Below are 57,671 nucleotides of genomic sequence, written 5' to 3' on the forward strand. Positions count from 1 at the left end.
CTGTGAGGGGTGGAGGTGACCGGTACTAATAGGCCGAGGGCTTGTCCATAGCTGCTTGCGTCCACTGTGCGGGTTCTGAGACAACAACCCGCCCACACCACACACCAGTCGTGATCTGGGTGGGGTGGTGTGGGGGAGAGTTTCATAGTGTTTCGGTGGTCATAGCGTTGGGGAAACGCCCGGTCTCATTCCGAACCCGGAAGCTAAGCCCGACCGCGCCGATGGTACTGCACGGGGGACCGTGTGGGAGAGTAGGTCACCGCCGAACAATCTTTAGCTCAACCCCCGGACACCGTCCGGGGGTTGAGCCATTTCCAGGCCCTTTTCCGGGGCCCGCCGCCTTACCCGGCTTACTCCCCGTTCCCGTTCATCTGACCCGGCACCCGCATCGTCAGGATCGCCATGTCGTCCGACGCCGGCTCCGCCGCGAAGCGTTCCACCGTGCGCAGCACCCGTGCCGCCACCGCGCCCGCGGTGAGGCCCGTGCACGTCGTGAGGACGTCGATCAGGCCCTCGTCGCCGAGCATGCGGGTGCCCTCGCGGCGTTCCGTGACGCCGTCCGTGACGCATAGGAGGACGTCGCCCGGGTCGAGGACGAGTTCCTCGCTGTGCAGTTCCAGGTCGTCCATGACCCCCAGCAACGGCTGGGATTCCGTGGCCTGTTCCACCGTGCCGTCAGGGCGCAGCCGGAGGGGCGGCGGGTGGCCGGCGCAGACGGTTTTGAGGACGGCGCTGCCGTCCGGCTGCGGCCAGAGTTCGCCGTAGAGCAGGGTCAGGAACCGGCCGCGGGCGCCCTCGTCGAGGATCGCGGCGTTGAGGCGTTCCAGCACCGCCGGGCCGCCGAAGCCCTCGCGCGCCAGCAGACGCAGTGCCGTACGGGCCAGGCCCGTGACGGCGGCGGCCTCCGGGCCCGTACCGCAGACGTCGCCGATGGCGAAGCCGTAGGTGCCGTCCCGGATCTCGAAGAGGTCGTAGAAGTCGCCGCCGACCTCGTTGCCTTCTCCCGCGGGGCGGTAGATGACCTCGACCTCGACGCCGGGGATGTCCGGCAGACCCGGGGGCAGCAGGCTGCGCTGCAGGGACTGGCTGATGGTGGTGCGCTCGGAGTAGAGCCGGGCGTTGTCGAGGGCGAGGGCCGCCCGGCGGGAGAGGTCCTCGGCGAGTTCGAGGATCTCCTGGCGGAAGCGCTCGTCGGTCGGCTTGCCCAGAACGAGCATGCCGATGACCCGGTTGCGGGCGACCAGCGGCAGCACAACGGTTTCGCCGCCGACGGTCGCCGCCGTGACCAGCGACGTCTCGGCTTCCTCGGCGAGGGTCGTGTTGCCGGCGATGCTCAGGCTGAGGAACGAGCTGCGCATCGCCAGCGTGTGCGCCGCCTCGCCCGGGCCGCGCCACTGGCGGGCGCCGGGGACGAGGACGGCGTCCGGCGGGTCGATGCGGGAGAGCAGGGCGCGCAGGTCGTCGATGCGCTCCTCGTCCTCGTGCAGGACGTAGCTGAGTTCGGGCTCGGCCTGCTCGGGGAGGGTGTAGACCGCGCACCAACTGGCGAGCGTGGGGACGATCATCTGGGCCATGAGGGCCAGCGTCTGGTCCCGGTCGAGGGTGCCGGCGAGCAGGTCGGAGGCTTCGACGAGGAAGGACAGGGAGCCGCGGCGCAGCCGTTCCAGCTCGCCGAGGCGGGCGGATTCCACGGCGAGTGCGATGCGGTCGGCGGCGAACTGGAGCCGCAGTGCCGCCTCGTTGGTGTAGCGGCCGGGCATCTCGGCGGCGACGCCGAGAGAGCCGGTGAGGCGGCCTTCGACCTTCAGGGGCACGGAGACGACGGAGCGCATCCCGGTGGCGGCCAGCAGGGGCACGGCGTCGGGATGGGCCATGAGGTCCTCGTGGACGGACGGCAGGCGCGCGGAGCCGTAGCGCCCGGTGCCGGTCTCGACGGGGACGCGGGCGAACCGCTGGCGGGCGGAGGGCAGTCCGGTGGAGGCCCGTACCTCGAGTTCGGTCTCGTCGTCGGTGGCCAGGAGCAGGTACGCGGCGTCACCGGCGAGCATGTCGCGGGCGCGCTCCACGGTGCGCTGGAGCAGGCCGTCGAGGTCGTCGGGGGAGGGGGTGCCGATGAAGGCCTCGAAGGAGTCGCTGCCCAGGAAGACGCCGGCGCGGCCCTCGCTGCCGGGGCCGTCGCCCGCGGGGGCGCGCAGCGGACTCTGCAGGACGGCGCGTTCGCGGTCGCGGACCATGAGGCAGATCGTGGACGGGTCGCCTGCGGAGTCGCGCAGCCGCATGTGCGAGGCGTAGACGGGGGTGACGCGCCCGTCGTTGCAGCGGATGCCGTACGAGCCTTCCCAGCGGGAGAGCTGCAGCGCCTCGACCAGTCCCGTGCTGGTGCCGGGGGTGTGGGGCCAGGCGGCGAGGTCGCTGAGGGGTTTGCCGATGACCTTCTCCGGTTCGTAGCCGAAGAGGTCGCGGGCGTCGTCGTTCCATTCGGCGACGAGGCCGCCGCGGTCGATGCGGACCACGGCGACGCGGATGCGCTCCTCGGCCAGCGGCAGCTCGTCCACGGGCAGCTCGGGGCCGGCGGCGCGGGTGCCGGCGGGCGGCTCGGCGACGCTGAGCTGGAACCACACGCGCTTGTGCTCGGCGGTGTAGTCGACGCCCCAGCGGCTGGCGAGGGCGGCGCAGAGCATCAGGCCGCGGCCGCCTTCGCGGTCGAGGGGCGTGGGCTGCAGCGCCGGGCTGTGCAACGGCAACTCGCGCTCGGCGTGCCGGTCCGCGACCTCGACCCGCACCGCGTCGGCCATCCGGACGCAAAGGACATCCACTGCTGTACCCGCATGAATTATGGCGTTCGTCACAAGTTCACTGGTCAGCACGACGGCGTCGTCTGTAGCCTCGGGATAGCCCCAGCCCTGGAGGGTGTCGCGGACGAAGGTCCTGGCCGCGGCGACGGAGCGCCCGACCGGCTCGAAGGTGGCCGCAGCCCGCGCGGTGGTCACCAGGTCTCCTTTCGATGTGCCACTCTCCCGGCTGAAGGGATGGACGGCGGATGCCAGGGTACTTACCTTCACCCTGCGGACAGATGCCGGATCCTTCTCTTAACACTCGGAAAGTGCGCCTTAGCCGCCGAACTGTTATGGCCTGCCAGGGCCGGGGTGAAACACTGGGAAGGCTTCGGAGGGAGCCCGAGGCGAACGTCGACCCTGCGGGAGGGACACAGTGGAGTCTGACGGGAACGCGCCGGGCGTGAGTCCGCGCACGAAGGGCGGGCGCTCCCGGACGCCCTCCGGGACGACAGAGGTCGATACGGCGTCCCTGTACCGGCTGCTGGGCGCGCTGGAGTCCATGCGGGACGGCAACTTCAGAAAGCGCCTGCGGGTCGGCGGTGACGGCGTGATGGCCGAGATCGCCGAGGTCTACAACGAGGTCGCGGACCGTAATCTGCACGTCACCGGCGAGCTGTCCCGGGTGCGGCGCATGGTCGGCCGGGAGGGCAAGCTCGCCGAGCGGCTGTCCGCGGGGCCCTGCGAGGGGTCGTGGGCGGCGGCGGTCGACGCCTCGAACGCCCTGGTCGACGATCTCGTACGTCCTCTGGCCGACGTCGGCAGGGTGCTGACCGCGGTGGCGGACGGCGACCTGGAGCAGCGCATGGATCTGCGACCGCAGGGCCAGGACGGCACCCCGCATCCGCTCAGGGGCGAAGTGCTGAAGATGGGCCGTACGGTCAACGGGCTGGTGGACCAGCTCTCGGTGTTCACGGACGAGGTGACCCGCGTCGCCAGCGAGGTCGGCACCGAGGGCAAGCTCGGCGGCCAGGCGAAGGTGCGCGGGATGTCCGGGTCCTGGAAGGACCTCACGGACTCGGTCAACACCATGGCGTACCGGCTGACGGCGCAGGTCCGCGACATCGCCCTGGTGACCACGGCGGTCGCCAAGGGCGACCTGTCGCGCAAGGTCACCGTGCACGTCGACGGCGAGATGCTGGAGCTGAAGAACACCGTCAACACGATGGTCGACCAGCTTTCCGCGTTCTCCTCCGAGGTGACCCGGGTGGCCCGCGAGGTGGGCACCGAGGGCGAGCTGGGCGGGCAGGCTCAGGTCGAGGGCGTCGGCGGGGTGTGGAAGGACCTCACGGACAGCGTGAACCTGATGGCGGGCAACCTGACCGCCCAGGTGCGCGGCATCGCGCAGGTCACCACCGCGGTCGCCAACGGCGACCTCTCGCAGAAGGTGACCGTCAGCGCACGCGGCGAGGTCGCCCAGCTCGCCGACACGATCAACACCATGACCGAGACGCTGCGCACCTTCGCCGGCGAGGTCACGCGGGTGGCCAGCGAGGTCGGCGCGGAGGGGCGGCTCGGCGGGCAGGCGCAGGTGCCGGGCGCCGCGGGGATCTGGAAGGACCTCACCGACTCGGTGAACACCGCCTTCTCCAACCTCACCCGGCAGGTGCGCGAGTTCGCGCAGGTGACGACGGCGGTGGCCAGCGGCGATCTGTCGCAGAAGGTCACGGTGGACGTCTCCGGCGAGATGCTGGAGCTGAAGAACACCGTCAACACCATGGTCGACCAGCTCTCGTCCTTCGGCGCCGAGGTCACGCGGGTGGCCCGCGAGGTCGGCGTGGAGGGTGAGCTGGGCGGGCAGGCGCAGGTGCCGGGGGCCGCGGGCACGTGGAAGGACCTGGTCGACTCGGTCAACACGGCCTTCCGTAACCTGACCGGTCAGGTCCGCAACATCGCGCAGGTGACGACGGCGGTCGCGAACGGCGATCTGTCGCAGAAGGTCACGGTGGACGTCTCCGGCGAGATGCTCCAGCTCAAGAACACCGTGAACACGATGGTGGACCAGTTGTCCTCCTTCGCCGACCAGGTCACGCGGATGGCGCGGGACGTGGGCACGGAGGGCCGCCTCGGCGGCCAGGCCCGCGTCGAGGGCGTCTCGGGTACGTGGAAGGACCTGACCGACTCCGTCAACTTCATGGCGAGCAACCTGACCGGACAGGTCCGCAACATCGCGCAGGTGACGACGGCCGTGGCCCGCGGTGATCTGTCGCAGAAGATCGAGGTCGACGCCCGCGGGGAGATTCTGGAGCTGAAGAACACCATCAACACGATGGTCGACCAGCTCTCGTCGTTCGCCGAGCAGGTCACGCGGGTGGCGCGCGAGGTGGGCACCGAGGGGCGGCTCGGCGGGCAGGCCCGGGTGCAGGGCGTCGCCGGCGTCTGGCGGGACCTGACCGACTCGGTCAACTTCATGGCGGGCAACCTGACCGGACAGGTCCGTAACATCGCGCAGGTCGCGACGGCGGTCGCGCGCGGTGATCTGTCGCAGAAGATCGACGTGGACGCCCGCGGGGAGATTCTGGAGCTGAAGAACACCATCAACACGATGGTCGACCAGCTCTCCTCCTTCGCGGACCAGGTCACGCGGGTCGCCAGCGAGGTCGGTACCGAGGGGAAGCTCGGCGGCCAGGCGGAGGTCCAGGGCGTCTCCGGTACGTGGAAGGACCTCACCCAGTCCGTCAACTCGATGGCGAACAACCTGACCTCGCAGGTGCGCAGCATCGCCGAGGTCACCACCGCGGTGGCGCGCGGAGACCTGTCCAAGAAGATCACCGTCGACGCGCAGGGCGAGATCCTCGAACTCGTGACGACGGTGAACACGATGGTCGACCAGCTCTCGTCGTTCGCCGAACAGGTCACGCGGGTGGCGCGCGAGGTGGGCACCGAGGGGCAGCTCGGCGGCCAGGCGCGGGTGCGCGGGGTCTCCGGTATCTGGAAGGACCTCACCGACAACGTGAACCAGATGGCGGTCAACCTGACCAGCCAGGTCCGCAACATCTCCCAGGTCGCCACCGCCGTCGCCAACGGCGACCTGACCCGTACGGTCACGGTCGAGGCCCGCGGTGAGGTCCAGCAGCTCGCCGCCACCGTCAACACCATGGTCAAGACGCTGTCGTCGTTCGCCGCCGAGGTCACCCGCGTCGCCCGCGAGGTCGGCACGGACGGCCGGCTCGGCGGCCAGGCCCGTGTGCCCGGCGTCTCGGGGACGTGGAAGGACCTCACCGAGTCCGTGAACTCGATGGCGTCCAACCTCACCAACCAGGTGCGCAACATCGCCATGGTGACCACCGCCGTGGCCAGCGGCGACCTGTCGAAGAAGATCGACGTGGCCGCGCAGGGCGAGATCCTGGAGCTGAAGACCACGATCAACACGATGGTCGACCAGCTCTCGTCCTTCGGTGACGAGGTCACCCGGGTCTCCCGCGAGGTGGGCACCGAGGGCCGCCTCGGCGGGCAGGCGCGGGTGCGCGGGGTCTCCGGGATCTGGATGGACCTCACGGAGTCCGTGAACCTGATGGCGAACAACCTGACCAGCCAGGTGCGGCAGATCGCCCAGGTGGCCACGGCGGTGACCCGCGGCGACCTCAACCTCAAGATCGACGTGGACGCCTACGGCGAGATGATGGAGCTGCAGGACCACATCAACACGATGATCGTGAAGCTCCGCGAGACGACCATCGCCAACAAGGAACAGGACTGGCTCAAGGGCAACCTCGCCCGTATCTCCGGCCTGCTGCAGGGCCGCCGCGACCTCGCCGACGTGGCACGGCTCATCATGAGCGAGCTGACCCCGGTGGTCGCGGCGCAGCACGGCGCGTTCTTCCTCGTGCAGCGCTCCGGCGCCGAGGCCGTCGTCGAGATCGGTGCGGCCAGCGGGGACGACGCGTACGAGCTGCGCATGATCGGCTCGTACGGGCACTCCGGGAACGAACTGCCGCACATCCTGCGCCCCGGGGAGACGCTGGTGGGCACCGCGGCGCAGGAGCGGCGCCAGATCGTCGTCGAGAACGTCCCCAAGGGCTATCTGAAGATCGCCTCAGGGCTCGGCCAGGCACCGCCGGCGCACGTCATCGTCCTCCCGCTGATCTTCGAGGGCCGGGTGCTGGGCGTGGTGGAGCTGGCGTCGTTCCAGCCGTTCACGCAGATCCAGAAGGACTTCCTGAGCCAGATCGCCGAGGTCATCGCCACCAGCGTCAACACCATCAGCGTCAACTCCAAGACCGAGGTGCTGCTCAGCCAGTCGCAGGAGCTGGCGGCACAGTTGCGCGACCGGCAGGGCGAGCTGGAGGTGCGGCAGAAGGCGCTGCAGGAGTCGAACGCGGAGCTGGAGGAGAAGGCCGAGCTGCTGGCCCGGCAGAACCGCGACATCGAGATCAAGAACGTCGAGATCGAGGAGGCCAAGAAGGGCCTGGAGGAACGGGCGGAGCAGCTCGCGGTCTCGATGCGGTACAAGTCCGAGTTCCTGGCCAACATGTCGCACGAGTTGCGCACGCCGCTGAACTCGCTGCTGATCCTGGCGAAGCTGCTCGCCGACAACGGCGACGGGAACCTGACGCCGAAGCAGGTGGAGTTCGCCGAGACGATCCACGGCGCGGGCTCGGACCTGCTGCAGTTGATCAACGACATCCTCGACCTGTCGAAGGTCGAGGCGGGCAAGATGGACGTGAGCCCCACCCGGATCGCGCTGGTGCAGCTCGTCGACTACGTGGAGGCGACGTTCCGGCCGCTCACGGCGGAGAAGGGCCTGGACTTCTCCGTACGGGTCTCGCCGGACCCGCCGGCGACGCTCAGCACCGACCAGCAGCGGCTGCTTCAGGTGCTGCGGAACCTGCTGTCGAACGCGGTGAAGTTCACCGACAGCGGTGCGGTGGAGCTGCTGATCCGCACCGCGCGGGACGACGTGCCGCCGGCCATCAAGGAACAACTGCTGGAGCAGGGGGTGCTGCGCGACCCGGACGCCGAGCTGATCGCGTTCTCGGTCACCGACACGGGAATCGGCATCCCGTCGAACAAGATGGGCGTGATCTTCGAGGCGTTCAAGCAGGCCGACGGCACGACGAGCCGGAAGTACGGCGGCACGGGGCTGGGACTGTCGATCAGCCGGGAGATCGCCCGGCTGCTGGGCGGCGAGATCCACGTCGACAGCGAGCCGGGCCGCGGCTCGACGTTCACGCTGTACATGCCGCTGCACCCGGCCGCGCTGCCCGCCCCCGGGCTGCCGGGCACGGGAGCCGCCGTCGCGGGTGCGCTCACGGCGGGCCCGGAGCAGACCGACGGCGCGAAGGCCGCCGCCGGTGCGGCCGACGTCGAGGCGCCGCCCTCGGGACGTACGAGGAAGTCCTCTGACGGGCGCTCAGGGAGCGCGGGGCGGCCCGGCGGGCCGGCGGGCGAGACGGAGCCGCGGGACGCCTCAGCGGCGCCTGCAGCCCTTTCGGCTCCTCCCTCCGCGAACGGCGACGGGCTGGAGAAGGCGGTGTCCCGGCGGTCGGCGTCGCCGCGCTTCAAGGGCACGTTCAACGGTGAGAAGGTGCTCATCGTCGATGACGACATCCGCAACGTCTTCGCGCTGACCAGCGTGCTGGAACAGCACGGGCTCGCGGTGCTGTACGCCGAGAACGGCCGCGAGGGCATCGAGGTGCTGGAGCAGCACGAGGACGTGGCCGTGGTGCTGATGGACATCATGATGCCGGAGATGGACGGCTACGCCACGACGGAGGCGATCCGCCGGATGCCGCAGTTCGCCGGCCTGCCGATCATCGCGCTGACGGCGAAGGCGATGAAGGGCGACAAGGAGAAGAGCATCGAAGCGGGCGCATCGGACTATGTCACCAAACCCGTCGATACCGACAGATTGCTCACCGTAATGACCGGCTGGATGAGCGGAGAGTAGTCAAATCGCCATGAATTCCTGCTCATTGATGACTCAGTGTGTCCAATTGCGTGTGAGAACGCGGGATTCCGGGAACCAAACTGATCGCAGGCGCGTTGTCGCAGTGGGTGCAGTGACAACTCGGTGACAGGGTGTGGCGAGTCTCGGGGTGTGGATACGATGACCGGCACGAGGGCGGGCGGCACGGTGGGCACGTCTTTGGCGACGAGGACCGGCACACCGCCGGGGCGAGGAGGGCAGGCCATGGTGCAGAAGGCCAAGATTCTCCTGGTCGATGACCGGCCGGAGAATCTGCTGGCGCTGGAGGCCATTCTTTCCGCGCTGGATCAGCACCTGGTCCGGGCGTCGTCCGGGGAGGAGGCGCTCAAAGCGCTGCTGACCGAGGATTTCGCGGTGATCCTTCTCGACGTGCAGATGCCGGGCATGGACGGGTTCGAGACGGCGGCGCACATCAAGCGCCGCGAGCGCACCCGCGACATCCCGATCATCTTCCTCACGGCCATCAACCACGGCCCGCACCACACGTTCCGCGGCTACGCCGCCGGAGCCGTCGACTACATCTCCAAGCCCTTCGACCCCTGGGTGCTGCGGGCGAAGGTCTCGGTGTTCGTCGAGCTGTACATGAAGAACCTGCAGTTGCGCGAGCAGGCCGGCCTGCTGCGGCTGCAGCTCGAAGGCGCCCAGAAGGGCAACGGCGACGGGGCCGCGCAGACCGGGCTGCTCGCCGAGCTGTCCGCCCGGCTCGCCGCCGCGGAGGAGCAGGCCGAGGCGCTGTCGAAGCAGCTCAGCGGGGCGAACGCGGAGTCGGCCGTCGTCGCCACCGCCGCGCATCTGGAGCGGAAACTCACCGGGCTGCGCAAGGCGATCGACGCCCTGGAGCCCGGCTCCCGTCCCGACGCGGAGTAATCCGGGCGGGCCGGCCGGACCCGCGTGCGCGGAGGATGCGTACCTGCACGTCCTCCGTGTCCCGTGCCCGCGCTGCCGGTAATCTCGCACGTATGGCCTCACGTACCTCTGGCAGCGGCAACTCCCGGCAGCGCTCCGGAGGTAGCACGGCCAAAAAGGCCCCGGCGAAGAAGGCGCCCGCCAAGAAGGCAGCCGCCAAGAAGCCGCCGGCGAAGCCCGCGGCCAAGAAGGCACCGGCGAAGAAGCCCGCCCCCTCGCCGACCTCCGGTGTGCTGCGCCTGCTGCGCATGATCTGGGTCGGCCTCGCCCGCACCGTCGGCTTCCTCTTCCGCGGCATAGGCCGCGGAGCCAGAGGACTCGACCCCGCCCACCGCAAGGACGGCCTGGCGCTGCTGCTGCTCGGCATCGCCCTGATCGTCGCGGCCGGCACCTGGTCGAACCTCAAGGGCCCGGTGGGCGAGCTGGTCGAGATCCTGGTCACCGGCGCCTTCGGCCGCCTCGACCTGCTCGTGCCGATCCTGCTCGCCACCGTCGCCGTACGCCTCATCCGCCACCCCGAGAAGACCGAGGCCAACGGCCGTATCGTCATCGGCCTGTCCGCCCTGGTCATCGGCGTGCTCGGGCTCGTGCACCTGGCCTGCGGCACCCCGGGCCGCGGTGAGGGCACGCAGACCATCAGGGACTCCGGCGGATTCGTCGGCTGGGCGGTGTCCCGGCCCCTGGTCAGCACCCTCGGCGACGTACTCGCGCTGCCCCTGCTCGTGCTCCTGACGATCTTCGGGCTGCTCGTCGTCACCGCCACGCCGGTCGCGGCGATCCCCGACCGGATCCACTCCGCCGGGGTGCGGCTCGGCCTCGTCCAGCCCCGGCCCGATCCGGCGGCGGTGGCCAAGGCGGAGGACTTCGACGACGACTGGCGCGACGGTCTGGTGCGTACGGACGAGGACGACACGGACGCCGAGCCCCCGGCTGCGCCGCGCCGCCGCCGCACCCGCAAGGCCGCCCCCGCCGCACCGTCCGCCCCCGCCCCGCCGCGCCGCGCCTCGGCCGACCGCGACTACGGCGGCATGGACCCCATCGACGCGGCCGCCGCCGCGGCCACCGACCTCGACGGCGCCGTGCTGCACGGAGTCCAGCCCTCTCCGCTGCTCGCCGACCTCACCCACGGCGTCGCCGAGCGCACCGGGGGCGTACCGGCCGCGCGCGAAGTGCCGGGCGCGGAGGAGGCCGTTCGCTCCGAGAGCCGGGAAACCTCCGTCCCCGACCTCACCAAGCAGGCCGCCGAGCCCGACCCCGCCGCCCTGCCGCCCCGGGCCGAACAGCTCCAGCTCTCCGGCGACATCACCTACGCCCTGCCGTCCCTCGACGTCCTGGGGCGCGGCGGCCCCGGCCGTACGCGCAGCGCCGCCAACGACGCCGTCGTCGCCTCCCTCACCCAGGTCTTCACCGAGTTCAAGGTCGACGCCGCCGTCACCGGCTTCACCCGCGGCCCGACCGTCACGCGGTACGAGGTGGAGCTGGGCCCCGCCGTGAAGGTCGAGCGCATCACGGCGCTGACCAAGAACATCGCCTACGCCGTCGCCAGCCCCGACGTGCGCATCATCAGCCCCATCCCCGGCAAGTCCGCCGTCGGCATCGAAATCCCCAACAGCGACCGCGAGATGGTCAAGCTCGGCGACGTGCTGCGCTCCGCGGACGCGGCCGGCGAGGACCACCCGATGCTCGTCGGCCTCGGCAAGGACGTCGAGGGCGGCTACGTCTCGGCGAACCTGGCGAAGATGCCGCACATCCTCATCGCCGGCGCCACCGGCTCCGGCAAGTCCTCCTGCATCAACTGCCTGATCACCTCCGTCATGGCGCGGGCCACGCCGGAGGACGTGCGGATGGTCCTGGTCGACCCCAAGCGGGTGGAGCTGACCGCGTACGAGGGCATCCCGCACCTGATCACGCCGATCATCACCAACCCCAAGCGGGCCGCCGAGGCGCTGCAGTGGGTCGTCCGCGAGATGGACCTGCGCTACGACGACCTCGCCGCGTACGGCTACCGCCACATCGACGACTTCAACGCCGCCGTACGCTCCGGCAAGGCCACCGCCCCGCCCGGCAGCGAACGGGAGCTGGCCCCGTACCCGTATCTGCTGGTGATCGTCGACGAGCTGGCGGACCTCATGATGGTCGCGCCGCGGGACGTCGAGGACGCGATCGTACGGATCACGCAGCTCGCCCGCGCCGCCGGCATCCACCTGGTGCTCGCCACCCAGCGCCCCAGCGTCGACGTCGTCACCGGGCTCATCAAGGCCAACGTGCCCTCCCGGCTGGCCTTCGCCACCTCCTCCCTCGCCGACAGCCGCGTCATCCTCGACCAGGCCGGCGCCGAGAAGCTGATCGGCAAGGGCGACGGGCTGTTTCTGCCGATGGGCGCGAACAAGCCGGTCCGGCTCCAGGGCGCGTACGTCGAGGAGGCCGAGGTCGCCACGGTCGTGCAGCACTGCAAGGACCAGATGGCGCCGGTCTTCCGCGAGGACGTCGTGGTCGGCGGGGCGAAGAAGAAGGAGATCGACGAGGAGATCGGCGACGACCTCGACCTGCTGTGCCAGGCCGCCGAGCTCGTGGTCTCCACGCAGTTCGGCTCGACGTCGATGCTCCAGCGCAAGCTGCGGGTCGGGTTCGCCAAGGCGGGGCGGTTGATGGACCTGATGGAGTCACGCGGCATCGTCGGTCCGAGTGAGGGTTCGAAGGCCCGGGACGTACTCATCAAACCGGATGAAATGGACGGAGTGCTCGCCCAGTTGCGGGGGCAGGATCATTCGTGACGGCGATGAGGGCAACCGGTTCGGCGTCTGATGCGTCACATCATTGGGCCGGGCGGGTGATCCCGCGGTCGGGCAGTACGTCTATCCCGATGGCCCATTAAGTGTGCTCGACCGGTTGGCCGATCCTTTTACAACCCCCCTAGACTGAACACCCGGCAGGTGGCTCACCCCGAAAGGCGCCCACGTGTCCCTCGGCAACTCCCCCACAGGCGACCGCCCTTCCGTCGGTCGCGCACTCCAGCAGGCCCGCCTTGATGCCAAGCTCTCCGTCGAACAGGTCAGCTTGTCCACGCGTGTGCGCATTCCGATCATCCATGCCATCGAACAGGACGACTTCTCCCGCTGCGGCGGCGACGTCTACGCCCGCGGGCATGTGCGAACCCTTGCGCGGGCGGTCGGTCTGGAGGCCGAGGACCTCGTCGCGCAGTTCGACGCGGAGCACGGCGGCCGGCCCGTGCCGACGCCCGCCGCGCCGATGTTCGAGGCCGAGCGCATCCGCCCGGAACCGCGCCGCCCCAACTGGACCGCGGCGATGGTCGCCGCGATCGTGGCCGTCGTCGGCTTCGTGGGGTTCACCGTCTTCAGCGGGGGCGACGAGGACGAGCCGGAGGGCTCCTCGGTGGCCGGGGAGTCGCAGAAGTCCCAGAAGCCGAAGGACCCCGACACCGGCAAGGACGCCGGCAAGGACGCCGGCGAGGAGAAGCAGAGCCCGCAGCCCTCGGACAGTGCGGTGGCGGGCGCCCCGCCGGACAAGGTGACGCTGCGGATCGTCGCGGCGGACGGGCAGAGCTGGATCTCCGCGCAGGGCGCCGACGGGCGCGAGCTGGAGGAGGGCGTCCTCGCCCAGGGCGACTCGGTCACCGTCACCGACAGCGAGAAGATCTACGTCGTCCTCGGCAACGCCGGCGGTGTCGACCTGTTCGTCAACGGCAAGCAGATCGAGGAGGACTTCCAGCCCGGCGAGGTCGAGCGGCTGACGTACACCAAGGGTGATCCCGAGGCCGGCTGACCGGCTCCGCCGGGCGGTGGCGCGGGCCCGGCCTGCGGCAAGGCTCGTACGTGCGTACCCTCGCTCTCCCGTGCTTCGCGCAGGCGTACGGAAGGCGGCTGGTCGGCGGCGGTTTGCCGGCGCGGAACGAAGTAGGCTGAGCGCATGCCTGAACGCCGTACCGTCGCCCTCGTCACGCTTGGCTGCGCCCGGAACGAGGTGGACTCGGAGGAGCTTGCGGGCCGCCTTGCGGCGGACGGCTGGGACCTCGTCACGGACGCCGCCGCCGCGGACGTCGCCGTCGTGAACACCTGCGGGTTCGTCGAAGCCGCCAAGAAGGACTCCGTCGACGCCCTGCTGGAGGCCAACGACCTCAAGGACACCGGCCGTACGCAGGCCGTCGTCGCGGTCGGCTGCATGGCCGAGCGGTACGGCAAGGAGCTGGCGGAAGCGCTCCCGGAGGCGGACGGCGTCCTCGGCTTCGACGACTACGCCGACATCTCGGCGCGGCTGCAGACCATCCTCTCCGGCGGCGGGCACGTCGCGCACACCCCCCGGGACCGCCGCAAACTGCTGCCGATCAGCCCCGCGGAGCGGCAGGAGGCCGCCGCCCGCGGCGCGGCCGCCCTGCCCGGCCACGGTGAGACGGGCACCGCCGGCCCGGCCGCTCCCGCCGACCTGCCCGCCGGGATCGCCCCCGCTTCCGGCCCCCGGCCGCCGCTGCGCCGCCGGCTGGGCTCGGGGCCGGTCGCCTCGGTCAAGCTGGCCTCCGGCTGTGACCGCCGGTGCACGTTCTGCGCCATCCCCTCCTTCCGCGGTTCCTTCGTCTCCCGCCGCCCCTCCGACGTCCTCGGCGAGACCCGCTGGCTGGCCGGGCAGGGCGTACGGGAGATCATGCTCGTCTCCGAGAACAACACCTCGTACGGCAAGGACCTCGGCGACGTGCGGCTGCTGGAGACGCTGCTGCCCGAACTGGCCGCCGTGGCGGGCATCGAGCGGATCCGGGTGAGCTATCTGCAGCCCGCCGAGATGCGCCCCGGGCTGATCGACGTGCTGACGTCGACGGAGAAGGTGGCGCCGTACTTCGACCTCTCCTTCCAGCACGCCGCCCCCGAAGTGCTGCGCGCGATGCGCCGCTTCGGGGACACGGAGCGGTTCCTGCACCTGCTGGCGGAGATCCGTTCGCGGGCGCCGGAGGCGGGCGCGCGGTCGAACTTCATCGTCGGCTTCCCCGGTGAGACCGAGCGGGACGTGGAGGAGCTGGAGCGCTTCCTCACCGCCGCGCGGCTGGACGCCGTGGGGATCTTCGGCTACTCCGACGAGGAGGGCACCGAGGCCGCGGGACACGGGTCGAAGGTCGCGCCGGAGGCGATCGCCGAGCGGCTGGCGCACATGACGCGGCTGGCGGAGGAGCTGACGGCGCAGCGGGCCGAGGAGCGCGTGGGGGAGACGGTGCGGGTCCTGGTGGACGCCGTGGAGGACGCCTCCGGCGCCGGTGCGGACGCCGGGGAGGTCGTCGGCCGCGCGGCCCACCAGGCGCCGGAGACGGACGGTGTGACGCTGCTCACCGGCGGGTCCGCCCCGCAGGCGGCGCCGGGGGCGCTGGTCACCGCCAAGGTGGTGGGGAGCGAAGGCGTGGACCTGGTGGCGGAGGCGATAGGCGAGCCCGATCGGCGGCGGCCCCGGGAGCCGGCCGAGGAGGCCGCGAGATGAGCCCCGCCCCGGCCGTCGGTCAGGCCGGTCTGTGGAACATCGCCAACGTCCTCACCATGGTGCGGCTGCTGCTCGTACCGGCGTTCGTGGTGCTCATGGCCGCCCACGGCGGCCATGACCCGGCGTGGCGCTCGTTCGCATGGGCCGCCTTCACGGTCGCCATGATCACCGACCTCTTCGACGGGGAGCTGGCCCGCCGCTACGACCTCGTCACCGACTTCGGCAAGATCGCCGACCCCATCGCCGACAAGGCGATCATGGGTGCCGCGCTGATCTGCCTGTCGGCGCTGGGCGATCTGCCCTGGTGGGTGACGATCGTGATCCTGGCGCGGGAGATCGGCATCACCCTCATGAGGTTCTGGGTGATCAGGCACGGTGTGATCCCGGCCAGCCGGGGCGGGAAGCTGAAGACCCTGGCCCAGGGAGTGGCCGTGGGCATGTACATCCTCACCCTCACCGGACCGCTCGCCACGCTGCGCTTCTGGATCATGGCCGCCGCCGTGGTCCTGACCGTGGTGACCGGCCTGGACTACGTCAAGCAGGCGATCGTGCTCCGCCGCAGGGGGCTGGCCGCCGAACGGGAGCAGAGAGTCCAGTGACCACTAAGAACACCGACGGGGCCGCGGCCGACGTGCTCGCCCTGTGCGAGGAGCGCGGCGTGACCCTCGCCGTCGCCGAATCCCTCACCGGCGGCCTCCTCGCCGCCGAGATCACCGCGTCACCCGGCGCCTCCCGGACGTTCCGGGGCGCCGTCGTCGCGTACGCGACCGACCTCAAGCGGGACGTGCTCGGGGTCGACAGCTCGCTGCTCGTCCAGCGCGGCGCCGTCGACGGTGAGGTCGCCCGGCAGATGGCCTCGGGTGTGCGCTGGCGGCTCGGCGCCGACTGGGCGGTGGCGACGACGGGGGTCGCCGGGCCGGATCCGCAGGACGGGCAGCAACCGGGTACCGTCTTCGTCGCCGTGGCCGGTCCCGAGGGGCGCAGCGAGACGCGGTCGCTGAACTTGACGGGTTCTCGCACGGAGATCCGCACGGCCGCCGTGAGGGAGGGGCTGGCGCTCCTCCGGCGTCATCTCGATGCGGCACCGAAGGGGCAAGAGGGGCGGAAATACCCGGAAAATCCTGATCAGGAGGCCCCGCATTCCTCGCTTGGCGAACGGTGAAGATGACTTCCGTCGCCGCACTGTCACGGTCCGAGGCGGTACGGTGGAGCAGAGAGGATCCGGATCCGAGGTCCTAGGAGGGAGCCACGCATGATTTTGCTCCGTCGCCTGCTGGGTGACGTGCTGCGCCGGCAGCGACAGCGCCAGGGCCGGACGCTGCGCGAGGTTTCCTCGTCAGCGCGTGTCTCCCTCGGCTACCTGTCGGAGGTCGAGCGAGGCCAGAAGGAGGCCTCCTCAGAGCTGCTCAACTCGATCTGTGAAGCGCTGGACGTCCGGATGTCGGAGCTGATGCGCGAGGTGAGCGGCGAGCTCGCCCTCGCGGAGCTGGCCCAGTCCGCCGCGGCCACCGAGCCCATTCCCGCCCCGGTGCGCTCCTTCACCGTGACCTCGGTGACGGGGATGCCGGACGAGCGCGTCACCATCAAGGCCCCGAAGGAGCCCGACCCCGTCGCGGCCTGAACCGAGAAGCCTGGCACGAGAGCCCGTTCCGCCTCCCGGAACGGGCTCTCGGCTGTGTACGGCCGCCCTGCGGGCCCCGCGGTCACCCGCCCGGCTGGCAGCGCGGGCACCAGTACGTCACGCGCTCGTCCGCCGTCTCACCCTGCGCCCGCTTGCGCACCGCCGTGCCGCAGCGCAGGCAAGGCCTTCCCCCGCGGCCGTAGACCCACAGCCGCCGGTCGGGGCGCCGCGACGGCGTCGTCGTACGGGCCACCCGGTCCCGGTTCGCCTCCAGCAGCCGCCGCGCCGCGGCGAGGAGCCGGCGGGGCTCGGGGAGCGCGTCGACCGGGGCGTACGGGCTGACGCCGGCGAGGAAGCACAGCTCCGACTTGTAGACGTTGCCGATCCCGGCGAGATTGCGCTGGTCGAGCAGCGCCTCGCCGAGCGGGCGGGCGGGGTCGGCGAGCAGCCGCCGCTCCGCCTCGGCCGGGTCCCAGTCGGGCCCGAGCAGGTCGGGGCCGAGGTGGCCGACGATCCGGTCCTCCGCGGCGGTGCGCAGCAGCTCCAGCACGGGCAGGCGGTAGCCGACGGCGGTGCGCTCGGCGTTGCCGAGGACGGCGCGGATCTGGTGGCCGGGCCCGCCGCGCCACCGCTCTCCCTCCGCGTAGATCATCCAGGCACCCTCCATCCGCAGGTGGGAGTGGAGCGTGAGGCCACCCTCGACGCGGGTCAGCAGGTGCTTGCCGCGCGGCACGACCTCGGTGACCTCGCGGCCCGTGAGGTCCGCCGTGGCCAGCTTGGGCACGCGCAGGTCGCAGCTCGTCAGCCGGCGGCCCGCCAGCGCCTCGTGCAGCAGGCGGGCGGTGCGCCAGACGGTGTCTCCTTCGGGCACGCACCCATCGTGCCAGGCGCGCGGCAGACGGGCCGGGGCGTACGGGTGGGGGTAGGCCCACCCCGGTCCGGGGGCTGCGGGGGCGGTGCCCGGACTGCCGCGCGGGACACGATGGGCGGCATCATGAGGACGGATGGGGAGGCACCATGAGCAGGCTGCGGCCGTACGTGACCGCGCAGGCACGCGCCGTCGTGCTGGTGGCGCTGGCGGCCGTGGAGTTCGCGGCGCAGGCCGTGATGCTGGGCGCGCTGGGGCTCGGATTCGGGCTCGGGCTTCTGTTCCTCTTTCCCTGGGGGGTGGCGGTCGCCCGGGCCGTCGCGGGCGCCGCCCGTGCGCTGACCGGCCGCTGGACGGGCAGGCCGATCCCCGACCCGTACCTGCCCGCACCGCCGCATCCGCGCCCCGGGCCCGACGGCCGCTACCGGCACCTGGGCATCAGCTACCGCAGCCCGGCGCTGCCGGAGTTCTTCGAGCGCGTCAACCGGCTGCTGACCGACCGGGCCACCTGGCGGGACACCCTGTGGCTGGTCGCCGACCCGGTCGTCGGTCTGGCGCTGGCCGCGCTGCCGCTGATCGCCGTCGGCTACGGGCTCTTCGGCATGGCGCTGCCGCTGCTGTGGGACCCCTCGTACCCCGGGGACACGCTCGCCGTCTACCTGGGCGTCGAGGTCGCCGCGCAGGACACCGCCATGGCACTGGCGCCCGCAGGGGCGGCACTGTGCGCGCTCGGGCTGTGGGCCGGGCCGCGGGCGATGGCGCTGCACGCACGCTGGACCCGGATCATGCTGGCGCCGGCGCGGGCGTCGGAGCTGGCGCTGCAGGTCGCCGAGCTGGACCGGAAACGTACGGCGGCCACCGACTGGCAGGCCGCGGAGGTGCGCCGCATCGAGCGGGACCTGCACGACGGGCCGCAGGCCCGGCTCGTCGCCCTCGGCATGACGGTCTCGGCGGCGGAGGAACTGGTCGACGACGACCCGGCGGCGGCCAAGGTGCTGCTGCGGCAGGCGCAGGAGTCGTCGTCCGCGGTGCTGCGGGAGCTGCGCGGGCTGGTACGGGGCATCCACCCGCCGGTGCTGGCGGAGCGGGGACTCGGCGACGCCGTACGGGCGCTGGCGCTCGACAGCGCGCTGGACGTACGGGTCGAGGTGGACCTGCGCGGCCGGCTGCCGGACCCCGTGCAGTCCGCGGCGTACTTCGCGGTGGCGGAGATCCTCGCCAACGCGGGCAAGCACGCCGGGGCGGACCGGGTGGACATCGACCTGTGGTATCGGGACGGGGTCCTGCGCGCGACGGTCACCGACGACGGCCGCGGGGGCGCGGCGCCCGCCGCGGGGGGCGGGCTGCGGGGCGTGGAGCGGCGGATCGGGCCGTTCGACGGGGTACTGGCGGTCAGCAGCCCGGAGGGCGGCCCCACGACGGTGGCGGTGGAGATCCCGTGCCCGCCGGGGGAGGAGTGGTGCGAGCCGGAGCCCGCGGGCGGTGCCGGCACGGCGGGGGCACGGGGGCCGGCCGCGAAGCGCGGGGCACTGTGGGCGACGGCGCTGGCGCCGGTACTGTGTTCCGTCGCACTCTTCCCGCAAGGGCTGGTCGCGGGGTCGCTGCTGGCGTTCGGCACGGAGAACAGGTCGTGGTTCCTGGCGCTGTACATGCCGGAGCCGCTGCGCTGGCCGACGGCGGTGGCGATGGTGACGCTGGGCCTGAGCGGGCTGCCGCCGCTGCTGCGGCGGTGGCGGAAGAGCGGTGCGGCGCAGCGGTGTTGACGGTCGGACGTGCGGCCGGCCCGGCGGGAAGGAGCGGGGCAGTGCGAGTGGTCCTGGCGGAGGACCAGTATCTGCTGCGGGACGGGCTGACCCGGCTGCTGCAGGCGCACGGCATGGAGATCTGCGCGGCGGTCGAGTCCGGGGACGAGCTGCTGGCGGCGCTGCGCGCGGAGCGGCCGGACGTGGCGGTGGTCGACATCCGGCTGCCGCCGACGTTCACGGACGAGGGCCTCCAGGCGGCGCTCGCCGCCCGGCGCGAGCGGCCGGACCTGCCGGTGCTGATTCTGTCGCAGCATGTGGAGCAGTTGTACGCGCGGGAGTTGCTGGCCGACGGCCGCGGCGCGGTGGGGTACTTGCTGAAGGACCGGGTGTTCGCGGCGCGGCAGTTCGTGGACTCGGTGCGGCGGGTGGCCGAGGGCGGCACGGCGATGGACCCGGAGGTCATCGCGAAGCTGCTGGCGAGCAACGCGCGGGACGAGCCGCTGGGGCGGCTGACGCCGCGGGAGCGGGAGGTGCTGGAGGGGATGGCGGAGGGCCGCTCGAACGCGGCGATCGCGCGTCAGCTCTTCCTCTCCGAGGGCGCGGTGAGCAAGTACACGACGAGCATCTTCGCGAAGCTGGACCTTGCCCCGTCGGACGACGACAACCGCCGGGTACGGGCCGTGCTGGCGTACCTGAACGGGCGGGCGGACTAGCCGAGGAGCGCCTGCGGCGGGTGCGGGGCGGGCTCGGCCGTTCGCGGGCACGGCAGGCACCTGCGGCGCGGCACGGGCGGGGGATGCCCGGGGCGCGAGGGCTGGGACGGCGACGGCGACCGGGCGCGGGGTGGCACGCGTGCCGGGGCCGGGCGGGCCGGCCTCGGCTCGGCCGGCGGGCCCGGACGGTGCGGGACGCAGCGGGCGGGGGCGTGCCGTAGCCGTGGCGCGCGGACGGCTTCGGCGCCGCCGGCACTCCGTGCGCGCCCGTCAGGCGCGGATGCGCAGGCCCCGGGGGGTCGCCAGGAAGCCGGACTGTTCCAGCAGGGTTCCCAGGGGGGAGTCCAGGGCCGCGGTGGCGTTGATGCGTTCCACCGTCACCGTACGGCCCAGGGCGCCGCCGCGGGCCGCCGCCGCCAGCGCTTCGGCCGCCGCGGTGAGGCGGGGGTCGTCCGCGGGGGGCCAGGCCAGCAGGGTGCGGCCGCCTCGCTCCACGTACAGCGCGAGGTCGCCGTCGACCAGCACCACCAGCGCACCGGCCTTCCGGCCGGGTTTGTGCGTCGTTGCGGGCGGGGGCTCCGGCCAGGGCAGGGCGGCCCCGTACGCGTTCGCCGGGTCCGCCGCGGCCAGGACCAGCGCCCGCTGCCCGCCCCGGCCGGGACCGCCCGCGCCGTACGGCCGTGCGTCGCCCCGCGGACGGCTGCCGCTCAGGGTGTGCCCGCCGTACGGGCCCTGCGGCCCCGCCTCGTCCACGAATCCGCCGTCCTCCGGCGAGCCCGTCACGGCGTCCGTGCCACCGCTGCGTTCCCGGCTCGTGGCCACCGCGCGCAGCCGGTCCACCGCGCCGTCCATCGCGAACTGCGCCGCGCCCAGCCCTTCCACGACGTAGCCGCGGCGGGCCTGGCCCGTCTCCTCGAACGCCGCCAGCACCCGGTACGCCGCCGAGAAGCCCCCTTCCACGCCCTCCGCCGACACCGCGCCGCGCGTCACGACCCCGTGCCGGTCCAGCAGGGTGCGCGCCAGCGCGTGCGCCCGGATCGTGGCGTCCGGCTCGCGCTCGGGCAGCAGGGACCAGCGGCCGGAGACGGTCGGCGGCCCGTTGCGCGACGCCGTGCGCGCCGCGCCCGCGACCGCCAGGCTGCCGTACCGCCCGCGCGGGGTGGGCCGCTTCGCACGGTGCGCGGTCGCGCCCGCGGTGCGGCCCGAGCCGAGAAGCGCGCGCAGCGGGCCGAGGGTGTCGTTCGTCAGCCGCCCGGACCAGGTCAGGTCCCAGACGGCGTCGGCGAGCTGCGCGTCGGTGGTGTCCGGGTGGGTGGCGCGTACCTGCTCGGCGATCTGCCGGAAGAACAGCCCGTAGCCGCCGGTCAGTGCGGTCAGCACCGCCTGGTGCAGCGGCGTGAGCTCCAGCGGATGCGGCTCGTGCAGCAGCAGCGGCGCGGAGTCCGCGGGATACAGGGAGATCCAGCCGTCCTTGCCGGGCAGCGCACCGGCGCCGGCCCAGATCACCTCGCCCGAGTTCGTCAGCTCGTCGAGCATCGTCGGTGCGTAGCCCGCGACCCGTGACGGCAGCACCAGCTTCTCCAGCGCCGACGCGGGCACCGGCGCTCCCTGCAGTTGCTCCACGGCCCGGACGAGGCCGTCGAGGCCGCGCAGGCTGTGCGTGCCCAGGTGCTGCCACTGCGGCAGGAACGCCGCCAGCGCGGCCGGGGCGACGGGCTCCAGCTCCTCCCGCAGCGCGGCCAGCGACCGGCGCCGCAGCCGCCGCAACACCCCGGCGTCGCACCACTCCTGGCCGATGCCCGCCGGGTGGAACTCGCCCTGGACGATCCGGCCGGCCGCCGCAAGGCGGTGCAGCGCGCCGTCGGTGACCGCCGCACCCAGGCCGAAGCGCGCCGCGGCCTGTCCGGAGGTGAACGGGCCGTGCGTACGGGCGAAGCGCGCCAGCAGGTCGCCCAGCGGGGCGGCCACCGGCTCCGTGAACGCCTCCGGCACGCCCACCGGCAGCGCGGTGCCCAGCGCGTCCCGCAGCCGGCCGGCGTCCTCGACGGCCGCCCAGTGCGCCGTCCCGGCCAGCCGGACCCGGATCGCCCTGCGGGCGCCCTCCAGCTCCCGCACCCACCCCGGCTCCGCCCCGCGCTCGGCCAACTCCCCGTCCGTCAGCGGCCCGAGCACGCGCAGCGCGTCCGCGACGCCTTCGGCGTCCTTGATCCGCCGCTCGTCCGTACGCCACTGCAGCTCGCGCTCCAGCTCCGCCAGCACCTCGGCGTCGAGCAGCTCGCGCAGCTCCGCCTGCCCCAGCAGCTCGGCGAGCAGCCGCGAGTCCAGCGACAGCGCCGCGGCCCGGCGCTCGGCCAGCGGCGAGTCGCCCTCGTAGAGGAACTGCGCCACGTATCCGAAGAGCAGCGAGCGGGCGAACGGCGACGGCTCCTGCGTCGTCACCTCCACCAGCCGCACCCGGCGGTTCTCGACGTCGCCCATCAGCTCCGTGAGCCCCGGGACGTCGAAGACGTCCTGCAGGCACTCGCGCACCGCCTCCAGCACGATCGGGAACGAGCCGAACTCGCTGGCCACCTGGAGCAGTTGGGAGGCGCGCTGCCGCTGCTGCCACAGCGGCGTGCGCTTGCGCGGGTCGCGGCGGGGCAGCAGCAGCGCGCGGGCCGCGCACTCGCGGAACCGGGAGGCGAACAGCGCCGAGCCGCCCACCTGGTCGGTGACGACCTGGTCGACCTCGCCCTTGTCGAAGAGGACGTCCGCCGCGCCGACCGGCGACTGTCCGTCGTCCCGGGCCGCATCCGGGGCGGCGCCGCCGAACGCCGGGTCCGCATCCAGCAGGTCGAGCCCCATCAGCTCGGTGTCGGGCAGCCGCAGGACGATGCCGTCGTCGGCGTGCATCACCTGAGCGTCCATCCCGTATCGCTCGGTGAGCCGGGCCCCGAGCGCCAGTGCCCACGGGGCGTGCACCTGCGCGCCGAACGGCGAGTGCACCACCACCCGCCAGTCACCCAGCTCGTCCCGGAAGCGCTCCACGACGATCGTCCGGTCGTCCGGTACGTGCCCGCAGGCGGAGCGCTGCTCCTCCAGGTACGCGATCACGTTCCCCGCGGCCCACGCGTCCAGCCCCGCCGCCCGCAGCCGCTCCTGCGCCGCCTGCCGGTCCATGCCGCTCAGCTCGCGCAGGAACGCGCCCAGCGCCCGCCCCAGCTCCAGCGGCCGGCCCAGTTGGTCGCCCTTCCAGAACGGCAGCCGGCCCGGCACTCCGGGGGCGGGGGAGACCAGCACCCGGTCCCGGGTGATGTCCTCGATGCGCCACGACGTGGTGCCCAGAGTGAAGACGTCGCCGATGCGCGACTCGTAGACCATCTCCTCGTCCAGCTCGCCGACCCGGCCGCCGCCCTTCTTAGGGTCGGCCCCGGCGAGGAAGACGCCGAAGAGGCCGCGGTCCGGGATCGTGCCGCCGGAGGTGACGGCGAGCCGCTGCGCGCCCGGACGGCCCTTGACCGTCTGCGCCACCCGGTCCCACACCACGCGCGGACGCAGCTCGGCGAAGGCGTCCGAGGGATAGCGCCCGGCGAGCATGTCGAGCACGGCCGTGAACGCGGACTCCGGCAGCGCCGCGAACGGCGCCGCCCGCCGTACCAGCGCGAGCAGCTCGTCCACGTCCCACACGTCCATGGACGTCATCGCGACGATCTGCTGTGCCAGTACGTCCAGCGGGTTGGCCGGGATCCGCAGCGCCTCGATGGCCCCCTCGCGCATCCGCTCCGTGACCACCGCGGACTGCACCAGATCGCCCCGGTACTTGGGGAAGACCACCCCGCGCGACACCGCGCCCACCTGGTGCCCCGCGCGGCCCACGCGCTGGAGCCCGGACGCCACCGACGGCGGCGACTCGACCTGCACCACCAGGTCCACCGCGCCCATGTCGATGCCCAGCTCCAGGCTGGACGTGGCGACCACCGCCGGCAGCCGCCCCGCCTTCAGGTCCTCCTCCACCTGCGCCCGCTGCTCCTTGGAGACCGAGCCGTGGTGCGCGCGGGCGATCACCGACGGCGCGCCCTGCGCGGCCCCGGACTGGGCCATGATCTCGGCGGGCGGCGGCGCGTCCGGCGCCAGGGGCTCGCCGGCCGCGCGCTCGTAGGCGATCTCGTTCAGCCTGTTGCACAGCCGCTCCGCGAGGCGGCGTGAGTTGGCGAAGACGATCGTCGAGCGGTGCTCCTCGACCAGGTCGACGATGCGCTCCTCCACATGCGGCCAGATGGACGGCCGGTCGGCGCCCGCGCCGTCGTCCTGCACCGGTGATCCGCCCAGCTCCCCCATGTCCTCGACGGGCACGACCACGGACAGATCGAACCGCTTCTCCGACGGCGGCTGCACGACCTCCACCCGCCGCCCCGGGGACAGGAACCGCGCCACCTCCTCCACCGGCCGGACCGTCGCCGACAGGCCGATGCGGCGCGCCGGCCGCGGCAGCAGCGCGTCCAGCCGCTCCAGGGAGAGCGCGAGGTGGGCGCCGCGCTTCGTGCCGGCCACGGCGTGCACTTCGTCGAGGATCACGGTCTCGACCCCGGCCAGCGCGTCCCGCGAGGCGGACGTCAGCATCAGGAAGAGCGACTCGGGCGTGGTGATGAGGATGTCCGGCGGGCGGTTGGCGATCGCGCGGCGCTCGGCCGCGGGCGTGTCACCGGAGCGGATCGCGACCCCCACCTCCGGCTCCGGCCGGCCGAGGCGGACGGCCTCCTGGCGGATGCCGGTGAGAGGGCTGCGCAGATTCCGCTCGACGTCGACCGCGAGGGCCTTCAGCGGCGACACGTACAGCACGCGGCACCGCTTGCGCGGCTCCGCGGGCGGCGGGGCGGACGTCAGCCCGTCGAGGGCGGAGAGGAACGCCGCCAGCGTCTTGCCCGATCCGGTGGGCGCCACGACCAGCACGTCCGAGCCCTCGCCCAGCGCCCGCCAGGCGCCTTCCTGGGCGGCCGTGGGCGCGGCGAAGGCACCCTCGAACCACGCCCGCGTGGCCGGGTCGAACGTCTCCAGCACCGATCTCGCCATGTGAACCATCGTGCACCCGACCACTGACACCCAGCACACTTGGCGCCATGGGGTCGCGCACGGCGCGGGCGTCGGGCGACGCCGATCGCGAGTGGGCCCGGCACTGGCGCTACACCAGCCTGCCCGGTCTCGACCTGCTGCGCGCCCGCTACGTCGGGCACACCTTCCCCGCCCACTCCCACGACGGCTACGTCTTCGGCGCCGTCACCGCCGGCGTGGAGTCCGTCGGCATGCCGGACGGGACGCTCCTCGCCGGTCCCGGCACCGTCGTCATGATCAACCCCGAGGTGCCGCACACGGCGCGCGCCGGGGCCGCGGAGGGCTGGTCGTACGCGACGCTCTACCCGTCCGCCCGCCTGGTCTCCGACGTCGCCGCGGAGGTCACCGCCATCCGGGGCACCGCCGGCTTCGGCGAGACGATGGTCGACGACCCCGGCGGCGCCCGCCTCATCACCGAGGTCCACCGCGCCGCGGAGGAGGACAACCCGCTGGCCGCCGACAGCATGCTGCGCGTCGTCCTGGCCCGCCTGCTGCGCCGCCACGGCGCACGGCTCCCGCGGCGCGTGGCGGCGTCCGCGGGCGCGCGCACCGCCGCGCGGGCGCGGGCAGTGCTCCACGAGCGGATGGCGGCGCCCCCGACGCTGCAGGCGCTGGCGGCGGAGCTGGGCACGTCGCCGTTCGCCCTGCTGCGGGCGTTCAAGGAGGCGTACGGCACCCCGCCGCACCGCTGGCTGACCGACGCCCGGGTACGGCGCGCGCGGCGGCTGCTGGACGAGGGCATGCGGCCGTCGGAGGCGGCGGTGACCGTGGGGTTCACCGACCAGCCCCACCTGAACCGGCACTTCACCCGCATCGTGGGCGTACCCCCGGGCGCGTACCGGCGGGAGCGGTCAGGCTGAGCAGCCCCATGGGCCGGGACCCCGCAAGAACGTACAAGACCGGTCGGACCCCGGCCACATAACGTCCGGTGCATGGCCACAGAAGCACAGCCTCCGCCCACCGCCGATCCCGCGCCCGAGGACCGCGCCGCCCTGCGCGACGGGCTCGGGGTCGGCGTCGCCGTCGGGCTCTCCGGGTTCGCGTTCGGCGTCACCGCGGCGGGCGCCGGGCTCAGCGCCGCGCAGGCGTGCGCCATGAGCCTGCTGATCTTCACCGGCGCCTCGCAGTTCGCCCTCGCCGGTGCGGTGGCCGCGGGCGGCGGCCCGGTCGCCGCCGCGGCCGGGGCGTTCTTCCTCGGCGTACGGAACGCGTTCTACGGTCTGCGCCTCGCCCCTCTGCTCCGGCTCCCCCGCGCGCTGCGCCCGCTCGCCGCCCAGTGGGTCATCGACGAGACGGCCGTCGTCACCATCGCCCAGCCCACCCGCCGCGCCCGGCGCATCGGCTTCGCCGTCACCGGGCTGACCCTCTACGTCTGCTGGAACACCACCACCCTCGTGGGCGTGCTCGGCGCCGAGGCCATCGGCGACACCGCCGCCTGGGGCCTGGACGCCGCCGGGCCCGCGGTGTTCCTGGCGCTGGCCGGACCGATGCTCACCGGGACCGTGGAGCGGGCCGCGGCGGTCGTCGCCGTCGCGCTCGTGCTCGGCACGCTGCCGGTCCTGCCCGCCGGGACGCCGGTACTGGTGGCCGCGCTTGCGGCGCCGCTGGTGCTGGCGGTGCACGGCAGGCGCGCGCAGGGAGACCGCGCAGACCCCGTGGACCCCGCAGCCGCCGCGGACGTGCCGAAGCCGGAGGGAGCCGCATGACCACCTGGCTTGCGATCGGGCTCACTTTCGCCGGCTGCTACGCGGTCAAGCTGCTCGGCCTCTCCGTACCCTCGGGCGCTCTGGAACGCCCCCTCGTGAGGCGCCTGGCCGCTCTCCTGCCCGTCGCCCTGCTGGCGGCCCTCACGGCCCAGCAGACCTTCGCCGACGGCACGACGCTGGTCTTCGACGCCCGCGCCGCGGGGCTGGCGGCGGCCGGCGCCGCGCTGCTGCTGCGTGCGCCGTTCCTGGTCGTCGTGGCCGCCGCGGTGGTCGTCACCGCGGCGGTACGGGCGATGGCCGGCTGACAGCCCCCGGGGCGTGGGCGGGCAGACAGGGGCCGGTGTCCGCGCACGCCCCGGCCCACGCCGCACGTCCTGAGCCCGGTCCGTACGCCTGCGGGCCCCTCCGCGCGCTCCCGCCCCGCATCGCGCGCCCTCAGATCCGTCCGTACGCCTGCAGTGTCAGCAGCGCCTCCAGCGTCGCCAGCGGCCGGGCTTCCAGCTCCGCCCCCGGTGACCAGCGCCGCCACACGACCGGCCAGCCGCCGTCCGCCCGCTGGTTCGCCGCCAGGAAGTCCAGCGACCGCGCCATCTCGGCGTCGCTGAACCACCGCCGCGCCAGCGACCCCGGCCGCCGCGCGAAGTCGTGCGGCCGGTGGTGCTCGCCCGGCGCGTGGCCCTCCGCGGCCGGCTCCGCGCCCTCCCGGCCCGGCTCCAGCAGGACGAGCCGTTCGGTGCGCACCAGCCGCCCCAGCCGTTCCGCGGCGGCCTCGGCGCGCCGCCGGTCGGGTACGTGGTCGAGGAAGGCGACCGCGGCCTCCGCCTCGTACGGACGGCTCCCGCGCAGCGTCTCGACGGCGTGCCAGCAGAAGTCGGTGGCGCGGAAGAGCCAGGCGTGCCAGATGTCGTTGCGGTGCAGCAGCCCCACGATCGGTGCGGTGGTCAGCAGCGCGCTCGGCGGGTCCGCGGGCACCGGCAGCCACGGCGCGGCCGGATAGCCGCGCAGCGAGGGGTGCACGGCGGGCAGGGCGCCGTCGGGGTTCGAGACGGCGGTCAGATAGCGGCAGACGTCCTCGGCGCGGCGTCCGGTGCAGCGGCCGAGGGAGTCGAGCACCCGCAGCGCGTGCGCGGTGTGCAGCGGCTGGCTGCCCGGGCCGCGCAGATCGGGGTCCAGAGCGTGGCCGTAGCCGCCGTCGGCGTTCCGGTAGGCGTCCAGCGCCTTCTCCACCCCGTCGGCGTCGGCGGCGCCGGGCACGAAGTGGTGGGCGAACCGGCGCTGCTCCAGCACACGGGCGGTCAGCCAGATGAACTCTGCGGCGCGGACCTGCGGGGAGTCAGCCATGGGGCGACGGTACGAGCACGGCGGGGCCGGCGGGGAGGCCAACGGTCCGGGAGCACTCTCACGTGCGCCTGCGCGCGGGATAATGGACGCATGCGGTTGACGGTCTTCTGGCAGCGGATGCGTGACTACTTCGGCGAACCCTACGTCGACTCCTTCGCCCGTGATCACGTGATGTCCGAGCTGGGCGGCCGTACGGTCCGCGAGGCGCTGGACGCCGGGTGGGACGCGCGCGACGTGTGGCGCGGGGTGTGCGCGGCGATGGACATTCCGGCGGAGATGCGATGACGCTGCCGCGGCGGCCGTCGGCCACACTGGTCGTCCATGGCTGCATCGGCTGCATCTGACGACACCGCTCGCGCACCGCGGACGCCTCCCGCGCCGGACGCCCCGTCCACGCCCGGCGCGCCCCCGGGCGACGGCACCTCGCCCGCCGTCCTGCGCGAACGGATGCCTCCGTGGCTACCCCGCGCGATAGTCCTCGCGCTGGCCCTGGTGGCCGTCTTCCACGTCGCGGAGTGGGCCTTCCACGAGCTGTACGGGCTGCTGCTCAACATCCTGGTGGCCTTCTTCATCGCTCTGGCCTGCGAGCCCGCCGTCGACCGCCTCGCCGCCCGCGGCATGCGCCGCGGCACCGCCACGGCGGTGGTCTTCCTCGGCGTGCTGGTGGCCGCCGCGGCCTTCGTCGCCGCCCTCGGCTCGCTGGTCGCCGACCAGATCCGGCTGATCGTCGAGAACTTCCCCGACTACGTCGCGTCCCTCATCGAGTGGGTCAACGAGCGCTTCGGTACCGAGCTGCGCGTGGACGACCTGCAGGAGGACTTTCTGAAGTCCGAGGTCGTTCGCGACTACCTGCGGCGCAGCGCCGACAACGTGTGGGGCATCTCCACCACCGTTCTGGGCGGTCTGTTCACCGCGCTGACCGTGGTGCTGTTCGCCTTCTACTTCACCGCCGAGGGCCCGCGGCTGCGCCGCGTGATCTGCTCCGTACTGCCGCCGGCCCGGCAGGCCGAGGTGCTGCGCGCCTGGGAGATCGCGGTCGCCAAGACCGGCGGCTACCTGTACTCGCGCGGACTGATGGCGATCGTCTCGGGCGGTGCGCACTACGTCGTGATGCTGCTGCTGGGCGTGCCGTACGCGCCCGCACTCGCGGTCTGGGTGGGGGTCGTCTCGCAGTTCGTGCCGACCGTGGGCACGTACATCGCCGGGGCGCTGCCGATCCTGCTGGCCTTCACCGTCGGGCCGTGGACGGCGCTGTGGCTGCTCGGGTTCGTGATCCTTTACCAGCAACTGGAGAATTACCTGCTGCAGCCCCGGATCACGGCGCGGACCGTGGACATACACCCCGCCGTGGCCTTCGGCTCGGTCGTCGCCGGAGCGGCCCTGCTGGGCGCGGTGGGCGCACTGATCGCCATCCCGGCCACGGCGACGCTGCAGGCGTTCCTCTCCGCGTACGTACGCCGCTACGAGGTCGACGAGCGCGCCCACGACGACCGGTCCAGGCGCCGCCGCGGCCCCGCCCGGACGGCCCGGATGCGCGCCGCGCTGCACCGCCGCCCAGGCGGACCACCCGGCGAGGACACCGGCCGGGACACCCGTCAGGACTCCGGCCGGGATACCGGTGGGAACGACGGGACGCCGGGGGACGACTCGCGCGAGTCCTAACCGGCGGGGAGAGGCCCCCGGCGACGGCCTGTCCCGCACCGCCTAGCCGGGCCCCTGCCCGCCGCCCTCCGGCGCACTCCGCGGCACCGCGATCGTCACCCGGAGCCCCCTCGGCTCGTTGCGTTCATACGAGATACGTCCGCCGCCCGCCGCCAGCAGGGCCCGGACGATCGACAGCCCCAGACCCGAGCCGGAGACGTTCTGATGCCGTCCGCTGCGCCAGAAGCGATCGCCGACGCGGCCCAGCTCCTCGTCGGTGAGCCCTGGCCCGCCGTCGGCGACCGCCACCGTCACCTCCGCGCCGTCCGCGTCCACCCGCACCTCCACCTCGCCGCCCTGCGGCGAGAACTTCACGGCGTTGTCCACCACCGCGTCCAGCGCGCTGGACAGCGCCACCGGATCCGCCCAGCCGGTCACGGCCGGAGCGCCGGACAGGAACAGCCGTACGTCCTGTCCCTCGGCCAGCGGACGCCAGCTCGCGACCCGCTCCGCCGCCAGCCGGGCCACGTCGGTCACCCGCAGGTCGGCGGGGGAGTGCTCGGCCAGCGCAAGGTCCAGCAGGTCGTCCAGCACCCGGGCCAGCCGGGTGCCCTCGGCCTGCACCGACTCGATCTCCGCGGCGGCGTGCGGCGCCTCCAGGCGCAGCAGCTCGATGCGCAGCAGCAGCGCGGACAGCGGATTGCGCAGTTGGTGGGAGGCGTCGGCGACGAAGGTGCGCTGCTTGTCCAGCACGTCCTCGACGTTGTCGGCCATCTCGTTGAACGAACCGGCGAGCCGGCGCAGCTCGGGCGGCCCGCCGGCGGCGGCGACGCGGGACTTCAGCCGCCCGGTGGCGATGTCATGGGTGGCCTTGTCGAGCACCCGCACGGGTCTGAGCACCCAGCCGGTCAGCCGGTACGCCGCCGCCACCGCGACCGTCATCGCGGCGGCGATGCCCGCGCCGAGCCACAGCCAGCCGGTGAGGGTGCGCGAGCGCATGGCGCCGGTGGGGGAGTCGGTGACCACGACGGCGACCACGTCCCCGTCCCGTACGACCGGGGAGGCGACGGTGAGCCGGTCGTCCTGCCAGGGCCAGACCTGGGCGGGGTCGTGGCTGCGCCGCCCCGCAAGCGATTCGGAGAAGGCCCGTTCGCCCTCGCCGCGGGCCATGGCCCGCCAGCCGGTGGGCGCGGAGGCCATCGCGGTGCGGTCGCGGTAGTAGACGCCGGCGCGGATGCCGTAGAGGTCGTGATAGCGGCGCAGCTCCTCCTGCAGCGCGCGCAGCCGCTCGTCCTCCGACGGCGGCCGGGCCTCGTTGCGGGAGGAGACGTACTGCGCGAGGGAGGCGAAGCGCGCGGTGTCGTCGATCCGGTCCACGATCACGCGCTGCTGCTCCTGCCCGGCGATGCGGTCGGCGAGGGGGAAGCCGAGCGCGAGCAGCATGCCGGCCATGAGCACGATGAGGAGGGGAAGCAGCCGGGTACGCATACGCCGAGGGCCTCAGCCGGCCGGCGGGGGCACGAGGCGATAGCCGACACCGCGTACCGTTTCGATGAGTGCGGGCAGGCCGAGCTTGCTGCGCAGGGAGGCTATGTGAACCTCCAGGGTCCGGCCCGTGCCCTCCCAACTGCTGCGCCACACCTCGCTGATGATCTGCTCCCGCCGGAACACCACGCCGGGACGGGCCGCGAGCAGCGCGAGCAGGTCGAACTCCTTGCGGGTGAGCTGCACCTCCGCGCCGCCGACACTGACCCGGCGGGAGTTCGGCTCCAGCGTCACGGGCCCCACGACCAGGGGTGCGGTGGGATCGTCGGTCCGCTCGCCGGACACGGCGCCCGCGCCGTCCGCCCCGGCGGGGGGCTCCGGCTCGGCCGCGGCGGTGCGCCGGGCGACGGCGTGCACGCGGGCGAGCAGTTCGCCCGTGTCGTACGGCTTGACGACGTAGTCGTCGGCGCCCAGGTTGAGCCCGTGGATGCGGGACCGGACGTCGGAGCGCGCGGTCACCATGATCACGGGCGTGCCGGTCAGCTTGCGGATGCGTCCGCACACCTCGAAGCCGTCCTGGTCGGGCAGCCCCAGGTCCAGCAGCACCACGTCGAACGGGGCCAGCTCGCTGTGCAGCAGCTCCTGCAGCGCCTCCTGGCCGCTGTGGGCCATACCCACCTCGAAGCCGTGCCGGGCCAGCACCGCGGAGAGCGCGGTGGCCACGTGGTCGTCGTCCTCGACGAGCAGCAGCCTCATCGACCCTCCCGTTCCCTCGCTCGCGTATCGTCTCAGCCCGCACACGAATACAGGCGGATACGGCCCTGCCGCGTCAAGTCCGGCCAGGTCACCCAGCGGTTTCCGTTGTGTGACGGGTACGGAGAGCAGCGTCCCGATTCCACCCTTTCTGTCCGGTTGCAGCCGGATCGTTATGCTCAATTTCCCCTCAGATGTGATGACGCTGGTCGAGCCTGCTCACTAAGGTCCAGGCAACCGAAGAGGACGGAGCAAGACGCGGATGACCGAGGTTTCGATGGCCAAGGACGCCGTTCCGGCTGCGGGCGAGCCGCTGGTCGTGCTGGACAACGTCAACAAGCATTTCGGTGCGCTCCACGTGCTCCAGGACATCGACCTGACGATCGCGCGCGGTGAGGTCGTCGTCGTCATCGGGCCGTCCGGGTCCGGGAAGTCCACCTTGTGCCGCGCGATCAACCGCCTGGAACCCATCGACTCCGGCCGCATCACCCTGGACGGCAAGCCCTTGCCCGCCGAGGGCCGTGAGCTGGCCAAGCTCCGCGCCGACGTGGGGATGGTCTTCCAGTCCTTCAACCTCTTCGCCCACAAGACCGTGCTGCAGAACGTGACCCTCGGGCAGATCAAGGTCCGCAAGAAGGACAAGGCGGCCGCGGAGACCTCCGCCAGGGCCCTGCTCGACCGGGTGGGCGTCGGCAACCAGGCGGACAAGTACCCCGCGCAGCTCTCCGGCGGTCAGCAGCAGCGGGTGGCGATCGCCCGTGCGCTGGCGATGGAGCCCAAGGTGATGCTCTTCGACGAGCCCACCTCGGCCCTCGACCCCGAGATGATCAACGAGGTGCTGGAGGTCATGCAGCAACTCGCCCGGGACGGTATGACTATGGTCGTCGTCACGCACGAGATGGGCTTCGCCCGCTCGGCGGCGAACCGGGTGGTCTTCATGTCCGACGGCCAGATCGTGGAAGAGACGACGCCCGACCAGTTCTTCACCAACCCTCGCAGCGACCGGGCGAAGGACTTCCTGTCGAAGATCCTGCACCACTGAGCTGCCGGCAATACTCCAGACAGAAGGATGCTCACCATGAATCTCCGCAAGGTCAGCGCGGCCGCTGCCTGCGCACTCGCCCTCTCCGTCACCGCGGCCGCGTGCGGCTCCGACGACGACAGTGGTGACAGCGGTGACGGCGGCGGCGGTAAGAAGATCACCATCGGCATCAAGTTCGACCAGCCCGGCCTCGGCCTGAAGGAGCCCGACGGCTCGTACTCGGGCTTCGACGTGGACGTCGCCACCTACGTGGCCAAGGAACTCGGCTACGCCGAGGACCAGATCGAGTGGAAGGAGGCGATCAGTGCCGACCGCGAGACCATGCTGGAGCGCGGCGACGTCGACATGATCGCCGCCACCTACTCGATCACCGAGGAGCGCGAGCAGAAGGTCGACTTCGCCGGCCCCTATCTGCTGGCCCACCAGGACCTGCTGATCCGCGCCGACGACAACATCACCAAGGGCGAGGACCTCAACGGCAAGACCCTCTGCTCGGTCACCGGCTCCACCTCGGCGCAGAACGTCAAGGACACCATCGCGCCCAAGGCCCAGCTCGCCGAGCGGCCCGGCTACTCCGAGTGCCTCGACGCCGTGGCCGGCGGCTCGATCGACGCCCTGACCACCGACGACTCCATCCTCGCCGGCTACGCCGCCCAGGACGCGAACAAGGGCAAGTTCAAGCTCGCCGGGCTGAACCTGAGCAACGAGAACTACGGCGTCGGCGTCAAAAAGGGCGACGAGAAGATGAAGAACGACATCGACGCGGCCCTGGAGAAGATGGTCTCCGACGGCTCCTGGGAGAAGTTCATGAAGGCCAACCTCGGCCCCGCGAACTACGACTTCGAGCCCGCGCCGAAGATCGGCGACATCAAGCAGTGACCCACCGCACCGCCGCCGCCCCGGCGGCGGTGCGACCGCACTGTCAGAGCGGTGGTGTGCCGCCCGGCCCGGGTGGCACACCACCGCGTCCACTTAAGGCGAGAGCGCTGGACTGACGTTGGACATCATCTCCGAATACGACACACAGATCCTGGACGCGTTCTGGGTCACCGTGAAACTCACCCTGCTGTCGGGCCTGTTCTCCCTGATCTGGGGAACCCTGCTGGCGGCCATGCGGGTCAGCCCCGTCCCGCTCATGCGGGGCTTCGGCGCCGTCTACGTGAACGTCATCCGGAACGTCCCCCTGACGGTCATCATCGTCTTCTGCGCCCTCGGGCTCTCCGACGTCTTCGGCGTCACCCTCGGCGCCGGCGTCGACTTCGACTCCAAGTACTTCCGGCTCGCCGTGCTCGGGCTGTCCGCGTACACCGCCGCGTTCGTCTGTGAGGCGCTGCGCTCGGGCATCAACACGGTGCCCGTCGGCCAGGCCGAGGCGGCCCGCGCCATCGGGCTGAACTTCACCCAGGTCCTGACGCTCGTCGTGCTGCCCCAGGCGTTCCGCTCGGTCGTCGGCCCGCTGACCAACGTCCTCATCGCGCTCACCAAGAACACCACGGTGGCGGCGGCCATCGGCGTCGCCGAAGCCGCGCTGCTCATGAAGGAGATGATCGAGACGGAGGCGCAACTCCTCCTCATCTCCGGGATCTTCGCGCTCGGCTTCGTCGTGCTGACCCTGCCGACCGGGCTCTTCCTCGGCTGGGTCGGCAAGAAGGTGGCGGTCAAGCGATGAGTTCCGTTCTCTACGACGCCCCCGGCCCGAAGGCCAAGCTGCGCAACGTCGGCTACACCGTGGTCTTCCTCGTCGTGCTCGCGCTCGGCGTGTGGTGGATCATCGACAAGCTGAACGACAAGAACCAGCTCGAATGGTCCCTGTGGAAGCCGTTCTTCACCGACTCCCAGGCGTGGACCACATACCTGCTGCCGGGCCTCGGCGAGACGCTGAAGGCGGCCGGGCTCTCGCTGCTCATCGCGCTGCCGCTGGGCGCCCTGTTCGGCATCGCGCGGCTGTCGGACCACGCGTGGGTACGGGTGCCGGCGGGCGCGGTCGTGGAGTTCTTCCGCGCTATCCCCGTGCTGATCCTGATGCTGTTCGCGAACCAGTTCTACTCCGAGTACACCGGCGTCGGCAGCGAGCAGCGCCCGCTGTACGCCGTCGTCACCGGACTCGTGCTCTACAACGCCGCCGTGCTCGCCGAGATCGTCCGCGCGGGCATCCTCTCCCTGCCCCGGGGGCAGACCGAAGCCGCCAAGGCCATCGGTCTGCGCAAGGGCCAGATGATGGGCTCCGTGCTGCTGCCGCAGGCCGTCACCGCGATGCTGCCGGCGATCGTCAGCCAGCTCGTCGTCATCGTGAAGGACACCGCGCTCGGCGGCGTGATGATCGGCTTCAGCGAACTGCTCGTCGAGCGGCGCACGCTGGCGTCCAACTACTCCAACGTCTTCGCCAGCTTCATCATCGTCGCGGCCATCTACGTCGTCGTGAACTTCATCCTGACGTCGCTGGCGAGCTGGCTGGAGCGCCTGGTCCGGCGCGGCAAGCGGACCACGGGCGCGGTGGTCGGGGTCGCCGTCGCGGACGACCTGAGCACCGGTGCCGCGGGCGGCGGGGCGGGCGTCGTGCCCGGAGTGACCGGGCCCGCGGACGTCGCGGGCGGCGGTGGTCCCGGTGGCCCGGGAGACGGGGGAGACGGCGGGGGAGACCCCCGGAAGTAGCCTGCGGGGGCGGTCGGAAGCCCTCGGCTTGACTGGGGTGTCCGGCAGTGGGTTGCATACCTCGTGTGATCGCGCACCTGGCTCCGAAACCCTTAGTACGTAGGCACCATGGCGCCGGAGGCGCATCACCGTGGACCCGGTGATCATCGTCGGGGCGGGCCCGGTCGGGCTCGCCCTGTCGTTGGCTCTGGCACGGCACGCGGTCCCCACGGTCCTCCTCGACGACCGGCCCGCCGGCGACGCCGAGGAGGACGGCAGGCCCGCCGGTCCGCGCCCCGCCCGCACCATCGTGCTGCGCCCGCACACCGCCGCGTTCCTCGCCCGCATCGGCGCCGCCGACGCCGCGGAGCGCGGCGCCCGGCTGGCCGGCTGGCGCGTGCTGCGCGGCGGCCGGACGCAGGTGCGGGTGGAGTTCGGCGAGGCCGCCGGCCCCGCGCCGCTGCACGTCGCGCAGTCCGCCCTGACCGCCACGCTGGCGGCCCTGGCCGACGACTCCCACCACGTGGAGGTCTTCCACGGCAGCCGGCTGGCGGAGCTGACGCAGGAACCCTACGGCGTCAACGTCCGTACCCGGGCCGGGACCTGGTGGCGCGGCAGTTGGCTCGTCGGCTGCGACGGCGCGCGGTCGACCGTGCGCAAGCTGCTGGAGGTGCCGTACGCGGGCCGCACCGCCGTCGAGCGGCACGCCGTGGCCGCCGTACGGGCCGACCTGCCCTGGCCCGGCGAGGGTGTCCTGTACCGCGGCGCCCCCCGCAGCGGCCCCGGCGCCGAGTGCGTCGCCCGCCCGCTCGGCGACGACCGGTGGCGGCTCGACTGGCTGCTGCCCCCCGGGGGCGGGGTCGTCACCCCGGAGGCCCTCGTCGCCCGGCTGGAGGCGACCCTGCGCGCCTGGTCGGGCACCCGCCACCCGTCGTACGAACTTCTCGACACCGGCGTGCACACCGTCCACCACCGGCTCGCCCGGCGCTGGCGCCGCGGTCGCGCGCTGCTCGCCGGCGACGCCGCCCACCTGGTGGGCTCCCTCGGCACGCAGCAGCTCGACGAGGGCCTCGCCGACGCCGAGAACCTCGCCTGGAAACTCGGCCGCGTCTGGCACCAGGCCGGCCGCGACGACGCCGGGGACGACCTCGTCGACACCTATGTCACCGAGCGCCGCGGCGCCATCGGTGCCCGGCTGCGCGCGGCCGACCAGGTCCGTCCCCTGCTGCGCCGCGCGGGCGGCCTGCGCGCGGCGGTGCGCGGCAAGGCGGCGGCGGAGCTGCTCACGGACGGCCACCTGGGCCGCGGCCGGATAGGCGGTCCGCCGGTGTACGACACGGCACCCACGGGTCTGGACGGGGTCGTGCAGATCGGCACGGCCCCCGGCGCCCGGGTCGACGACGTGCACGTGATCGCGCCGGACGGCTGGACGGGCCGGCTCTCCGAGCGGCTGGGGGGCGATCCGCTGGTGGTGCTGGTCGCCCCGGGCACCCGCGTCTGGGACCGCAGCCGCTGGCTGCAGGCGGGCCTGATGCCGAGGCTGATGCGGCTGGTGGGTGAACTCCCCGCCCGCGCGCGGCTGCTGGTCGCGGAGTCCTACCCGGGCGCGGCGGCGCACACGGTGCTGTACATCCGCCCGGACGGCCATCTGATGGCGGCGATGGCGGGGGTGCGCGAGGAGTCGATGCGGATCTGCGCGAACCGGATGCTGGGGCGGCCCGACGACGCGGAGGAGTAGGGCGGCGCGTACGGGAGCCGACCGGCCCCTGCGCGCCGCCGCGCGGGGGCCGGCGCCCACGTACGGCGCGTGCGGCGGGTGGGCCGCCCCGACGCCCGGTCCGGGCGGGTGGCACCGTGCCGCCGTCGTACGCAGCCGCGCGGTGCACCTGTCCGCACGGACCGGGGGCTTCGGAGGCCGCCGGCTACAGCCAGCCGACCGTCGTGTCGCCTTCGGCGACGATGAGGGCCGGACCCGTCATCTCCACCTCGCCGTCGGGGTGTTCGGTCACCAGGAGGCGGCCGCCCGGCACATCCACCGTGTACGTCTCGGGGCGGCCCGTCACGGCCGGGTCCACGCCGTCGCGGCGGGCGGCGGCGACGGCCACCGCGCACGCGCCCGTACCGCACGAGCGGGTCTCGCCCGAGCCGCGCTCGTGGACCCGCATCGCGACGTGCCGCGGGCCGCGGTCCACGACGAACTCCACGTTCACCCCCTGGGGATACGCCGTCGCCGGCGCGACCCCCGGTGCCTCGTACAGCCGCCCCGCGTCCGCGAGGTCGGCGACGAAGGCCACCGCGTGCGGGTTGCCCATTCCCACGTTCCGCGCGGGCCAGCTCCGCCCGTCCACGCTGACCGTCACCTCGGCGTCCGGGCCGTCGGCGAGCGCCGCCCGGCCCATGCCGACCGTCACGTCACCGTCCTTCGCCAGGTGCACGCGCCGCACCCCCGCGCGCGTGCCCACCGCCAGATCACCCGTCTCCGCGAGCCCGGCGTGCTGCAGATAGCGGGCGAAGACGCGCACTCCGTTCCCGCACATCTCGGCGATGCCGCCGTCCGCGTTGCGGTAGTCCATGAACCACTCCGCGTCAGCGGCCATCCGGCGCCCTTCCGGGTGCGCGTCGGACCGTACGACCCGCAGCAGGCCGTCGGCGCCGATGCCCGCCCGGCGGTCGCAGAGCCGGGCCACCGCGGCGGCGGACAGACTGATGAGGCCGGCGGGGTCCGGGACGATCACGAAGTCGTTCTCGGTGCCGTGGCCTTTGAGGAAGTGAAGGTGCGCGGTGCTCACTCTGTGATCGTAACCGCCCGCGCCGACAACGCCCCGGCGACGGGTAGCGACCGGCCCCGGGGCGCCGGTCAGCCGAGCCGGGCCACCCGCCACACGGCCAGCGCCACGATCCCGGCCATCGCCGCCGCGTACAGCAGCGCGATCCGCCAGTCCGCCCGCCGCCCCGAGCCGCGCCGCGGCAGCCCCGGAAGCGCCAGTCCCACCCGGCGCGCGGCCATCATCGCCCACCCCGCGGCACAGCAACTGATGAGCAGCCCGAGCATCGCCACCACGGGACCGCCGCCGCCGAACTCGAAGGCCAGCGGGAACGCGAACATCAGCGAGCCCAGTGCGGCCAGCGCGACGATGGGGGCGAGCTGCCAGAAGCGGAGCAGCCGCGGCGGGCGCAGCTCACGGAAGGACTCCTGGCCTACAGGCTCCGGTGCCTCCGAGAGGTCTTCCGCGAGGTCGTCCGCGGGCTCTGCCACGGGCCCGGCGATCCGGTCGTCCTGTGGCTCCCGGCGACTGTCACGAGGGCCGGCCTCCATAGCCACATGCCCTCCCAACCTCCGGCGACTTTCGGGCTTCCAGCTCGTTTTGATGATGGCACGGCCGGGAACACCCGCAGTGCCACCGGAGCGTCCCGATGCCATGACGTGATCAGCCTGTGACCGACCGTTCGAGTAGGTCACACGCGGTGTCCGGAAGGCGGTCACGGTCGGCCTCCGAGCCGCTGATCCAGTGCACGCGCGCGTCGCGCCGGAACCACGCTTCCTGCCGCCGTGCAAACCTCCGGGTGGCCCGCACGGTCTCGTCCCGGGCCTCCGCTTCCGTGCACTCACCGGCGAGGAAGGACAGCACCTGCTGGTACCCCAGGGCCCTGGAGGCCGTACGGCCCTCGCGCAGCCCTTCCGCTTCCAGCCGCCGCACCTCGTCCACCAGACCCGCCTGCCACATCCGGTCCACCCGCCGCGCGATCCGGTCCGCCAACTCCGGGCGCGGCACGGCGATGCCGATCTGGAGGGTGTCGTAGACCGACTCGTGCGCGGGGAGGCGGGCCGTGAAGGGGCGGCCGGTCAGCTCGATCACCTCCAGGGCCCGGACGATCCTGCGGCCGTTGCCCGGCAGGATCGCGCGCGCCGCGTCCGGGTCGGCCTCGGTGAGCCGGGCGTGCAGCGGGCCGGGCCCGGCGGCGGCCAGTTCCTTCTCCAGCCGGGCGCGGACGGCGGGGTCGGTGCCGGGGAAGTCCATGGTGTCGACGGCCCCGCGCACGTACAGACCGGAGCCCCCCACGAGCACCGCGGTGCGGCCCCGCGCGCCGAGCCGGTCGATCTCGGCGCGGGCCAGACGCTGGTACTCGGCGACGCTGGCGGTCTCCGTGACGTCCCACACGTCGAGCAGGTGGTGCGGGACCCCCTGCCGCTCGGCGGGCGTCAGTTTGGCCGTGCCGATGTTCATCCCCCGGTAGAGCTGCATCGAGTCGGCGTTGACGACGTCGCCGCCGGTCCGCCGGGCGAGTGCGATGCCCAGCTCGGACTTGCCGGCGGCCGTGGCCCCGACGACCGCGACGACCTGGGGGCGGGGGGTGGTCTCTGTCACGCGGCAAGTCTCGCAAACAACGGGCCACCGCTCGAACGAGTGACGTAACGCGGTGGTCTCAGGGTCGTTTGCCGTTCCGAGGTTCCGGATGCCGGTCCACGGACCGGGCCCCGGGCGGCGCAATGAGCCGCTCCGGGCGGCGCGGGATTTCGCCCACGCGAGTCAGTTATGGAGTAGATATGGGCGTTTTTGCGAAGATTCTCCGTCGCGGTGGATCGAGCGGGGAGGGGCAGGCCGCGAAGGAGCCGGCGTCCACCGCCGAGCAGCAGGCCGCGGAGGCCACGGCGGCGGTTGCGCCGGAGGGCACCGAGGAGCCGGCGAACGCGGATGCCGCGGGCGCCGCGGGGATCCCGAAGCAGCAGTCGGCCGAGGGGGCCGCGGACAGCGACGCGGGCGAGGAGGCCCGTCAGTAGGCCCCGGGAGGCGCGCGGCCCCTCCCGGGGCCCGCGGCCCCCGGTCCGCCGCGGCGGACACGGCTTTCAGGACCAGGTGGCGACGAAGTAACCCACGCCGTACGGCGCCTCGTTGTACAGAAGCGACCCGCGCAGGGAGGTGTCCTCAGCGGCGCCCGCGGCGACCTGCCAGCAGGCGCGGCCCGTAGCCTGCAGATCCGCCGCCAGTTCCGCGTCCAGCGCGGCCAGAGCCGCCGTGTCCGCGGCGCCCAGGGCGCGGGCCGCCCCGGCGTCGAAGCCGGCGGCGCGCCCGTCGTGGTAGCCGGGGGCCTTCCGGGCGCGGCGCGCACTGCCGTCGCCCATCACCAGCAGCGCCACCCGCCGCGCCCTCGCGGCGATCTCCCGGCCCGCTTCCGCGCAGCGCCCGGCCGCCAGCGGCTCGCCGACGCCCAGCCCTTCCACGGGCGCTCCGTTCCACTCGGCCCGCTCCAGCAGCCACGCGCCCACCGCCAGTGACGGCGGCAGCATCCGCCCGCCCGGCTCCGGCGCCGCCTCGCCGGACGGCCCGAGCCGTACCGCCAGATCCACGCCGAAGCCCCGGAACGATCCTTCGGTCCCCTGGGGATACGGACCCCGCCCGGACTCCTCCGCGGGCCCGACGGCGACCAGCACGTCCGGACGCGCCGCCGCCAGCACCCCCACGGCGTCCGTACACGCCGCTCTGAGCGCCTCCAGCTCGCCGGCGGCACCGGAGGCCACCTCGGGCACCAGCAGGGGCGGACACGGGCAGCAGGCGGCGGCGACGAGCATGAGGCGCAGCCTAGCCGCCGGGTCACGGCGGCCGGTGAACGTCCCCGGGCACGGCAGCGCACCGTGTCAGCGGATGCCCGGCCGAGGGGGGAAGGAGCGGCCCGGGAGCGGTGCGTGGCGCGTACCGCACGCCACGTGCACGCCCGGCCTCGGGACGTGCCCGCTTCCCGCCCGGCCCGGGGGCCCGCGGGCGGGTCAGTGCGCCGCGCAGCCCTCCGCCGCCGGCAGCGGGTCCGGGACGCCCACCTTCGGCAGCCCCAGCAGCACGCCCTTACCGCCGGCGCCGCCCGCGTCGGGTGCGGCCTGCCGCGCGGCCCAGGCGTCGCCGGAGCGGGTGCGCCGTACCGCCCGCGGCGGGGCCTCGGCCAGCAGGTGGTGCGGCGCCGCGTAGGTGATCTCCACGGTCGCCATGTCGCCCGGCCGCACCGGGTCCTCCGGCCGCGCGAAGTGCACCAGCCGGTTGTCCGGCGCCCGGCCGGACAGCCGCCGCGTGGCGCCGTCCTTGCGGCCCTCGCCCTCCGCGACCATGACCTCCAGCACCCGGCCGACCTGCTTTTTGTTCTCCGCCCAGGAGATGTCCTCCTGGAGGGCCACCAGACGCTCGTACCGCTCCTGCACGACCGCCTTCGGCACCTGTCCGGGCATCTCCGCCGCCGGTGTCCCCGGCCGCTTGGAGTACTGGAAGGTGAAGGCCTGGGTGAAGCGCGCCTCGCGCACCACGTGCAGCGTCTGCTGGAAGTCCGCCTCCGTCTCACCGGGGAAGCCCACGATGATGTCGGTGGTGATCGCCGCGTCCGGGATCGCGGCCCGCACCTTCTCGATGATCCCCAGGTACCGCTCCTGCCGGTAGGAGCGCCGCATCGCCCGCAGCACCGTGTCCGAGCCCGACTGCAGCGGCATGTGCAACTGGGGCATCACGTTCGGCGTCTCGGCCATCGCCTCGATCACGTCATCGGTGAAGTCCCGCGGGTGCGGCGAGGTGAAGCGCACCCGCTCCAGCCCGTCGATCCGCCCGCAGGCCCGCAGCAGCTTGCCGAACGCCTGCCGGTCGCCGATGTCGGACCCGTACGCGTTGACGTTCTGCCCCAGCAGCGTGATCTCGCTGACGCCCTCCGCGACCAGCGCCTCGACCTCGGCGAGGATGTCGCCGCTGCGGCGGTCCTTCTCCTTGCCGCGCAGCGCCGGGACGATGCAGAACGTACAGGTGTTGTTGCACCCGACGGAGACCGAGACCCACGCGGCGTACGGGCTCTCGCGCCGCGTCGGCAGGGTGGAGGGGAACGCCTCCAGCGACTCGGCGATCTCGACCTGGGCCTCGCGCGCCACCCGCGCGCGCTCCAGCAGCACCGGCAGCTTGCCGACGTTGTGCGTGCCGAAGACGACGTCGACGTACGGGGCGCGGCTGACGATCGCGTCGCGGTCCTTCTGCGCCAGACAGCCGCCGACCGCGATCTGCATGCCGGGCTTCGCGGCCTTCTTCGGCGCGAGCTGGCCGAGGTTGCCGTACAGCCGGTTGTCGGCGTTCTCCCGCACCGCGCAGGTGTTGAACACGACCACGTCGGCGGTGGTGCCGGAGCCCGGCTCCGCGCGCACGTAGCCGGCCTCCTCAAGAAGCCCCGACATCCGTTCGCTGTCGTGGACGTTCATCTGGCATCCGAACGTCCTGACCTCGTACGTGCGCGGCTGAGCGACTTCCTCGGGCATGCCAGCGATCATCCAAACGGCGACGTGGGTTCACGGACGGGCCACCCGCAGGCGGCCCGTCCGTCAGTCTACGACTTCGGCGATACGCCTCAGTCGGCCTGTGCCGCGGGGGCGTACCGCCTCAGCTCGGCGGCCAGCTCCTCGTGCACCAGGGCCTTGAGCATCGTGCCCGCGGCGATGTGCTCCTCCGAGAGCACCTCGCCCTCGTTGTGCACACGCGAGACCAGCGCTCCCTTGGTGTAGGGCACGACGGCCTCGATCTGGACCTGCGGGCGCGGCAGCTCCACGTCGATGAGCGCCCTCAGCTCGTCCATGCCCGCGCCGGTCGCGGCCGAGACCGCGATCGCCCGCGGCTCGATGCGCAGCAGCCGGCGCAGCACGTCCGGATCGGCGATGTCCGCCTTGTTGATCACGACGATCTCGGGTACGGACGTCGCACCCACGTCGCGGATCACCTCGCGCACGCTGATGAGCTGCTCCTCGGGCGCCGGGTGGGACCCGTCGACCACGTGCAGGATCAGGTCGGCGTCGCCGACCTCCTCCATCGTGGAGCGGAACGCCTCGACGAGATGGTGCGGCAGGTGCCGTACGAAACCGACGGTGTCGGCCAGTGTGTACAGCCGCCCGCTGGGCGTCTCGGCCCTGCGCACGGTCGGGTCGAGGGTGGCGAACAACGCGTTCTCCACCAGCACTCCCGCGCCCGTGAGCCGGTTGAGCAGCGAGGACTTGCCCGCGTTCGTGTAGCCGGCGATCGCGGCCGACGGCACCTTGTGCCGCTTGCGTTCCTGTCGCTTGACGTCCCGGCCGGTCTTCATGTCCGCGATCTCCCGGCGCAGCTTCGCCATCTTCTCGCGGATACGCCGCCGGTCCGTCTCGATCTTCGTCTCGCCGGGGCCGCGGGTGGCCATGCCTCCCCCCGCGGAGCCCGAGCCGCCGCCGCCCATCTGCCGGGACAGCGACTGACCCCAGCCGCGCAGCCGCGGCAGCATGTACTGCATCTGCGCGAGCGCCACCTGCGCCTTGCCCTCGCGGGACTTGGCGTGCTGGGCGAAGATGTCGAGGATCAGCGCCGTGCGGTCCACGACCTTGACCTTGACGACGTCTTCGAGGTGGATGAGCTGGCCGGGGCTCAGCTCACCGTCGCAGACGACGGTGTCGGCAGCGGTCTCGACCACGATGTCGCGCAGTTCCAGCGCCTTGCCGGAGCCGATGTACGTCGCCGGGTCGGGCTTCTCGCGGCGCTGCACCACGCCGTCGAGTACGACCGCCCCGGCCGTCTCGGCGAGCGCGGCCAGCTCCGCCAGCGAGTTCTCGGCCTCCCGGGCCGTGCCGGAAGTCCACACGCCGACGAGCACGACCCGCTCCAGCCGGAGCTGCCGGTACTCGACCTCGCTGACGTCCTCCAGCTCGGTCGACAGACCCGCCACGCGGCGCAGGGCCGCGCGGTCCTCGCGGTCGAGCTGATCGCCGTCACGAGCGGCGTCGGATCCGGGACTCCACGCGGCTTCGGCTTCCATGAGGGCGTCGGCACGCCGGCCTTCCGGGAGACGCTGCTCGTCCTGGGGAAGGTGGGTGGGAGAAGTCATCGGATCCTTGTCTGTGAGATCGGTGGTGTCTTTGTCAACAACGCCCCGCAGACCGGGAGGATTCCCCGCACGGCGGGCGGCGTGGCATCCACGATGGTCGCACGCTGCCGCACGGGCGTCACCCGCTTTACCGCCCGCGGAACCCCGCCGCGCAGCCCTCAGGGGCCTTGCGGACCCTACGGCTCACCTCGCCGGCTTCGCCGCCTTCCAGCCGGGGTGGCCCGGCATCGGCGGGGTGCGCTCGTCGTACAGCCAGGCGTGCAGGAACCCTGTCAGGTCGCGGCCGGCGACCTCGGAGGCGAGTGCGACGAAGTCCGCGGTGCCGGCGGAGCGGTCCCGGTGACGCGTCACCCAGGCCCGCTCCAGCTTTCCGAACGCCGCCTCGCCGATCTCCTTGCGCAGCGCGTACAGCACCAGCGCGCTGCCGTCGTAGACCACCGGACGGAACAGCTCCAGCCGCCCTCCCGCCGCGGGCCGCCGCGGCGCGGCCGGCGGGCCGCCCTCCCGCCGCCAGCCGTCGGACTGCCCGTACGCCGCGCGCATCCGGCGCACCAGGCTCCCGTGGTCGTGCCACTCCTCGGTGAACAGGGCCTCGTACCAGGTGGCATGGCCCTCGCTCAGCCACAGATCCGACCACCTGCGCGGCGTCACGCTGTTGCCGAACCACTGGTGCGCCAGTTCGTGTACGAGGACGCGCTCGGCGCGCCGCGGGTACGTGGCCGCGGTCTGCAGGAAGGAGCGGCCGAAGACCGACAGGGTCTGCGTCTCCAGCGCGAAGTTCAACGGCGCCTCCACCGACAGCAGGCCGTACGACTCCAGGGGGTAGCGGCCCGCGTGCCGCTCCATCCACGCGATCTGCCCGGCGGTGCGGTCGACGACGGGGCGGACGGCGCGCCGGTCGCGCTCGGGGACGACGTGGCGCAGCGGCAGCCCGTGCGGGCCGGTGCCGTGCAGCACCGCGGAGCGGCCGATGGAGACCTGGGCCAGCTCGGTGGCCATGGGGTGCACGGTGCGGTACGTCCACGTGGTGCGGGCGCCGTCGCTCCGGCGGGCCAGGCGCAGGCCGTTGGCGACGACCGTGAGGCCCCGGGGGGCGGTGACCCGGAAGGTGAAGCGGGCCTTGTCGGCGGGGTGGTCGTTGCCGGGGAAGACGCGGTGGGCGGCGTCGGCCTGGTTGGCCATCGCGAGGCCGTCCCCGGTACGGATCCAGCCGCCGCCCCCGCCGCGGGGGTCGCTGGTGTGCCGTACGGCGATGCGCAACGGGTCACCGGGGCGCAGGGTGCGGTCCGGGGTGACGACGAGGTCCTCGCCGGCGCGGACGTGGGCGGCGGTGCGGCCGTTGACGGTGACGTCGCGCACGGTGCCGTGGGTGAAGTCGAGGTTGATGCGGGGCAGGCGGCCGGTGACGCGGGCGGTGATCACGGTGCGGGCGGCCAGGGGGGTGTCGTTGCGGCCGCGGTAGGTGAGGGAGACGTCGTAGCCGAGAACGTCGTAGCCGGGATTGCCGAGGTGCGGGAAGAGGGGGTCGCCGATGCCGGCGGGGCGGGGCGGCGGGGCGGCCTTCTGCGTGCCGCCGCGGCCCGGGGCGGCGGGTGCGGCCGGCGCCGCGGGGGCGGCGGCCAGGGTGGCGAGGACGACGGCGGCGAGCAGGGCGTGGCGCGCATGGCGGCGCACGGGGACGGAGCGGGGCATGCGCTACCGCTATCAGCGGTGGACCGCCGCGTGCCGCCGACGCGGCAGCGGTGCACTCTAACGAGTGCGGGCCCGCGGACCGGGCGACTGCCGGCCGGCGCCCGCGGGGTGCTGGGCGCGGGAGACGTCGTACACCCCGGGCACCCGGCGCATCGCGCGCATCAGGCCCGGCAGCTCCGCCGGGTCGGGGAGCTGCACCGTGTACGTGTGCCGCACTCGCTGCTGGCGCGGCGGCTCGACGTGCGCGGCGACGATGGCGACGCCCGCGGCGGCGATGGCCTCGGTGAGGTCGGCCAGCAGATGGGCCCGGACGAAGGCTTCCGCGTTCAGCGTCACCCGCAGGGCTGCGGGCGGTACGCCCTCGCCCGTACGCCAGTGGACGCGCAGCTCGCGGCGGCCCGCGGCGGCCATCCGGGCCACGGTGGCGCACTGCGTCCGGTGCACGGCGACGGCGCCGCCGCGGACGACGAAGCCGGTGACGGCGTCGGGGGGCACGGGCGTACAGCAGCGGGCGAGGCGCATGGCGGCGTCCGGCAGCTCGGCGACGGCGGGCTCGGCGGCGCGCGGTACGCCGTCGGACGGCACGTCGGCGGGGGCGCCCGCAGGGGCGTTCCCGGACGTGTCGTCCGGTGCCGCGGGGACCGCCGGGGCGTAGTCGGCCGGGACGGGAAGCGCCGGGTCGCCGGGCTGCGCCGCCGGGTGGTCCGCCAGCCAGCGCGTGATCGCGATCCGCGCCGCCGGCGTCTGCGCGTGGTCCAGCCACTCCGGCGCGGGCCCGGACGCCTCCGGAGCCAGCAGCAGCGTCAGCGCGTCCCCGTCCCGCAGCCGCGTTCCGAGGCCGGCGAGCCGGCCGTTGACGCGCGCGCCCACCAGCGTGTGGGCCGTCTCGCCGTGGCGCGCGTACGCCGCGTCCACGCAACTGGCCCCCGCGGGCAGCACCAACGGGCCGCCCGGGTCGCAGAAGACGGTGATCTCCTGGTCGGGGGCGAGGTCTTCACGTAAGGCGGACCAGAAGGCGTCCGGGTCCGGTGTGGCACGCTGCCACTCCAGCAGCCGCTTCAGCCAGTCGCCCACCTGGCCGGCCGCGGGCCGCGCCAGCGGGCTGGCCAGCGCCACCACCCCGGCCTCGGCGACGCGGTGCATCTGCCGGCTGCGTACCAGCGTCTCGACGACGTATCCGCGCTGGTCCGCGACGGCCGTGTGGAGCGACTGGTAGAGGTTGAACTTCGGTACGGCGATGAAGTCCTTGAACTCGGCGGGCACGGGCTTGAAACACGTGTGCAACTCGCCCAGCACCGCGTAGCAGTCCGCCGCCTCCGGCACCAGCACCAGCAGCCGGCCGAAGTCCGTCCCGCGCAGCTCGCCGCGCTTCTTCAGCACCCGGTGCACCGAGACGATGTGCCGCGGCCGGATGGCGACTTCGGCGGTGATACCGGCGGCGTGCAGGACCTCGCGCATCTCTGCCGCGGTCTCCTCCAGCGGATCCCGCCGCCCGGCGTTCGCGAGCACCAGCTCACGGCTGCGCGCGTAGTCCTCCGGGTGCAGGACGGCGAAGACCAGGTCTTCCAGCTCGGTCTTGATCGCCTGCACGCCGAGCCGCTCGGCCAGCGGGATCAGCACATCGTGGGTCACCCGCGCGATGCGCACCTGTTTCTCCCGGCGCATCACGCCCAGCGTGCGCATGTTGTGCAGCCGGTCCGCGAGCTTGATCGACATCACCCGTACGTCGCTGCCGGTCGCCACCAGCATCTTGCGGAACGTCTCGGGCTCGGCGGCGGCGCCGTAGTCGACTTTCTCCAGCTTGGTGACGCCGTCGACGAGGTACGCCACCTCCTCGCCGAAGCCGGAGCGCACCTGATCGAGGGTCACCTCGGTGTCCTCGACGGTGTCGTGGAGCAGCGAGGCGGTCAACGTCGTGGTTTCGGCGCCGAGTTCGGCGAGGATGAGGGTGACGGCAAGCGGGTGCGTGATGTACGGGTCGCCGCTCTTGCGCATCTGGCCCCGGTGCGCGTCCTCGGCGAGCAGGTACGCCGTACGCAGCGTGGCGATGTCGGCGTCGGGATAGAACCCGCGGTGCGCCTTGGCCACATGCTCCAGAGCGTGCGGCAGGCCGCCGCGCGACGACGCGCCGCCCAGCAGGGCCACCCGGCCCAGCCGGCGGAGATCGAGGCGGGCCCGGCCGCGTCGGCGGGCACCGCCCGCCGGACCGCCCGGACTGCGGACCTCTGCGCTCAATCGGCACCTCCGGCAGCTCACCGGCTCCCGTGCCGGTACTTGATGCTATCGAGCCCATCACGCACTGCCGTACGGCTCTCGCTCAGCGTGGTCCAGATCACCCCTTCGAGCGATCGGAGCGCGCCGCCTCGTCGATGGCGGCCAGCGACCGGCGTACCTGGTTGCGGTCGGTCGTATACCAGAAGTCCGGCATGGAGGCGCGCAGGTAGCTGCCGTAACGGGCCGTCGCCAGCCGCGGGTCGAGCACCGCGACGACGCCGCGGTCGCCTGTGGCGCGTACGAGCCGGCCCGCGCCCTGCGCCATGAGCAGCGCCGCGTGTGTCGCCGCCACGGCCATGAAGCCATTGCCGCCCGCCTTCTCCACCGCCTCCTGCCGCGCGGTGGCCAGCGGGTCGTCGGGGCGCGGGAAGGGGATGCGGTCCATGACCACCAACTGACAGCCGGGGCCGGGCACATCGACGCCCTGCCACAGCGACAGACTGCCGAACAGGCACGTCGCCTCGTCCGCCGCGAACCGCTTGATCAGTTCGCCGAGGGTTTCCTCGCCCTGCAGCAGCACCGGGACGTCGAGCCGGCCGCGCAGCTCCGTGGCCGCCGCCTCGGCCGCCCGCTTCGAGGAGAACAGCCCCAGCGTGCGCCCGCCGGCCGCCTCCACCAGCTCCGCCAGCTCGTCGAGCATGTCCTTGCGCGTGCCGTCCCGGCCGGGCCGCTCCAGATGCCGGGCGACGTACAGGATGCCCTGCTTGCGGTACTCGAAGGGGGAGCCGACGTCGATGCCCTTCCAGGCCGGGGCACCCTCCTCGCCGCCGCCCTCCGGCGGCAGCCCCAGCGAGGCGCCGATCCCCGCGAAGTCGCCGCCCAGCTTGAGCGTCGCCGACGTGAGCGTCACCGAACGGTCGCTGAACACCTTCTCCCGTACGAGCCCCGACACCGACAGCGGCGCCACCCGCAGCGACGCCCCGAAACGGTCGTGCCGCTCGAACCACACCACGTCGAACTCCGAGCCCTGCGTGATCCGTTCGGCGACCTCCTGGACGTTCTCCACCGAGGCCAGCGCGAGACGGCGCACCACGTCCTCGTCCTGCACGGAGGAGTCCCGCGTCGTGCCGAGCGCGGAGATCACCGTGCGCGAGGCGTCCCGCAGCGCCAGCAGCGCGTATCCCAGGTCCTCCGGCACCGGCTCCAGCCGGCCCGGCAGCGCCAGCTCCATCAGCCGCTCGAAGCTCTCCGCCGCCGTCTGCAGGGCGTCCGCCGCCTTCTCGTCGACCAGCTTCGCCGACAGCCGCACCGCGCGGTTCACCCGCCCCGGAGCCAGCTCGCCGGTGGCCACGCCCGTGACCCGGGAGACCAGCTCATGCGCCTCGTCGACGATCAGCACCTCGTGCGACGGCAGCACCGGGGCGCCCTCCAGGGCGTCGATGGCCAGCAGCGCGTGGTTGGTGACCACCACCTCGGCCAGCTTCGCCCGCTCCCGCGCCGCCTCCGCGAAGCACTCGGGGCCGTACGCGCACCGGGCCGCGCCCAGGCACTCCCGGGCCGACACCGACACCTGGGACCAGGCGCGGTCCGAGACCCCGGGGGTCAGCGAGTCCCGGTCGCCGCTCTCCGTCTCGTCCGCCCAGTCGCGCAGCCGCAGCAGATCCTGGCCGAGCTTGCTCGACGGCTGCGACGACGCGCTCTCGAACGGGTCGAAGAGCCCGGTGCCCAGATCCGGGTCGTCCTGCGGCACGCCCTCGTGCACCCGGTGCAGACACAGGTAGTTCGACCGGCCCTTCAGCGTCGCGAACTCGGGACGGCGGCGCAGCCGCGGGTGCAGCGCCTCCACCGTGCGCGGCAGATCGCGCTCGACGAGCTGCCGCTGCAGCGCCAGCGTCGCCGTGGCGATCACGACCCGCTCACCGTGCGCCAGCGCGGGCACCAGATAGCCCAGCGACTTACCCGTCCCCGTCCCCGCCTGCGCCAGCAGGTGCGAGCCGTCCGCGATCGCCTCCGCGACCGCCTCGGCCATCGCCACCTGGCCCTCCCGCTCCACGCCGCCGACGGCGGCCACCGCCGCATGGAGCAGCTCCCGCAGCTCACTGCGGTCGTCGGGGCCGTCGGGTGCGGGGGCGCCGGCGCCGTCGTCGGGCGCGAGGACGTTCTGGTCTGCCATGGCACGCAACCCTAAGGGGCGCCACTGACAGTGACGGCCGTCACGTCGGGTGAAGGGGGTTGGGCACGGTGCCGTCGACGGCGGCGTGCGGGCGCCGGGCCCGGTCGCGGTACCCGTCGAGGTAGAGCCGGTTGCGGTTGAGGCAGAGCCGGTCGATACGCGGCACCAGCAGGTCGAAGAGCACGAAGCGCTCGGCCAGCTCCGGGAACCGCCGCTGGTAGCGCAGGATCTCGTCCCGTACCAGACCGAAGAACTCCGCCTCCGGCATGCCCAGTTCGTCCGCGCACAGGGGAGCCAGATAGCGGAAGACGCCGACGAACAGGCCCGAATGGATGAACTGGGGCAGGAACTCCGGAGGTTCGGTCAGCAGCGTGCGGCGCACTTCGCCCGGCATCCCGGCGTGCTCGGGCAGCGGCTTGGAGCTGACGTTGACGTCGTCGACGAAGTCCTTCAGCGCCAGCCGCACCGGCACGTCCGCGTCGTCGAAGACCACCACGGCGTTCTCGCCGTGCGGGGAGAAGACGGTGCCGTAGCGGTACAGGAAGTGCAGCAGAGGCGGCAGCAGGGCGGCGAAGAGCCGCGCCAGCCACGCCCGGGGCGCGAGCCCCGAGCGGCGTACCAGCTCGGCCGTCAGCGAGCGCCCGTCGGTGTCGCTCCACAGCAGGGCCGCCAGCGTCCTGGCCCGCTCCCCGGGGTCCAGCAGCGGGCCGATGGGCTCCCGCCAGATGCAGCCCAGCAGCTCGCGGTACTGGTACGGGACACCCGGCAGGGAGTCGTAGAGCGGATGGCGCACCGTCACGCTCGCCGTCTCGCCCAGCAGCACGACGCGCGTCTCCTCGGCCAGGAACGGGTCCGCGTCCCGCAGGCCGTGCACCCAGCGCGTGACGGCGGGCGCCGCGAGGGTGCGCTCGGTGGGCAGTCCGCGCCAGACCAGCGTGTTGAGCACGGAGAGCGGAAGCTTGACCGAACGCGCCCGCGGGCGGCTGAGGTTGAGGAACGTGCGTACCGACTGCTGCGGCAGCCACATGTCGGCCGGTCCCCCGTCCTCCGGCAGCGGGATCACCAGCCCGGCGGCGACCTGCGGCGCGTAGAGCGTGGCGACGGTCTCGTCCCACTGCCACGGGTGCACGGGCAGCCACAGATACCCGTCCGGGTCCCGGCCGGCCGCGGCGACCGCGTCGGCGAACACCGCGCGCGTGGCGCCGCCCAGTTCCTGCGCGTACAGCTCCTCGGGGCCGGCGAGGCCGGGCACGCCACGGTACTCGGCGAGCGAGCGGTGGACCGCCAGCCACGGCAGCCGCCGTGGGACGCGTGCCTCCGGGGCGTAGGCGGCGGCGTCGGCGGCCGAGAAACCGATGCGCCCCTTGTTGGCCACCAGCCACGGATGGCCGGTCTGGTGGCCCTCCAGCTCGGCGTAGCCGAGGTCGGCGAGGCGGGCGGCGGACGGGGCTCCGCGGGCGAGGCGGACGTCGGCGGCGAGGGTGGCGGTCAGCTCGCGGATCAGGTGACCGGTGGTGTCGCCCGCCAGCCGCAGGAGCCCGTCGTGGGCGCGGGCGAGGAAGCGCAGCGGGTCGCCGTCGGGGGTCAGGGAGGCGGGGTCGACGCGCCAGTGGCCGTACGGGCCCCGGCGGGCGGTGAAACGGTAGGTCACGTCGTCGGTGACGGGGAGGCGGTAGGGGCGCCCGCGGTCATTCGCGGGGCCGGGACGGGGCCCGGATCCGGGTTCCGGGTCGGGCTCCGGGGTGACTATGCCCTCGTAGGCGAACTCGCCCAGCATCTTGGCGAGCAGCCGGCGGGCGGCCAGATCCCATGCGGTTCTGCGGGTGGTGTGCGCGGCGTCGGACAAGGGCGTCGGCTCCTCTCCGTCCTACGGCAGGCGGGGCCGCGGCGGCTTCGGCGGGGTCACGGGCGGGCTCGGGGGCGGCGGGGGCGCGGCGCCGCCGCCGTCGCCCGGCGGGCGCTCCCGCACCATCAGCGCCGCCCGCTTGTCGGGCAGGTCCAGCTCCTCCAGGAAGTGGAAACCGGCGTTCAGAAAGGCGGCGACCGACGGCACGTTGTGCACGTCCGGCTCCGCGAGCACGCGCCCGCAGGACCCACAGTTGTCGAACACGAGGTCGCTGACGGTGCGGATCAGCAGAGAGCCCACCCCCCGGCCGCGGTCGGCGCCACCGCCCAGCAGCAGATGGACACCCGTGTCGCACGAGCGCGCGCGGTAGTACCCGGCGAGGGGGTCCCGGTCGGCGCGGTAGACCTCCCAGTAGCTCATCCGCACACCGTCCAGCACACCGAAGCAGGGCACACTGTGCCCGGCTTCGAGCTGTGCGCGCACATGCCGCGCGGTGACCTCCACCGGACCGGCGAGCTTCCAGAAGGCGGCCACGGAAGGATCGTTCATCCAGCGGTGCAGGAGTGTCAGATCACGTGCGGGCTCGGCCGGGTCGAGGGGCTCCAGGCGGAACGGACCGGCCGGGGTCTCGGCGGGCGCCCAGCAAGAGATGTCGTAAGGGGCGGGGGACCGGGCGGCGTCCTTGAGGAGCCGGCCCAGGCCGGCGCCGAAGTCGATGGTGTCGTCGGGGAGCGGCTCCGGGGCCCTGGTGGGGGCCGGGGGATCGGGCGGCACGGGACCTCTTCTCGTCTTCTCGTCTTCTCGTCGTACGGAACGGGGCGAGGGGCGGTCAGGAGATCAGCGGATTGGGAACGGTGACGTAGACGGACTGCGTGTCCACCGGGCCGACCAGCTCGTCCAGCCCGTGCACCCGGGTCAGCAGGTTGGCCTTGCAGCGCAGCGTCCCGCCGCTCAGCAGCCGTTCGGCCAGCGCGCAGCGGCCCCGGCCGGGGCCGCCCGCGGCGAACGGCTCCAGGAAGCGACGGAACGCGGCGAGCAGCACACGCTCGTCGACCAGGCCCGCGGCGCCGAAGGCGCCGACCAGGCCGAGGACGTTGTTGACGCCCACGTAGTACGTGAAGCGCTCGTCGGTCACGTCGTCCGGGACGAACGTGTCGCTGGCGGTGCCCAGGCCCGGCAGCCGGCGCTCCAGCTCCGCGCGGCGGGATGCGCGGAAGTAGTACCCCTGGTTGTCCCGGTACCGGCCGCCGGCGGGCCAGCCCTCGGCGTCGAGGAGCAGCACGACGTTCTGCTGGTGCGCTTCGAGAGCCACGCCCGCCTCGGAGTCCAGCCACATCACGGGCCGTACGACCACCTCCAGGTAGCGCAGGAACCACTCCGCGGCCACCGCCGCCGTCCCCTGCCCCGTGCGGTCCGCCAACTGCTCGACGACATCCTGCAGACGCGAGCGCATCGCGCCTCCCGGCGACCGCGGCACCGGGGAGGTCAGCGCGGCGACGCACACCGCGTCGTCCTGCGCCGCGAACGGCTGGTGCCGTACGACCGCGTCCAGACCCGCGACGGGCTCGCCGGCCGCGCTGTCGACGGCCAGCCACGCCGGATCCCGTACGACGTCGAAGCCGGGCGCGCCGGGGAAGCCGCCGGGGACGGACGCCTGCCACTCCCTGCCGAGGCCGGAGCGCAGCAGACGGTGCACCTCGGTGCCGCGGTGCAGCTCCTTGCGGAGGTTCTCCCGCCGGGAGTTGGTGATGCGTACGCCCAGGGAGAGCTTCAGCATGGCGGGCGCCCCCGGGTGGTACAGCGTCCTCACCGACGCGGTCGGGTGCCAGGGGTCGCCGTGCGGGCCCAGGTCGCGCAGCAGGCCGGCGTCGAACAGCGCGGCGGCGGCGGGGCGTTCGCGGATCTCGCGGGCCTGCCACGGGTGCACCGGCAGCGGCGTGCAGCCGGGCGGCACCGCCAGCCCGGGGCCCGCCAGCCGGGCGGCCAGTTCGCGCACGGGTAGGCCCTTGCCGCGCTCGGTCCATGCCGAGTCGCCGGCGAGGACGCTGTCGTGGACGGCCAGCCAGTGCAGCGGGAAACTGCCGCGCAGCTCCGGGGAGTAGCGCCGGACCTCTGCCTCCGACAGCCCTTCGCGGCTCTTGGGCGTCGGGTGCAGGGGGTGGCCGAGGAGCAGGGACTGCTCGCCGGTCAGGAACGGATCCCCGGTCGCGGGCGGGGACCCGGCGCGGCGGGCGGAGAGGAACACGGCTGTGTGGCGTACGGAGTCGGCGACGCGGCCGGCGAGGTCGGCGCAGCCGCCGGACGGCTCGGGCCCGGTGCGTGCGCGCGTGCCGGGGGTGTCCGGCGCGGCGGCCCGTGCGGCGTAGACGGCCTCCCGGCTCAGCAGCGACGCCAGCGTCACGGCGTCGACCGGCGGCGCGTCCTCCGGGGCGCCGTGCAGCACGGGCCGCCCGAAACGGTGCCAGCCGGCCGCCGACCAGTACCGCACCGGGACCCGCAGGCACGCCCCGCTGGCGGGAAGGAGCAGCCGCAGCGTGCCGTTCTCCGGCTCCGCCACCCCCTGTTCGCGCACCCAGCAGCGCAGCAGGTTCTCGGCGGCAGCCGCGTCGGCGGCGACCCCGGCGTCCGGGTGCTCCAGCGGGTCGGGCTCGGGCTGTCCGCCGTCCACGGTGCCCCGCCGGTACTGGCGGGGCACGGCGGGCTCGATGAGCCGGGCCGGCCGCCGGCGCACCGGGGGCCGGACGGCGCCGGCGGGGAGATCGTCGCCGACGGGCTTCGCGTTCACAGACGTGCACCTCGGGATGGGTCGCGTGCGAAAGGAGCGCCCCCGGGCCGCACGGACGGGCGGGGACGGAGGGGGACGGACCGGGCGCCCCGGCGGGCGGTGCCGGGCGGGCGGCGCGTACGGCGGACGCGCGCGTGCACGACCGCTTCGCGAACGACGGGCACAGTCCCACCCCCTCGCACCGGATACGGGTCCGCGGCCCTCGCACTACCAACGACGAACCCGCGGCAGGAACACGGCCGTCGGGAAGATCCTTGGGCGCCGTGGAACCACGGGGCCCGGTGCGGCCGTCCACAACGGCACCGGCATAGTGGGACCTCGTGTCCCGCCGGGGCACCTGTGCAGAGAAACTGGGGGAGTCGATTCCATGCCCGCCAACGGGAAACGTCGTATACCGGGGAAGGCGCTTGCCGCGACGGCACTCGCCGCGACGCTGGCGCTGACCGCCGGCGCCTGCGAGGACGGCGACAGCGGCGCCGACGACAAGCAGCAACAGCAGGAATCGCAGGCGCCCGAGAAGGAGCTGACGCTTCCCGAGGGCATCCCGGACTCGCTGAAGGACCTCGACCTCGACAAGTGGAGGGACGGCGGCTGGGAGAACTGGGCCAAGGATGACTGGCTGCGCGACGCGCGCGAGTTCATCAACCCGATCATCGAGGACCTCTGGGACCCCGACCGGATGTGGGAGGCCGAGCAGCCGCCCAACCGCGTCGACGAGGACGACGTGTCCGAGGACCAGGGCGTCACCGACCCGGAGCCGCAGCCCGTGCAGGCCGAGGAGCTGGCCACGCCGTACAATGAGTCCCACCCGGCCGCGGGGAAGATCTTCTTCGACACCCCCGAGGGCCCCATGGTCTGCTCCGGCACCGTGGTCGCCGACCCGGCCAACCCGGGCAAGTCCAACCTGGTGGCCACCGCGGGGCACTGCGTGCACAAGGGCGCCGACGGCGGCTGGTGGCGCAACCTCATCTTCGTGCCCTCCTTCAACCCCGAGGGGAAAACCGTCGCCGAGCTGGAGGCCGAGCAGGCGACCGAGGCCGACATCGCGCCCAAGGGCACGTTCTGGGCCGAGGAGGCGCGTACCACCGACGAGTGGATCTCCCAGGGCAAGACGGTGGGCGGCGTGGGCGCCCCGTACGACTTCGCCGTGATGAAGGTGCAGCCGAAGGACGGCGGCGGGCAGTCCCTGGAGGAGACGGTCGGCGCCGCGGTGCCCGTCTGGTTCGACGCCCCGGCCGTGAAGGACGTCGGTGACCTCACCGCCACCGGCTACCCGGCGGCCGCGCCGTACGACGGCGGGCGCCTGTACTCCTGCACCGACGCGCCGGGCCGGCTGTCCATCCAGGCGTCGCAGCCCACGATGTACCGCATCGGCTGCACCATGACCGCCGGCGCCTCCGGCGGCGGCTGGACCGCGTCGAACGACGGCGAGGAACAGCTCGTGTCCGTCACCTCCATCGGCCCGCTGCAGGCCACCTGGCTGGCCGGGCCGCGTCTGGACAAGGAGGCCGAGAAGGTCTTCAACGAGGTGAGCGGCGGCTAGCCGCCCGCTCCGTACGGCGGACGCGCATCGTCCGCCGTACCCGTGCCCGCCGCGCGCCGGGCTCCCGCCGGGAGCCCGGCGCGCTGGCCGTCCCGGGCCCCCGTTTGGCAGGATCGCCGCGTGGTCCCCTTCGTCCCGCGTCGCCCCGGCAGGCGCCGCGTACTGCAGGCCGCCGTGGCGACGGCGGCCGCGCTCGGGCTGCTCCTGTGGTGGCTGCTGCCGCTCGGCGGCGACGGCCGCCCCGAGGGGAAGGTGATCTTCGCCACGGGGGTGCGTTCCGGCGTCTACGCGGAGTACGGCCGGCTGCTGCGCGAAGGGCTCGCCCGGGACGAGCCGGGCCTCGACGTCCGGCTGCACACCAGCCAGGGCTCCATCGACAATCTGCGGAAGGTCACCACGGGCCGGGCCGACTTCGCCGTCGCGACCGCCGACTCGGTGGCCACCTACCGCCGTGACCGGCTGCCCGGCTGGCAGAGGCTGCGCGCGGTGGCCCGGCTCTACGACGACTACGTCCAGCTCGTCGTCCTGCGCGACTCACCCGTACGGCACGCGGCCGACCTGCGCGACCTGAAGGTCGGCGTCGGCGAGGACGGCTCCGGCGTCCAACTGATCACCCGCCGGCTGCTGTCGGCGGCCGGCCTCGACTTCGACGAGGACGTCACGGCGGTACGCGAGGGCCTCAACTCGATGCCGGAGCTGCTGCGCGACCGGAAGATCGACGCCTTCTTCTGGTCCGGCGGCCTGCCCACCGAGGCCGTCGAGCGGCTGGCGCAGCAGACCG

The 57,671-nt window shown here is 73.3% G+C and carries 41 protein-coding genes and 1 rRNA gene (1 of these 42 running past the window's edge); 24 read left to right on the forward strand and 18 right to left on the reverse strand.

Annotated features, from left to right (window positions below; genetic code table 11):
• Window positions 1–151 precede the first annotated feature (151 nt).
• Window positions 152–268 (forward strand): 5S ribosomal RNA (rrf, locus tag I003_RS0111565).
• Window positions 269–350: 82 nt separating this feature from the next.
• Here rrf and I003_RS0111570 read toward each other — a convergent pair.
• A complete protein-coding gene (locus I003_RS0111570; protein WP_078563931.1) occupies window positions 351–2,990 on the reverse strand; it encodes a SpoIIE family protein phosphatase in 2,640 nt (879 codons plus the stop codon).
• Between the two features lie 346 nt (window positions 2,991–3,336).
• On the opposite strand from I003_RS0111570, the gene I003_RS0111575 reads away from it, so the two are divergent.
• The 8 genes from I003_RS0111575 (at window position 3,337) to I003_RS0111610 (ending at window position 16,765) form a co-directional block, all read left to right on the forward strand.
• Entirely contained in the window at window positions 3,337–8,724 is a 5,388-nt protein-coding gene (locus I003_RS0111575; RefSeq protein ID WP_037720679.1) for a HAMP domain-containing protein, read from the forward strand.
• Between the two features lie 243 nt (window positions 8,725–8,967).
• A complete protein-coding gene (locus I003_RS0111580) occupies window positions 8,968–9,630 on the forward strand; it encodes a response regulator (protein WP_018838062.1) in 663 nt (220 codons plus the stop codon).
• A 92-nt stretch (window positions 9,631–9,722) separates the two neighbouring features.
• Complete coding sequence (locus I003_RS0111585; RefSeq protein ID WP_027771683.1) at window positions 9,723–12,443, forward strand: DNA translocase FtsK; 2,721 nt, start codon at window positions 9,723–9,725, stop codon at window positions 12,441–12,443.
• Window positions 12,444–12,627: 184 nt separating this feature from the next.
• Entirely contained in the window at window positions 12,628–13,452 is an 825-nt protein-coding gene (locus tag I003_RS0111590; RefSeq protein ID WP_027771684.1) for a helix-turn-helix domain-containing protein, read from the forward strand.
• A gap of 144 nt (window positions 13,453–13,596) precedes the next feature.
• Complete coding sequence (gene rimO, locus I003_RS0111595; RefSeq protein WP_027771685.1) at window positions 13,597–15,144, forward strand: 30S ribosomal protein S12 methylthiotransferase RimO; 1,548 nt, start codon at window positions 13,597–13,599, stop codon at window positions 15,142–15,144.
• Entirely contained in the window at window positions 15,141–15,743 is a 603-nt protein-coding gene (gene pgsA, locus I003_RS0111600; RefSeq protein ID WP_027771686.1) for a CDP-diacylglycerol--glycerol-3-phosphate 3-phosphatidyltransferase, read from the forward strand. The genes rimO and pgsA overlap by 4 nt, the downstream gene beginning before the upstream one ends.
• Window positions 15,740–16,306 carry a CinA family protein gene (locus I003_RS0111605; protein WP_027771687.1) on the forward strand — a complete coding sequence of 189 codons (567 nt, stop codon included), beginning with the start codon at window positions 15,740–15,742 and terminating at the stop codon, window positions 16,304–16,306. The genes pgsA and I003_RS0111605 overlap by 4 nt, the downstream gene beginning before the upstream one ends.
• A 90-nt stretch (window positions 16,307–16,396) precedes the next feature.
• The gene (locus I003_RS0111610) at window positions 16,397–16,765 is read left to right on the forward strand and encodes a helix-turn-helix domain-containing protein (RefSeq protein ID WP_018838068.1); all 369 of its coding nucleotides are present in this window, start codon (window positions 16,397–16,399) and stop codon (window positions 16,763–16,765) included.
• Window positions 16,766–16,847: 82 nt separating this feature from the next.
• Here the strand turns inward: I003_RS0111610 and I003_RS0111615 are convergent, their stop codons facing one another.
• On the reverse strand, window positions 16,848–17,636 hold the full coding sequence (locus I003_RS0111615) for a DNA-formamidopyrimidine glycosylase family protein (RefSeq protein ID WP_027771688.1): 789 nt from the start codon (window positions 17,634–17,636) through the stop codon (window positions 16,848–16,850).
• Between the two features lie 146 nt (window positions 17,637–17,782).
• Here I003_RS0111615 and I003_RS0111620 point away from each other — a divergent pair, with 146 nt between their 5' ends.
• Window positions 17,783–19,396: a histidine kinase gene (locus I003_RS0111620; protein WP_027771689.1), complete on the forward strand. Its 1,614-nt coding sequence runs from the start codon at window positions 17,783–17,785 to the stop codon at window positions 19,394–19,396.
• A 41-nt stretch (window positions 19,397–19,437) separates the two neighbouring features.
• Window positions 19,438–20,091, forward strand: coding sequence for a response regulator transcription factor (locus I003_RS0111625; RefSeq protein WP_027771690.1), 654 nt, complete (start codon window positions 19,438–19,440; stop codon window positions 20,089–20,091).
• Window positions 20,092–20,361: 270 nt separating this feature from the next.
• On the opposite strand, the gene I003_RS0111630 is transcribed toward I003_RS0111625, so the two are convergent.
• The gene (locus I003_RS0111630) at window positions 20,362–25,140 is read right to left on the reverse strand and encodes an ATP-dependent helicase (RefSeq protein ID WP_027771691.1); all 4,779 of its coding nucleotides are present in this window, start codon (window positions 25,138–25,140) and stop codon (window positions 20,362–20,364) included.
• Between the two features lie 47 nt (window positions 25,141–25,187).
• Between I003_RS0111630 and I003_RS0111635 the strand changes: the two genes are divergently transcribed.
• From I003_RS0111635 to I003_RS0111645, 3 genes are all read left to right on the forward strand, one after another.
• Window positions 25,188–26,039: an AraC family transcriptional regulator gene (locus I003_RS0111635; RefSeq protein ID WP_027771692.1), complete on the forward strand. Its 852-nt coding sequence runs from the start codon at window positions 25,188–25,190 to the stop codon at window positions 26,037–26,039.
• Window positions 26,040–26,111: 72 nt separating this feature from the next.
• The gene (locus I003_RS31975) at window positions 26,112–26,885 is read left to right on the forward strand and encodes an AzlC family ABC transporter permease (RefSeq protein WP_051368198.1); all 774 of its coding nucleotides are present in this window, start codon (window positions 26,112–26,114) and stop codon (window positions 26,883–26,885) included.
• Window positions 26,882–27,190, forward strand: a complete 309-nt coding sequence (locus I003_RS0111645; RefSeq protein WP_027771693.1) for an AzlD domain-containing protein — start codon at window positions 26,882–26,884, stop codon at window positions 27,188–27,190. The genes I003_RS31975 and I003_RS0111645 overlap by 4 nt, the downstream gene beginning before the upstream one ends.
• Window positions 27,191–27,320: 130 nt before the next feature.
• Here the strand turns inward: I003_RS0111645 and I003_RS0111650 are convergent, their stop codons facing one another.
• Window positions 27,321–28,226, reverse strand: a complete 906-nt coding sequence (locus I003_RS0111650) for a hypothetical protein (protein ID WP_027771694.1) — start codon at window positions 28,224–28,226, stop codon at window positions 27,321–27,323.
• A 90-nt stretch (window positions 28,227–28,316) separates the two neighbouring features.
• Between I003_RS0111650 and I003_RS0111655 the strand changes: the two genes are divergently transcribed.
• Window positions 28,317–28,511, forward strand: coding sequence for a DUF3046 domain-containing protein (locus tag I003_RS0111655; RefSeq protein WP_027752675.1), 195 nt, complete (start codon window positions 28,317–28,319; stop codon window positions 28,509–28,511).
• A 162-nt stretch (window positions 28,512–28,673) separates the two neighbouring features.
• Window positions 28,674–29,888, forward strand: a complete 1,215-nt coding sequence (locus tag I003_RS0111660; RefSeq protein ID WP_027771695.1) for an AI-2E family transporter — start codon at window positions 28,674–28,676, stop codon at window positions 29,886–29,888.
• A gap of 42 nt (window positions 29,889–29,930) precedes the next feature.
• Here I003_RS0111660 and I003_RS0111665 read toward each other — a convergent pair whose 3' ends face one another.
• Both I003_RS0111665 and I003_RS0111670 read right to left on the reverse strand, forming a co-directional pair.
• Window positions 29,931–31,355 (reverse strand): sensor histidine kinase, encoded by a 1,425-nt coding sequence (locus tag I003_RS0111665; protein WP_027771696.1) that lies wholly within the window; start codon window positions 31,353–31,355, stop codon window positions 29,931–29,933.
• 12 nt (window positions 31,356–31,367) lie between these two features.
• Window positions 31,368–32,108 (reverse strand): response regulator transcription factor, encoded by a 741-nt coding sequence (locus I003_RS0111670; protein ID WP_027771697.1) that lies wholly within the window; start codon window positions 32,106–32,108, stop codon window positions 31,368–31,370.
• 259 nt (window positions 32,109–32,367) lie between these two features.
• Between I003_RS0111670 and I003_RS0111675 the strand changes: the two genes are divergently transcribed.
• The 5 genes from I003_RS0111675 to I003_RS0111695 all read left to right on the forward strand — a co-directional run bounded on the left by I003_RS0111675 (window position 32,368) and on the right by I003_RS0111695 (window position 37,516).
• On the forward strand, window positions 32,368–33,147 hold the full coding sequence (locus tag I003_RS0111675) for an amino acid ABC transporter ATP-binding protein (RefSeq protein ID WP_027771698.1): 780 nt from the start codon (window positions 32,368–32,370) through the stop codon (window positions 33,145–33,147).
• A gap of 36 nt (window positions 33,148–33,183) precedes the next feature.
• A complete protein-coding gene (locus I003_RS0111680) occupies window positions 33,184–34,026 on the forward strand; it encodes a glutamate ABC transporter substrate-binding protein (protein ID WP_027771699.1) in 843 nt (280 codons plus the stop codon).
• 118 nt (window positions 34,027–34,144) lie between these two features.
• On the forward strand, window positions 34,145–34,816 hold the full coding sequence (locus tag I003_RS0111685; RefSeq protein ID WP_027771700.1) for an amino acid ABC transporter permease: 672 nt from the start codon (window positions 34,145–34,147) through the stop codon (window positions 34,814–34,816).
• Window positions 34,813–35,799 (forward strand): amino acid ABC transporter permease, encoded by a 987-nt coding sequence (locus I003_RS0111690; protein ID WP_027771701.1) that lies wholly within the window; start codon window positions 34,813–34,815, stop codon window positions 35,797–35,799. The genes I003_RS0111685 and I003_RS0111690 overlap by 4 nt, the downstream gene beginning before the upstream one ends.
• 130 nt (window positions 35,800–35,929) lie before the next feature.
• On the forward strand, window positions 35,930–37,516 hold the full coding sequence (locus I003_RS0111695; RefSeq protein WP_027771702.1) for an FAD-dependent monooxygenase: 1,587 nt from the start codon (window positions 35,930–35,932) through the stop codon (window positions 37,514–37,516).
• Between the two features lie 184 nt (window positions 37,517–37,700).
• Here the strand turns inward: I003_RS0111695 and dapF are convergent, their stop codons facing one another.
• From dapF to miaA, 3 genes are all read right to left on the reverse strand, one after another.
• Complete coding sequence (gene dapF / locus I003_RS0111700; protein WP_027771703.1) at window positions 37,701–38,567, reverse strand: diaminopimelate epimerase; 867 nt, start codon at window positions 38,565–38,567, stop codon at window positions 37,701–37,703.
• A gap of 68 nt (window positions 38,568–38,635) precedes the next feature.
• The gene (locus I003_RS0111705) at window positions 38,636–39,034 is read right to left on the reverse strand and encodes a hypothetical protein (RefSeq protein ID WP_027771704.1); all 399 of its coding nucleotides are present in this window, start codon (window positions 39,032–39,034) and stop codon (window positions 38,636–38,638) included.
• A 172-nt stretch (window positions 39,035–39,206) separates the two neighbouring features.
• Window positions 39,207–40,145 carry a tRNA (adenosine(37)-N6)-dimethylallyltransferase MiaA gene (gene miaA, locus I003_RS0111710; RefSeq protein ID WP_027771705.1) on the reverse strand — a complete coding sequence of 313 codons (939 nt, stop codon included), beginning with the start codon at window positions 40,143–40,145 and terminating at the stop codon, window positions 39,207–39,209.
• A 179-nt stretch (window positions 40,146–40,324) separates the two neighbouring features.
• Here miaA and I003_RS0111715 point away from each other — a divergent pair, with 179 nt between their 5' ends.
• Window positions 40,325–40,558, forward strand: a complete 234-nt coding sequence (locus tag I003_RS0111715; protein WP_027771706.1) for a hypothetical protein — start codon at window positions 40,325–40,327, stop codon at window positions 40,556–40,558.
• Window positions 40,559–40,624: 66 nt separating this feature from the next.
• Here I003_RS0111715 and I003_RS0111720 read toward each other — a convergent pair whose 3' ends face one another.
• From I003_RS0111720 to I003_RS0111760, 9 genes are all read right to left on the reverse strand, one after another.
• A complete protein-coding gene (locus I003_RS0111720) occupies window positions 40,625–41,347 on the reverse strand; it encodes a class III extradiol dioxygenase subunit B-like domain-containing protein (RefSeq protein WP_027771707.1) in 723 nt (240 codons plus the stop codon).
• Window positions 41,348–41,542: 195 nt separating this feature from the next.
• Window positions 41,543–43,051 carry a tRNA (N6-isopentenyl adenosine(37)-C2)-methylthiotransferase MiaB gene (miaB, locus tag I003_RS0111725; RefSeq protein WP_027771708.1) on the reverse strand — a complete coding sequence of 503 codons (1,509 nt, stop codon included), beginning with the start codon at window positions 43,049–43,051 and terminating at the stop codon, window positions 41,543–41,545.
• Window positions 43,052–43,140: 89 nt separating this feature from the next.
• On the reverse strand, window positions 43,141–44,637 hold the full coding sequence (hflX, locus tag I003_RS0111730) for a GTPase HflX (RefSeq protein WP_027771709.1): 1,497 nt from the start codon (window positions 44,635–44,637) through the stop codon (window positions 43,141–43,143).
• 183 nt (window positions 44,638–44,820) lie between these two features.
• The gene (locus tag I003_RS0111735; RefSeq protein ID WP_027771710.1) at window positions 44,821–46,329 is read right to left on the reverse strand and encodes a M1 family metallopeptidase; all 1,509 of its coding nucleotides are present in this window, start codon (window positions 46,327–46,329) and stop codon (window positions 44,821–44,823) included.
• A gap of 57 nt (window positions 46,330–46,386) precedes the next feature.
• A complete protein-coding gene (locus I003_RS0111740) occupies window positions 46,387–48,564 on the reverse strand; it encodes an HD domain-containing protein (RefSeq protein WP_027771711.1) in 2,178 nt (725 codons plus the stop codon).
• A 97-nt stretch (window positions 48,565–48,661) separates the two neighbouring features.
• Window positions 48,662–50,716: an ATP-dependent DNA helicase gene (locus I003_RS0111745; protein WP_037720668.1), complete on the reverse strand. Its 2,055-nt coding sequence runs from the start codon at window positions 50,714–50,716 to the stop codon at window positions 48,662–48,664.
• Window positions 50,717–50,756: 40 nt separating this feature from the next.
• Window positions 50,757–52,562: an IucA/IucC family protein gene (locus tag I003_RS0111750; protein ID WP_027771713.1), complete on the reverse strand. Its 1,806-nt coding sequence runs from the start codon at window positions 52,560–52,562 to the stop codon at window positions 50,757–50,759.
• A gap of 21 nt (window positions 52,563–52,583) precedes the next feature.
• Window positions 52,584–53,336 carry a GNAT family N-acetyltransferase gene (locus tag I003_RS0111755; protein ID WP_027771714.1) on the reverse strand — a complete coding sequence of 251 codons (753 nt, stop codon included), beginning with the start codon at window positions 53,334–53,336 and terminating at the stop codon, window positions 52,584–52,586.
• A gap of 55 nt (window positions 53,337–53,391) precedes the next feature.
• The gene (locus I003_RS0111760) at window positions 53,392–55,347 is read right to left on the reverse strand and encodes an IucA/IucC family protein (RefSeq protein ID WP_027771715.1); all 1,956 of its coding nucleotides are present in this window, start codon (window positions 55,345–55,347) and stop codon (window positions 53,392–53,394) included.
• A 367-nt stretch (window positions 55,348–55,714) separates the two neighbouring features.
• Between I003_RS0111760 and I003_RS0111765 the strand changes: the two genes are divergently transcribed.
• On the forward strand, window positions 55,715–56,890 hold the full coding sequence (locus I003_RS0111765) for a hypothetical protein (protein ID WP_027771716.1): 1,176 nt from the start codon (window positions 55,715–55,717) through the stop codon (window positions 56,888–56,890).
• A 120-nt stretch (window positions 56,891–57,010) separates the two neighbouring features.
• Window positions 57,011–57,671: the 5' portion of a TAXI family TRAP transporter solute-binding subunit gene (locus I003_RS0111770; RefSeq protein WP_027771717.1), read on the forward strand. Its footprint extends 341 nt past the window's final position; only the first 661 of its 1,002 coding nucleotides appear in the window; its start codon is at window positions 57,011–57,013; its stop codon lies off the right edge, out of view.

This window comes from Streptomyces sp. CNQ329 (assembly GCF_000482585.1).

What these genes read in the sequence shown, in the direction of transcription:
- I003_RS0111575 (WP_037720679.1), top strand. Translation starts at nt 3,337, where the DNA reads ATGCGGGACGGCAACTTCAGAAAGCGCCTGCGGGTCGGCGGTGACGGC.
- I003_RS0111580 (WP_018838062.1), top strand. Translation starts at nt 8,968, where the DNA reads ATGGTGCAGAAGGCCAAGATTCTCCTGGTCGATGACCGGCCGGAGAAT.
- I003_RS0111585 (WP_027771683.1), top strand. Translation starts at nt 9,723, where the DNA reads ATGGCCTCACGTACCTCTGGCAGCGGCAACTCCCGGCAGCGCTCCGGA.
- rimO (WP_027771685.1), top strand. Translation starts at nt 13,597, where the DNA reads ATGCCTGAACGCCGTACCGTCGCCCTCGTCACGCTTGGCTGCGCCCGG.
- pgsA (WP_027771686.1), top strand. Translation starts at nt 15,141, where the DNA reads ATGAGCCCCGCCCCGGCCGTCGGTCAGGCCGGTCTGTGGAACATCGCC.
- I003_RS0111610 (WP_018838068.1), top strand. Translation starts at nt 16,397, where the DNA reads ATGATTTTGCTCCGTCGCCTGCTGGGTGACGTGCTGCGCCGGCAGCGA.
- I003_RS0111620 (WP_027771689.1), top strand. Translation starts at nt 17,783, where the DNA reads ATGAGCAGGCTGCGGCCGTACGTGACCGCGCAGGCACGCGCCGTCGTG.
- I003_RS0111630 (WP_027771691.1), bottom strand. Translation starts at nt 25,140, where the DNA reads ATGGCGAGATCGGTGCTGGAGACGTTCGACCCGGCCACGCGGGCGTGG.
- I003_RS0111635 (WP_027771692.1), top strand. Translation starts at nt 25,188, where the DNA reads ATGGGGTCGCGCACGGCGCGGGCGTCGGGCGACGCCGATCGCGAGTGG.
- I003_RS31975 (WP_051368198.1), top strand. Translation starts at nt 26,112, where the DNA reads ATGGCCACAGAAGCACAGCCTCCGCCCACCGCCGATCCCGCGCCCGAG.
- I003_RS0111645 (WP_027771693.1), top strand. Translation starts at nt 26,882, where the DNA reads ATGACCACCTGGCTTGCGATCGGGCTCACTTTCGCCGGCTGCTACGCG.
- I003_RS0111650 (WP_027771694.1), bottom strand. Translation starts at nt 28,226, where the DNA reads ATGGCTGACTCCCCGCAGGTCCGCGCCGCAGAGTTCATCTGGCTGACC.
- I003_RS0111655 (WP_027752675.1), top strand. Translation starts at nt 28,317, where the DNA reads ATGCGGTTGACGGTCTTCTGGCAGCGGATGCGTGACTACTTCGGCGAA.
- I003_RS0111660 (WP_027771695.1), top strand. Translation starts at nt 28,674, where the DNA reads ATGCCTCCGTGGCTACCCCGCGCGATAGTCCTCGCGCTGGCCCTGGTG.
- I003_RS0111665 (WP_027771696.1), bottom strand. Translation starts at nt 31,355, where the DNA reads ATGCGTACCCGGCTGCTTCCCCTCCTCATCGTGCTCATGGCCGGCATG.
- I003_RS0111670 (WP_027771697.1), bottom strand. Translation starts at nt 32,108, where the DNA reads ATGAGGCTGCTGCTCGTCGAGGACGACGACCACGTGGCCACCGCGCTC.
- I003_RS0111675 (WP_027771698.1), top strand. Translation starts at nt 32,368, where the DNA reads ATGACCGAGGTTTCGATGGCCAAGGACGCCGTTCCGGCTGCGGGCGAG.
- I003_RS0111680 (WP_027771699.1), top strand. Translation starts at nt 33,184, where the DNA reads ATGAATCTCCGCAAGGTCAGCGCGGCCGCTGCCTGCGCACTCGCCCTC.
- I003_RS0111690 (WP_027771701.1), top strand. Translation starts at nt 34,813, where the DNA reads ATGAGTTCCGTTCTCTACGACGCCCCCGGCCCGAAGGCCAAGCTGCGC.
- I003_RS0111715 (WP_027771706.1), top strand. Translation starts at nt 40,325, where the DNA reads ATGGGCGTTTTTGCGAAGATTCTCCGTCGCGGTGGATCGAGCGGGGAG.
- I003_RS0111720 (WP_027771707.1), bottom strand. Translation starts at nt 41,347, where the DNA reads ATGCTCGTCGCCGCCGCCTGCTGCCCGTGTCCGCCCCTGCTGGTGCCC.
- miaB (WP_027771708.1), bottom strand. Translation starts at nt 43,051, where the DNA reads ATGCCCGAGGAAGTCGCTCAGCCGCGCACGTACGAGGTCAGGACGTTC.
- hflX (WP_027771709.1), bottom strand. Translation starts at nt 44,637, where the DNA reads ATGACTTCTCCCACCCACCTTCCCCAGGACGAGCAGCGTCTCCCGGAA.
- I003_RS0111735 (WP_027771710.1), bottom strand. Translation starts at nt 46,329, where the DNA reads ATGCCCCGCTCCGTCCCCGTGCGCCGCCATGCGCGCCACGCCCTGCTC.
- I003_RS0111745 (WP_037720668.1), bottom strand. Translation starts at nt 50,716, where the DNA reads ATGGCAGACCAGAACGTCCTCGCGCCCGACGACGGCGCCGGCGCCCCC.
- I003_RS0111765 (WP_027771716.1), top strand. Translation starts at nt 55,715, where the DNA reads ATGCCCGCCAACGGGAAACGTCGTATACCGGGGAAGGCGCTTGCCGCG.